The sequence below is a fragment of the Pseudomonas sp. 3A(2025) genome, from assembly GCF_054589175.1.
The window spans coordinates 130,018-182,670 of sequence record NZ_BAAILM010000031.1; the positions used below are offsets into that span (position 1 = coordinate 130,018).

At 60.3% G+C, this 52,653-nt stretch carries 46 protein-coding genes; 36 read left to right on the plus strand and 10 right to left on the minus strand.

What is annotated here, in order from left to right:
• Positions 1-142 precede the first annotated feature (142 nt).
• Positions 143-1,021 carry a LysR family transcriptional regulator gene (locus tag ACYP2A_RS11865; RefSeq protein WP_459745181.1) on the minus strand — a complete coding sequence of 293 codons (879 nt, stop codon included), beginning with the start codon at positions 1,019-1,021 and terminating at the stop codon, positions 143-145.
• Between the two features lie 153 nt (positions 1,022-1,174).
• Between ACYP2A_RS11865 and leuC the strand changes: the two genes are divergently transcribed.
• From leuC to ACYP2A_RS11895, 6 genes are all read left to right on the plus strand, one after another.
• Positions 1,175-2,599: a 3-isopropylmalate dehydratase large subunit gene (gene leuC, locus ACYP2A_RS11870; protein ID WP_459745182.1), complete on the plus strand. Its 1,425-nt coding sequence runs from the start codon at positions 1,175-1,177 to the stop codon at positions 2,597-2,599.
• A gap of 10 nt (positions 2,600-2,609) precedes the next feature.
• Positions 2,610-3,251, plus strand: a complete 642-nt coding sequence (gene leuD / locus ACYP2A_RS11875; protein WP_459745183.1) for a 3-isopropylmalate dehydratase small subunit — start codon at positions 2,610-2,612, stop codon at positions 3,249-3,251.
• A gap of 124 nt (positions 3,252-3,375) precedes the next feature.
• Complete coding sequence (locus ACYP2A_RS11880) at positions 3,376-4,140, plus strand: class I SAM-dependent methyltransferase (protein WP_459745184.1); 765 nt, start codon at positions 3,376-3,378, stop codon at positions 4,138-4,140.
• A 40-nt stretch (positions 4,141-4,180) separates the two neighbouring features.
• Positions 4,181-5,263, plus strand: a complete 1,083-nt coding sequence (gene leuB / locus ACYP2A_RS11885; RefSeq protein WP_459745185.1) for a 3-isopropylmalate dehydrogenase — start codon at positions 4,181-4,183, stop codon at positions 5,261-5,263.
• Between the two features lie 67 nt (positions 5,264-5,330).
• Complete coding sequence (gene asd, locus ACYP2A_RS11890) at positions 5,331-6,443, plus strand: aspartate-semialdehyde dehydrogenase (RefSeq protein WP_056840058.1); 1,113 nt, start codon at positions 5,331-5,333, stop codon at positions 6,441-6,443.
• A 187-nt stretch (positions 6,444-6,630) separates the two neighbouring features.
• Entirely contained in the window at positions 6,631-7,932 is a 1,302-nt protein-coding gene (locus tag ACYP2A_RS11895) for a DUF2254 domain-containing protein (protein ID WP_459745256.1), read from the plus strand.
• On the opposite strand, the gene ACYP2A_RS11900 is transcribed toward ACYP2A_RS11895, so the two are convergent.
• Both ACYP2A_RS11900 and ACYP2A_RS11905 read right to left on the minus strand, forming a co-directional pair.
• Entirely contained in the window at positions 7,909-9,051 is a 1,143-nt protein-coding gene (locus tag ACYP2A_RS11900; RefSeq protein ID WP_459745186.1) for an acyltransferase family protein, read from the minus strand. The genes ACYP2A_RS11895 and ACYP2A_RS11900 overlap by 24 nt on opposite strands.
• A gap of 216 nt (positions 9,052-9,267) precedes the next feature.
• Positions 9,268-10,320 (minus strand): NAD(P)-dependent alcohol dehydrogenase, encoded by a 1,053-nt coding sequence (locus ACYP2A_RS11905; protein ID WP_459745187.1) that lies wholly within the window; start codon positions 10,318-10,320, stop codon positions 9,268-9,270.
• Positions 10,321-10,501: 181 nt separating this feature from the next.
• On the opposite strand from ACYP2A_RS11905, the gene ACYP2A_RS11910 reads away from it, so the two are divergent.
• Positions 10,502-11,395: an AraC family transcriptional regulator gene (locus ACYP2A_RS11910; RefSeq protein ID WP_459745188.1), complete on the plus strand. Its 894-nt coding sequence runs from the start codon at positions 10,502-10,504 to the stop codon at positions 11,393-11,395.
• 109 nt (positions 11,396-11,504) lie between these two features.
• On the opposite strand, the gene ACYP2A_RS11915 is transcribed toward ACYP2A_RS11910, so the two are convergent.
• Positions 11,505-13,160, minus strand: a complete 1,656-nt coding sequence (locus ACYP2A_RS11915) for an electron transfer flavoprotein-ubiquinone oxidoreductase (RefSeq protein ID WP_459745189.1) — start codon at positions 13,158-13,160, stop codon at positions 11,505-11,507.
• Positions 13,161-13,665: 505 nt separating this feature from the next.
• Here ACYP2A_RS11915 and ACYP2A_RS11920 point away from each other — a divergent pair.
• The 9 genes from ACYP2A_RS11920 (at position 13,666) to ACYP2A_RS11960 (ending at position 20,950) form a co-directional block, all read left to right on the plus strand.
• Positions 13,666-14,415 carry an electron transfer flavoprotein subunit beta/FixA family protein gene (locus ACYP2A_RS11920; protein ID WP_459745190.1) on the plus strand — a complete coding sequence of 250 codons (750 nt, stop codon included), beginning with the start codon at positions 13,666-13,668 and terminating at the stop codon, positions 14,413-14,415.
• Positions 14,415-15,344, plus strand: a complete 930-nt coding sequence (locus tag ACYP2A_RS11925; protein WP_459745191.1) for an electron transfer flavoprotein subunit alpha/FixB family protein — start codon at positions 14,415-14,417, stop codon at positions 15,342-15,344. The genes ACYP2A_RS11920 and ACYP2A_RS11925 overlap by 1 nt, the downstream gene beginning before the upstream one ends.
• Before the next feature lie 100 nt (positions 15,345-15,444).
• A complete protein-coding gene (locus ACYP2A_RS11930) occupies positions 15,445-16,260 on the plus strand; it encodes a substrate-binding periplasmic protein (protein WP_459745192.1) in 816 nt (271 codons plus the stop codon).
• 10 nt (positions 16,261-16,270) lie between these two features.
• Complete coding sequence (locus ACYP2A_RS11935) at positions 16,271-16,627, plus strand: DUF4398 domain-containing protein (RefSeq protein WP_459745193.1); 357 nt, start codon at positions 16,271-16,273, stop codon at positions 16,625-16,627.
• Positions 16,624-17,430: an OmpA family protein gene (locus tag ACYP2A_RS11940; protein ID WP_459745194.1), complete on the plus strand. Its 807-nt coding sequence runs from the start codon at positions 16,624-16,626 to the stop codon at positions 17,428-17,430. The genes ACYP2A_RS11935 and ACYP2A_RS11940 overlap by 4 nt, the downstream gene beginning before the upstream one ends.
• A 209-nt stretch (positions 17,431-17,639) precedes the next feature.
• Positions 17,640-19,082: an aminotransferase-like domain-containing protein gene (locus ACYP2A_RS11945; RefSeq protein WP_459745195.1), complete on the plus strand. Its 1,443-nt coding sequence runs from the start codon at positions 17,640-17,642 to the stop codon at positions 19,080-19,082.
• A 261-nt stretch (positions 19,083-19,343) separates the two neighbouring features.
• Positions 19,344-19,940, plus strand: coding sequence for a translation initiation factor 2 (locus ACYP2A_RS11950; protein WP_459745196.1), 597 nt, complete (start codon positions 19,344-19,346; stop codon positions 19,938-19,940).
• A 94-nt stretch (positions 19,941-20,034) separates the two neighbouring features.
• Positions 20,035-20,292 carry a YkgJ family cysteine cluster protein gene (locus ACYP2A_RS11955; RefSeq protein ID WP_459745257.1) on the plus strand — a complete coding sequence of 86 codons (258 nt, stop codon included), beginning with the start codon at positions 20,035-20,037 and terminating at the stop codon, positions 20,290-20,292.
• Between the two features lie 49 nt (positions 20,293-20,341).
• Complete coding sequence (locus ACYP2A_RS11960; protein WP_459745197.1) at positions 20,342-20,950, plus strand: START domain-containing protein; 609 nt, start codon at positions 20,342-20,344, stop codon at positions 20,948-20,950.
• A gap of 64 nt (positions 20,951-21,014) precedes the next feature.
• Here the strand turns inward: ACYP2A_RS11960 and gltA are convergent, their stop codons facing one another.
• On the minus strand, positions 21,015-22,304 hold the full coding sequence (gene gltA / locus ACYP2A_RS11965) for a citrate synthase (protein WP_459745198.1): 1,290 nt from the start codon (positions 22,302-22,304) through the stop codon (positions 21,015-21,017).
• Positions 22,305-22,669: 365 nt separating this feature from the next.
• On the opposite strand from gltA, the gene sdhC reads away from it, so the two are divergent.
• From sdhC to brnQ, 10 genes are all read left to right on the plus strand, one after another.
• Positions 22,670-23,044, plus strand: coding sequence for a succinate dehydrogenase, cytochrome b556 subunit (gene sdhC / locus ACYP2A_RS11970; protein WP_459745199.1), 375 nt, complete (start codon positions 22,670-22,672; stop codon positions 23,042-23,044).
• Positions 23,038-23,406 (plus strand): succinate dehydrogenase, hydrophobic membrane anchor protein, encoded by a 369-nt coding sequence (gene sdhD, locus ACYP2A_RS11975; RefSeq protein ID WP_459745200.1) that lies wholly within the window; start codon positions 23,038-23,040, stop codon positions 23,404-23,406. The genes sdhC and sdhD overlap by 7 nt, the downstream gene beginning before the upstream one ends.
• Positions 23,407-23,409: 3 nt before the next feature.
• The gene (gene sdhA, locus ACYP2A_RS11980) at positions 23,410-25,182 is read left to right on the plus strand and encodes a succinate dehydrogenase flavoprotein subunit (RefSeq protein WP_459745201.1); all 1,773 of its coding nucleotides are present in this window, start codon (positions 23,410-23,412) and stop codon (positions 25,180-25,182) included.
• 11 nt (positions 25,183-25,193) lie between these two features.
• Positions 25,194-25,898, plus strand: coding sequence for a succinate dehydrogenase iron-sulfur subunit (locus ACYP2A_RS11985; protein WP_459745202.1), 705 nt, complete (start codon positions 25,194-25,196; stop codon positions 25,896-25,898).
• A 257-nt stretch (positions 25,899-26,155) separates the two neighbouring features.
• Complete coding sequence (locus ACYP2A_RS11990) at positions 26,156-28,987, plus strand: 2-oxoglutarate dehydrogenase E1 component (RefSeq protein ID WP_459745203.1); 2,832 nt, start codon at positions 26,156-26,158, stop codon at positions 28,985-28,987.
• Positions 28,988-29,028: 41 nt separating this feature from the next.
• Positions 29,029-30,255, plus strand: coding sequence for a 2-oxoglutarate dehydrogenase complex dihydrolipoyllysine-residue succinyltransferase (gene odhB, locus ACYP2A_RS11995; RefSeq protein WP_459745204.1), 1,227 nt, complete (start codon positions 29,029-29,031; stop codon positions 30,253-30,255).
• Positions 30,256-30,428: 173 nt separating this feature from the next.
• Positions 30,429-31,865, plus strand: coding sequence for a dihydrolipoyl dehydrogenase (lpdA, locus tag ACYP2A_RS12000; protein WP_459745205.1), 1,437 nt, complete (start codon positions 30,429-30,431; stop codon positions 31,863-31,865).
• A gap of 200 nt (positions 31,866-32,065) precedes the next feature.
• Positions 32,066-33,232 (plus strand): ADP-forming succinate--CoA ligase subunit beta, encoded by a 1,167-nt coding sequence (sucC, locus tag ACYP2A_RS12005; RefSeq protein WP_056840031.1) that lies wholly within the window; start codon positions 32,066-32,068, stop codon positions 33,230-33,232.
• Positions 33,232-34,116 carry a succinate--CoA ligase subunit alpha gene (gene sucD, locus ACYP2A_RS12010; RefSeq protein ID WP_056840030.1) on the plus strand — a complete coding sequence of 295 codons (885 nt, stop codon included), beginning with the start codon at positions 33,232-33,234 and terminating at the stop codon, positions 34,114-34,116. Before sucC ends, sucD begins: the two co-directional genes overlap by 1 nt.
• Positions 34,117-34,437: 321 nt before the next feature.
• Positions 34,438-35,751 (plus strand): branched-chain amino acid transport system II carrier protein, encoded by a 1,314-nt coding sequence (gene brnQ / locus ACYP2A_RS12015; RefSeq protein WP_459745206.1) that lies wholly within the window; start codon positions 34,438-34,440, stop codon positions 35,749-35,751.
• Positions 35,752-35,846: 95 nt separating this feature from the next.
• Here the strand turns inward: brnQ and ACYP2A_RS12020 are convergent, their stop codons facing one another.
• On the minus strand, positions 35,847-36,113 hold the full coding sequence (locus ACYP2A_RS12020; protein ID WP_459745207.1) for a hypothetical protein: 267 nt from the start codon (positions 36,111-36,113) through the stop codon (positions 35,847-35,849).
• Positions 36,114-36,424: 311 nt separating this feature from the next.
• Between ACYP2A_RS12020 and htpG the strand changes: the two genes are divergently transcribed.
• The 9 genes from htpG to yghX all read left to right on the plus strand — a co-directional run bounded on the left by htpG (position 36,425) and on the right by yghX (position 47,144).
• A complete protein-coding gene (htpG, locus tag ACYP2A_RS12025) occupies positions 36,425-38,332 on the plus strand; it encodes a molecular chaperone HtpG (protein ID WP_459745208.1) in 1,908 nt (635 codons plus the stop codon).
• Positions 38,333-38,413: 81 nt separating this feature from the next.
• Positions 38,414-39,142, plus strand: a complete 729-nt coding sequence (locus tag ACYP2A_RS12030) for a dienelactone hydrolase family protein (RefSeq protein ID WP_459745209.1) — start codon at positions 38,414-38,416, stop codon at positions 39,140-39,142.
• Between the two features lie 75 nt (positions 39,143-39,217).
• Positions 39,218-39,742 carry a sigma-70 family RNA polymerase sigma factor gene (locus ACYP2A_RS12035; RefSeq protein WP_459745210.1) on the plus strand — a complete coding sequence of 175 codons (525 nt, stop codon included), beginning with the start codon at positions 39,218-39,220 and terminating at the stop codon, positions 39,740-39,742.
• Complete coding sequence (locus ACYP2A_RS12040; protein ID WP_459745211.1) at positions 39,732-40,694, plus strand: FecR family protein; 963 nt, start codon at positions 39,732-39,734, stop codon at positions 40,692-40,694. Before ACYP2A_RS12035 ends, ACYP2A_RS12040 begins: the two co-directional genes overlap by 11 nt.
• Positions 40,695-40,819: 125 nt before the next feature.
• Positions 40,820-43,228: a TonB-dependent siderophore receptor gene (locus ACYP2A_RS12045; protein ID WP_459745212.1), complete on the plus strand. Its 2,409-nt coding sequence runs from the start codon at positions 40,820-40,822 to the stop codon at positions 43,226-43,228.
• A gap of 6 nt (positions 43,229-43,234) precedes the next feature.
• Entirely contained in the window at positions 43,235-44,287 is a 1,053-nt protein-coding gene (locus ACYP2A_RS12050; RefSeq protein WP_459745213.1) for a FecCD family ABC transporter permease, read from the plus strand.
• Positions 44,284-45,078, plus strand: a complete 795-nt coding sequence (locus ACYP2A_RS12055; RefSeq protein WP_459745214.1) for an ABC transporter ATP-binding protein — start codon at positions 44,284-44,286, stop codon at positions 45,076-45,078. Before ACYP2A_RS12050 ends, ACYP2A_RS12055 begins: the two co-directional genes overlap by 4 nt.
• The gene (locus ACYP2A_RS12060) at positions 45,075-46,196 is read left to right on the plus strand and encodes an ABC transporter substrate-binding protein (protein WP_459745215.1); all 1,122 of its coding nucleotides are present in this window, start codon (positions 45,075-45,077) and stop codon (positions 46,194-46,196) included. The genes ACYP2A_RS12055 and ACYP2A_RS12060 overlap by 4 nt, the downstream gene beginning before the upstream one ends.
• A 60-nt stretch (positions 46,197-46,256) precedes the next feature.
• Positions 46,257-47,144 (plus strand): YghX family hydrolase, encoded by an 888-nt coding sequence (yghX, locus tag ACYP2A_RS12065; RefSeq protein ID WP_459745216.1) that lies wholly within the window; start codon positions 46,257-46,259, stop codon positions 47,142-47,144.
• Here the strand turns inward: yghX and ACYP2A_RS12070 are convergent.
• The 4 genes from ACYP2A_RS12070 to ACYP2A_RS12085 all read right to left on the minus strand — a co-directional run bounded on the left by ACYP2A_RS12070 (position 47,132) and on the right by ACYP2A_RS12085 (position 50,311).
• Positions 47,132-47,455 carry a hypothetical protein gene (locus ACYP2A_RS12070; protein ID WP_459745217.1) on the minus strand — a complete coding sequence of 108 codons (324 nt, stop codon included), beginning with the start codon at positions 47,453-47,455 and terminating at the stop codon, positions 47,132-47,134. The two genes, yghX and ACYP2A_RS12070, sit on opposite strands and share 13 nt — an antisense overlap.
• Before the next feature lie 69 nt (positions 47,456-47,524).
• Positions 47,525-48,469 carry a sugar ABC transporter substrate-binding protein gene (locus ACYP2A_RS12075; protein WP_459745218.1) on the minus strand — a complete coding sequence of 315 codons (945 nt, stop codon included), beginning with the start codon at positions 48,467-48,469 and terminating at the stop codon, positions 47,525-47,527.
• Between the two features lie 31 nt (positions 48,470-48,500).
• Positions 48,501-49,292 (minus strand): TIM barrel protein, encoded by a 792-nt coding sequence (locus ACYP2A_RS12080; protein WP_459745219.1) that lies wholly within the window; start codon positions 49,290-49,292, stop codon positions 48,501-48,503.
• Positions 49,289-50,311 carry a Gfo/Idh/MocA family oxidoreductase gene (locus tag ACYP2A_RS12085; RefSeq protein WP_459745220.1) on the minus strand — a complete coding sequence of 341 codons (1,023 nt, stop codon included), beginning with the start codon at positions 50,309-50,311 and terminating at the stop codon, positions 49,289-49,291. Before ACYP2A_RS12085 ends, ACYP2A_RS12080 begins: the two co-directional genes overlap by 4 nt.
• A 195-nt stretch (positions 50,312-50,506) precedes the next feature.
• Between ACYP2A_RS12085 and ACYP2A_RS12090 the strand changes: the two genes are divergently transcribed.
• On the plus strand, positions 50,507-52,501 hold the full coding sequence (locus tag ACYP2A_RS12090; RefSeq protein WP_459745221.1) for a sigma-54 interaction domain-containing protein: 1,995 nt from the start codon (positions 50,507-50,509) through the stop codon (positions 52,499-52,501).
• Positions 52,502-52,653: the final 152 nt, after the last annotated feature.

Here is a 52,653-nt window from a genome sequence, read left to right on the forward strand (position 1 = left end):
CCAGAACCAGTTGCAGTTGCTCGCGGGTTTGTTGGAGCGTCTGCTCGAGCAGAGAATTACGGTCCACGGTGTTGGGCATGGGATCACGAGCCTGAATGAAAAAGCCGGTAAAACGATCGTTCTGCGTCCAGCAGCCCCCAGATTACGAGGGTCGTGTCTCTGCGTCGAGCAGTGCCATGAATGCCTTGGCGGCATTCGACAGGGTGCGCTCGGTGTGCAGGATATAGCCTAGCTGGCGATTAAGCTGTATGCCCGGCAAAGGGATGCGCGCCACCTGTTCGTCGAGCATGGTACGCGGAAGTACGCTCCATGCCAGACCAATGGAAACCATCATTTTGATGGTCTCCATGTAATTGGTGCTCATCGCGATGTCCGGTTTCAGCCCGCGTGCTTCGCACAATCCACTGACAATGTGATGGGTAAAGGTGTTGCCGCCCGGAAATACCGCCGGGTAACGCACGATATCCTCAAGATTCACCGGGCCGCTATTGGCCAGCGGATGCTCGGGCGCTGCAACAAAGTCCAACGGGTCATCCCAGACCGGCACGGCACGCACCAGCGAGTGCGGGGTGGGCGCCAGGGTGATGACCGCAAGCTCCGCACGGCCGTGCAGGATTTCTTCGTAGGCAATTTCCGAGTCCAGAAACTGAATGTCCAGCGCCACTTGTGGGTAGAGGCGAGTAAAGGCCCGTAACACAGGTGGCAGACGATGCAGGCCGATGTGATGGCTGGTGGCCAGGGTCAGGCGCCCGCTGATCTCGCCGGTCAGATTGGTCAGGGCCCGGCGGGTGTCATCGAGCACATTGAGAATCTGATACGCGCGCGGCAGCAGCGCGCGGCCTGCCTCGGTCAGGCTGACTTCGCGGCCCAGTCGGTCGAACAGGCGGACATTGAGTTGCTGTTCAAGTCCGGCGATGCGTTTGCTGATCGCTGGCTGGGTCAGGTGCAGGCGTTCACCGGCTCCGGAAAAGCTGCCGATTTCGGCAATAGCGATAAAAGCATTGAGATTAGCGAGATCCATGACCCTGCATTCCAGTTGGTTATCCAAAGCATAAAAATTATGAATTTGAGTTATTTAAGCATATTCCATAGCATTGTCCGCACAAGCCAAGGGGTCATCGAACCTGCATTGATTACCCAAGGCATAGAAAGACGCTGATGAGGAAAATGTCTGATGGCTGGCAAAACGCTTTACGACAAGTTGTGGGATTCGCATGTGGTCAAGCAGCGCGACGACGGTTCGTCGCTGATCTATATCGACCGCCATATCATCCACGAAGTAACGTCGCCGCAAGCCTTCGAAGGTCTGCGCCTGGCCGGGCGCAAGCCATGGCGGGTCGACTCCATTGTCGCCACGCCTGACCACAACGTGCCGACCACTGCCGAGCGCAAGGGCGGTATCGAAGCCATTGCCGATGAAGTCTCGCGTTTGCAGGTTCAGACCCTGGACGACAACTGTGACGAATACGGCATCACCGAATTCAAGATGAACGACCCGCGCCAGGGCATCGTTCACGTCGTCGGCCCCGAGCAGGGCGCAACCCTGCCTGGCATGAGCGTGGTCTGCGGCGACTCGCACACCTCGACCCACGGCGCGTTCGGCGCGCTGGCCCACGGCATCGGTACCTCCGAAGTCGAACACGTACTGGCTACCCAGTGCCTGGTCGCCAAGAAAATGAAGAACATGCTGGTTAAAGTCGAAGGCGAGCTGCCGTTCGGCGTCACCGCCAAAGACATCGTGCTGGCCGTGATCGGCAAGATCGGCACCGCTGGCGGCAACGGCCATGCCATGGAATTTGCCGGTAGCGCGATTCGCGACCTGTCCGTCGAAGGCCGCATGACCATCTGCAACATGTCCATCGAGGCCGGTGCCCGGGTCGGCATGGTTGCCACCGATGAAAAAACCATCGCCTACGTCAAGGGCCGTCCATTCGCGCCCAAAGGCCAGGACTGGGACAAGGCTGTCGAAGCCTGGAAAGACCTGGTGTCCGACCCCGATGCGGTGTTCGACACCGTGGTCGAGCTGGACGCTGCGCAAATCAAGCCGCAAGTCAGCTGGGGCACTTCGCCTGAAATGGTGCTGGCCGTCGATCAGAACGTTCCCGATCCTGCCCAGGAGCAAGACCTGGTCAAGCGCGGCTCTATCGAACGCGCCCTCAAGTACATGGGCCTGCAGGCCAACCAGGCGATCACCGATATCCAGCTGGATCGGGTGTTCATCGGCTCATGCACCAACTCGCGGATCGAAGACCTGCGCGCTGCCGCCGAGATTGCCAAGGGCCGCAAGGTCGCCGCGACCATCAAGCAGGCCATCGTCGTACCGGGCTCCGGCCTGATCAAGGAGCTGGCCGAGCAGGAAGGGCTGGACAAAGTGTTCATCGAAGCCGGTTTTGAGTGGCGTGAACCGGGTTGCTCGATGTGCCTGGCCATGAACCCCGACCGTCTGGGTTCCGGCGAGCACTGCGCGTCGACCTCCAACCGTAACTTCGAAGGTCGTCAGGGCGCCGGTGGCCGTACTCACCTGGTCAGCCCGGCCATGGCGGCGGCCGCTGCCGTGACCGGCCGTTTCATCGATGTTCGTGAATTGATCCAGCACTAAGGAGCCCAGCATGAAAGCCTTTACCCAGCTCAACGGCCTTGTGGCGCCTCTGGACCGTGCGAATGTCGACACCGACCAGATCATCCCCAAGCAGTTTCTGAAATCGATCAAGCGCACCGGCTTTGGCCCTAACCTGTTCGACGAGTGGCGTTATCTGGACGTGGGCCAGCCTTATCAGGACAACTCCAAGCGCCCGCTGAACCATGATTTCGTGCTGAACAACGCCCGTTATCAGGGCGCCAGTGTCTTGCTGGCGCGGGAAAACTTCGGTTGCGGCTCCAGCCGTGAACACGCGCCATGGGCGCTGGAAGAGTACGGTTTTCGCGCGATCATCGCGCCGAGCTATGCCGACATCTTCTTCAACAACAGCTTCAAGAACGGCATGTTGCCGATCATCCTGGCTGAAGATGAAGTCGATCAGTTGTTCAAGCAGGTTGAGGCCGAGCCTGGCTATCAGTTGAGCATCGACTTGCAGGCACAGACCGTGACCCGTCCTGACGGCAAGGTACTGAGCTTTGAAGTCGACGCATTCCGCAAGCACTGCCTGCTCAATGGCCTGGACGATATTGGCCTGACCCTGGTCGATTCGGACTCCATCCAGAGCTTTGAAGCCAGACACCGTGCCAGCCAGCCTTGGCTGTTCCGCGACTGATGCAGTGATTGGTCGTTTCACAACTGGCGCGGATCGCGGCTAAAGCCGTTCCTACTAACACGTGGGAGCGGTTGGGCGGCAAATCCGCTTTAGTCGCGAAAAAAACCACACAAGGTGTATCGACATGACCCAATCCCCGCATACCCAGGTTGTCCAGCGTCAGTTCGGCGAGCAGGCCGCTGCTTATCTCACCAGCGCTGTGCACGCCCAAGGCACCGAGTTTGCACTGCTGCAGGCCGAAGTTCAGGGCCGAAGCGACGCGCGGGTGCTGGATCTGGGTTGCGGGGCAGGTCACGTTAGCTTTAATGTCGCAGCCGCTGTTGGCGAAGTGGTGGCCTATGACCTGTCGCAGCAGATGCTTGACGTGGTGCGTGACACCGCTGTTGCCCGCGGGCTGGACAATGTCCGTACCCAGCGCGGTGCCGCCGAGCGTTTGCCGTTCGAGGATGGCGAGTTCGATTTCGTTTTCAGCCGTTATTCGGCGCATCACTGGAGCGACCTGGGTCTGGCCCTGCGCGAAGTGCGCCGGGTGCTCAAGCCAGGCGGGGTGGCGGCCTTTATCGACGTGATGTCGCCGGGCAGTCCGTTGCTGGATACCTACCTGCAAACGGTAGAAGTGCTTCGCGACACCAGCCATGTGCGCGACTATTCGGCTGCCGAGTGGCTGCGTCAGGTCAGCGAGGCAGGCTTGTTTACCCGCAGCCATACGCGCCAGCGGTTGCACCTGGAATATACGTCGTGGGTCGAGCGCATGCGCACCCCCGAAGCCCTGCGTGTAGCGATCCGTGAGCTGCAACAGGCCATGGGCAGCGAAGTGCGCGAGTATTTTGAAATCGCTCAGGATGGCTCGTTCAGCACCGATGTTCTGGTGCTCTGGGCCGAGCGATAAGTTTTTGACTGTGCGCAGCAAGCACACAACCGAGGATGTTATGAGCAAGCAGATTCTGATTCTCCCAGGCGACGGTATCGGTCCGGAAATCATGGCCGAGGCGGTCAAGGTACTGGAACTGGCCAACCAGAAGTACAGCCTGGACTTCGAGTTGAGCCACGATGTAATCGGTGGCGCGGCCATCGACAAGCATGGTGTACCGCTGGCCGATGAAACCCTGGAGCGCGCCCGCGCCGCCGACGCCGTACTGCTGGGCGCGGTCGGTGGCCCGAAGTGGGACACCATCGAGCGTGACATCCGTCCTGAGCGCGGCCTGCTGAAAATCCGTGCGCAACTGGGGCTGTTCGGCAACCTGCGTCCGGCCATTCTGTACCCGCAACTGGCTGAGGCCTCGAGCCTGAAGCCGGAAATCGTGGCCGGTCTGGACATCCTGATCGTTCGCGAACTCACCGGTGGCATCTACTTCGGTGCGCCGCGCGGTACTCGTGTGCTGGAAAACGGCGAGCGCCAGTCTTACGACACCCTGCCGTACAGCGAAAGCGAAATCCGCCGCATTGCCCGTGTCGGTTTCGACATGGCGCGTGTGCGTGGCAAGAAGCTGTGCTCGGTCGACAAGGCCAACGTCCTGGCATCCAGCCAGCTGTGGCGTGAAGTGGTCGAGCAAGTAGCCAAGGACTACCCGGACGTCGAGCTGAGCCATATGTATGTCGACAACGCCGCCATGCAACTGGTCCGTACGCCCAAGCAGTTCGACGTGATCGTCACCGACAACATGTTCGGCGACATTCTCTCTGACCAGGCGTCGATGCTCACCGGCTCGATCGGCATGCTGCCGTCGGCGTCGCTGGACACCCACAACAAGGGCATGTACGAGCCTTGCCACGGTTCGGCACCGGACATCGCGGGCCAGGGCATTGCCAACCCGCTGGCAACCATCCTCTCGGTGTCGATGATGCTGCGTTACACCTTCAACCAGGGCAGTGCGGCCGATGCGATCGAGAAAGCCGTCAGCGTGGTTCTGGATCAAGGCCTGCGTACCGGCGACATCTGGTCTGAAGGCAAGCAGAAGGTCGGCACCCGCGAAATGGGCGATGCGGTAGTCGAAGCCCTGCGAAATCTGTAATCTCTCTGGCCCGCCGCCATTCCACCACAGGCGCGGCGGCGGTCCCACTTTTAGGTAAGGTGTAGCGATGAAACGTGTAGGTCTGATCGGTTGGCGTGGCATGGTCGGTTCCGTGCTCATGCAGCGGATGCGTGAAGAACAGGACTTCGACCTCATTGAGCCGGTGTTTTTCACCACCTCCAATGTCGGTGGCACAGCGCCGTCGGTTGGCAAGGACGTGGCGCCTCTGAAAGATGCGTACAGCATCGAAGAACTGAAAACCCTCGACGTGATTCTGACCTGCCAGGGCGGCGACTACACCAACGAGGTGTTCCCCAAGCTGCGCGAAGCGGGCTGGCAGGGTTACTGGATCGATGCCGCTTCCAGCCTGCGCATGCAGGACGATGCGGTCATCGTTCTGGACCCGGTCAACCGCAAGGTCATCGACCAGCAGTTGGATGCGGGCACCAAGAACTACATCGGCGGCAACTGCACCGTCAGCCTGATGCTGATGGGCCTGGGTGGCCTGTTTGAAGCAGGTCTGGTCGAGTGGATGACTGCCATGACTTACCAGGCAGCCTCGGGTGCCGGCGCGCAGAACATGCGCGAGCTGATTCGTCAGATGGGCGCGGTCAATGCCTCGGTCGCCGATGACCTGGCCAACCCGGCCAGCGCCATCCTCGATATCGACCGCAAGGTGGCCGACGCCATGCGTGGCGATGCGTTCCCGACCGAGAACTTCGGCGCGCCGCTGGCCGGCAGCCTGATTCCGTGGATCGACAAAGAGCTGCCAAACGGCCAGAGCCGCGAAGAGTGGAAGGCCCAGGCCGAGACCAACAAGATCCTGGGTCGCTTCAAGAGCCCGATTCCGGTCGACGGCATCTGCGTGCGCATCGGCGCCATGCGTTGCCACAGCCAGGCATTGACCATCAAGCTGAACAAGGATGTGCCGATTGCGGACATCGAAGGCTTGATCAGTCAGCACAACCCTTGGGTCAAGCTGGTGCCGAACCACCGCGAAGCCAGCATCAAGGAACTGAGCCCGACGGCCGTTACCGGCACCATGAGCGTGCCGGTGGGTCGCCTGCGCAAGCTGAACATGGGCTCGCAGTACCTGGGCGCGTTCACTGTCGGTGACCAGTTGCTGTGGGGCGCGGCCGAACCGCTGCGCCGCATGCTGCGGATCCTGCTGGAACGCTGAGTTGCATTGCTGAACCAGAAAAGCCGCCTGCGAAGGCGGCTTTTTTGTGCGCGCCTGCCAGGCCAAAGCAAGCTTTTTCAGGCGAGCTCTTCCGGGTTTGGTGATGTCCTATCGCTTTGAGTGCCGCAAATGCACCTGGACATCGAGTAGTGCTCCTGCCTTCTCTCTATCAACCTGGATGAATTTTATGATCGCGCATTGGCGTTGGGCCGCAGGTCAGATGACAAAGCGGCTGTGGTTTCGAGCCAGCCTGTTTTCAGCTGTTGGTGTGTTAACGGCTCTATTGGCCGTTCTTTTCAAGGATTTCGTTCCGGCCTCGTTGCCAGCGCAAATCGGTGCTGATTCCGTCGACAAGATTCTCGGGATTATTGCTTCCAGCATGCTTGCCGTCACAACATTCTCTCTAAGCACAATGGTCAGCGCCTACAGCGCTGCCAGCAGCGGGGTGACTCCCCGGGCTACCACACTGGTTATGGAGGACAGCACCACTCAAAATGCGTTGGCTACGTTCATAGGCTCATTTCTTTTCAGCCTGGTAGGCATCATAACGCTCAGTACCGGTGCTTATGGTGCTCAAGGTCGAGTCGTGCTTTTTGCTGTCACGATCCTGATGATCATCCTGATCGTCTATACGCTGTTGCGCTGGATCGACCATCTTTCCAGATTGGGTCGGGTTGGCGAGACCATTGACAGGGTTGAGGTGGCAGCGCTGAGTGCTTTGAAGCGACGAGCGCAGTGGCCAACCCTGGGAGGTGCAAGCTATCCACCTGGATTGACGTTACCCGGCTTTGCAAAAACGATAGGCAGTGTGGATACAGGCTATGTGCAACACATAGATGTCGGGTTGCTCGGAGCCATTGCCCAGGAGCACCAGATTGAAATTTATATAGAAGTCTTGCCAGGCAGTTTCCTGCATCTGGGCGCTCCTGTGGTGCGGATTCTCGAACCGCAAAGAACAGATCAACTCAATCTGGCCGACGTCAGTAAAGCCATCCTTGCGGCGATAACCATAGGCCTGCGTCGCACCTTCGATCAGGATCCTCGATTCGGGCTTGTCGTGCTTGCCGAAATCGCTTCAAGAGCCCTGTCACCTGCCACTAATGACTCGGGAACGGCAATTGACGTGATCGGCCGAGGCGTCAGGTGTCTGACCGTCTGGGTGATGCAGCAGAAAGAGCCTGAAGGTATCAGTGAGCAATGCAAGCGAGTCTACTTGCGGGATATTCAGGCTGATGATCTCTTCGACGACTTTTTTACCCTGATTGCGAGGGACGGGGCTGCGCTTCTTGAGATAGATATTCGCATGATGAAAGCGCTTATTGCCCTGGCAGAGATCAGCCCTGAAAGATTGGGTCCGTGTGCCCGTTTACATGCGAATCAATTGCTTCAGCGAGCACAAACGGCTCTCACGTTGAATGAGGAAAAAGCACGGCTTGCCAGCGTTGCTGGCAAGCTGACGGGTCAGTCACTGGCTGGTTACGGGGGGTAATGCAACGTTCAGATTGCTCAGTCGCTTGCCCATTGCAATGCCGGGTTGCTCTATAAATCGCCATGTCAGCATCGATACTGCCAGTACCAGCGTCAACTGGATCAACAGAAAGGCGTTATCGCCCATCGCGCTGCCCGAGCTGAAATAACGGTGCAGGCCGTCCGTGCCGCCATGCTGCACGGTCAGCGTGTGACCCGTGATTTTCTCGACCAGACTGGCGCTGATCGACAGCAGCATGAGTACCAGTGCGTGGGTCAGGTACACCGAATACGACAGGGTGCCGAGCCAGATAAACCCTGCACTGCGCAGTGCCCTGGAAACCACGCCGGCTTCGAAGGCGAACACGCCGACCACCAGACAAAACAACAGCGCCAGCGCCAGATTCTGTCCGTCGCCGGCATAGGTAATTGCCAATCCTGTCGCGATCAGTGCAATCAGTTCCAGAATACTTGCCTGCCAAGGGCTCAAGCACACGCCTTGCACCTTCAAATACAGCTGATAGGTCACGCAGCCCGCGAAAAAACAGCCGATGCCGCGTAGCGCTAGCTCGGTCGGCAGCCCGGCCTCACGGTACAGGGCCACAAAGGCGCCCAGCGCCAACAGGGCGAAGGCGTATCTGGCCCGGCCGGGCAGGGCCAGGCTGAGTAAGCCGAACAGCAGGTACAGATAGAACTCGACGCTGATGCTCCAGGCCGGGTAGTTGAACGACATCGGATCGAAGCCCGGCCACCACGACTGGATCAACAGCAGATTGGGCAGGATCTCTGCCGGTGCCCGCGGGCCGCTAAAGCTGCCGCTGCCAAAGGGCACGCCCACTTGCTCGGCCACGACCTTGACGCACTCCAGGCCCACGGCCGCCAGCAGCATCGCCAGGTGCAATGGATAAATCCGCCAGGTGCGCGACACCACGAATTGACGCAGTTGCTGGCGTGAATGCAGTCGGCCGGCATAGGCATGGCTGATCACAAAGCCGCTGAGCACGAAAAAGAACGCCACCAGGTAGTGGGCGTTCCTGAAAAACAGCCATTCGCTGAAGCCTTGCAGGATGTGTGAGTGATAGACCACCACAGCCAACGCACACAGCCCGCGAAAGCTGTCGAGCACCAGAAAACGTTTCATGGCACATGTCCTTGAACTTGAGGGAAATGAGCGGCCGAAAACGTACTGCCAGCCAGGGCGAGAAAGGAGGGGGGGGGGAGATTTGAGTCGCGTTACCACCCTCGGATGATCCGACGGGCAGGCAATGCTGAATGGTCAGGAGTATGGCGCAGATCGGGATCTGCCCGCAATTGTCTGGCGGGCAGATCCGATATCAAGGCCGCTTTAGCGGGGTAATCAGGCCTTGAGCGTGGCCATGTCGATGACGAAGCGGTATTTCACATCACCGGCCAGCATGCGCTCGTAGGCCTGGTTGATATTGCGGATATCGAGCATTTCGATGTCGCAGCTGATGTTGTGCTCGGCGCAGAAATCCAGCACTTCCTGGGTTTCTGCCACGCCACCGATCAGCGATCCGGCCAGTACCCGACGCTGAAGCACCAGGTTGCCTGCATGCACTGGTGGGTCGATCGGTTCGATCAGGCCGACCAGAATGTGCACGCCATCGAAGGTCAGGGTTTCGAGGTAGGGATTGAGGTCGTGCTGCACCGGAATGGTGTCGAGCAGGAAATCAAAGCGCCCGGCGGCGGCTTTCATCTGTTCGGCGTCGGTGGAGACGATCACATGATCGGCACCCTGACGACGCGCTTCGGCGGCCTTGGCGGCGGAGCGGGTGAACAGCGTGACCTCGGCGCCCATGGCCTTGGCCAGCTTGATGCCCATATGGCCCAGGCCGCCCATGCCCAGCACGCCGACCTTGTCGCCGGCTTTCACGCCGTGGTGCTTGAGCGGCGAATAGGTGGTGATGCCCGCACACAGAATCGGCGCAGCGGCGGCCGGGTCGAGGCTTTCCGGGATGCGCACGACAAAGTGCTCGCTGACCACGATGCTGCTGGAGTAGCCGCCCATGGTGTTGCTGCCGTCGACGCGGTCAGGCGTCGCGTAAGTCATGGTCGGACCTTCCTGGCAATACTGCTCCAGATCGGCCTGGCACGCCTTGCAGGTACGGCACGAGTCGACCATGCAGCCGACACCGACCAGGTCGCCGACCTTGTAACGGCTGGCATTGGTGCCGGTGGCGGTGACCTTGCCGACGATCTCGTGGCCGGGCATCAGCGGGTAGACCGCGATGCCCCACTCGTTGCGTGCCTGGTGGATGTCGGAGTGGCAAACGCCGCAGTAGAGGATCTCGATGGCGACATCGTCGGCGCGCAGGCTGCGGCGCTCGAAGGTCATGGGGGCCAGTGGTGCGGTAGGGGATTGGGCGGCATAACCGATGGCGGTGTACATGAGAGGCCTCGCAAAAATGACAGCGTGTTGAGGCGAACCATTGTCGTCATCAAGGGCGGTCGCGACTATGACCATTTCTCCGTGATTCATGCCTGATTCTCCGGCGACTGACCTGCGGCGGCACTCAAGAAGCGCTGATCTGCGATGATAGGCCTGTCTGATCCTCTACTCGTGTGCCTTTATGCAACTGACCCGTCACCTTGAAGCCAATGCCATCCTCGTGTCCCTGATTCAGTCGCTGGCGGTGACGCCGGGCTGGGTATCGACCCGTCTGCCTGAGGTGAGGCTGATCAGTGCCTTCAGCCATATGGGCAGCAGCCCGCAAATCTACGAGCCGAGCCTGATGATCGTCGCGCAAGGCAGCAAGGTGGCGTTTCTGGGGCCCAGAACCTTTGAGTACGGCGCCGGGCATTACCTGATTCAGGCCTTGTCGGTGCCGTTCAAGTGCGAGACGTTTGCCACGCCCGAGATGCCGCTGTACGGCGTTTCAGTAGCGATGGATCGCACCTTGCTCGGTGAGCTGGTGCAGGCCATGGGTCCGGTGGACGGGCATGAAAGCCACCAGCAGACCCCGGAATCGATGACTTCGGTGCAGTTCGATGCCGGCATGCGCGAAAGTGTCGAGCGGCTGTTGCGCTGTCTGCATGATCCACTGGAGTGTCAGGTGATGGGCCAGGCGCGGCTGCGTGATGTGCTGTACAGCGCGCTGCGCGGACCGCAGGCGGGAGTGTTGCGGGCGCTGGTCGAGCAGCAGGGACAATTTGCGCGGGTGGCGGCGTCGGTCACTTACTTGCACGAGCATTACGCCGAGCCGCTGAACGTCGAAACCCTGGCCCGCTGCGCGAACATGAGCGTGTCGACCTTTCATGAGCACTTCAAGCGCAGCACCTTGCTGTCGCCGGTGCAGTACCTCAAGCGCCTGAGGCTGCTCAAGGCCCAGCAGTTGCTGGTCACCGACGGCCTGGGCGTGGCGCAGGTGGCGCTGAAAGTCGGGTACCAAAGTGCGTCGCAATTCGGACGAGAGTACAAACGCTATTTCGAGCGTAGCCCGGGGCAAGAGCTCGCTTCGCTATAGCTACAAGCTACAAGCTACAAGCTACAAGCTACAAGCTACAAGCTACAAGCTACAAGCGTGCATGACGCCGAATAGCTTGTGGCTTGCCGCTTGTAGCTTGTGGCTGGTTTTACATGTTGGGGTAATTCGGGCCGCCTGCGCCTTCCGGGGTGACCCAGGTGATGTTCTGCGACGGGTCCTTGATGTCGCACGTCTTGCAGTGCACGCAGTTTTGCGCGTTGATCTGGAAGCGCTTTTCGCCGTCTTCCTGAGTCACCACTTCGTACACGCCTGCCGGGCAATAGCGCTGCGCCGGCTCATCGTACAGCGGCAGGTTCCTGGCGATCGGAATGCTTGGGTCGATCAGCTTCAAGTGGCACGGTTGTTCCTCTTCATGGTTGGTGCTGGAGAGGAAGACCGAACTGAGCTTGTCGAAGCTCAGCTTGCCGTCGGGCTTGGGGTAAGCGATCTTTTTCGATTCGCTGGCCAGCTTCAGGCAGGCGTAGTCCGGCTTGGTGTCGTGCAGGGTAAACGGCAGCTTGTTACCGAAGATATTCTGCTCGAGGAACGCAAAGCCTGCGCCGGCGATGGGGCCGAACTTGTGCATGGCCGGGCCGAAATTGCGCGACGCAAACAATTCTTCGTGCAGCCAGCTGGCCTTGAAGCCCTCGACGTAGGTGTTCAGCGTATCGCCGCCTTCGGTGCCGGCAATCAACGCGTCGGCCACCGCCTCAGCGGCCAGCATGCCGGACTTCATGGCAGTGTGGCTGCCCTTGATCTTGGCGAAGTTCAGGGTGCCCAGATCGCAACCGATCAATGCGCCGCCGGGGAAGACCATTTTTGGCAGCGAGTTGTAGCCGCCCTTGACGATGGCGCGGGCGCCGTAGCTGATGCGCTTGCCGCCTTCCAGGTACTGTTTGGCCACGGGGTGATGCTTGTAGCGCTGGAATTCATCGAACGGCGACAGGTAAGGGTTGCTGTACGACAGGTCGATGATCAGGCCGACCACCACCTGATTGTTTTCCAGATGATAAAGGAACGAACCGCCCATATTGGCGCTGTCCAGTGGCCAGCCGGCGGTGTGCACCACCAGGCCCGGCTCATGTTTGGCCGGGTCGATTTCCCACAGCTCCTTGATGCCGATGCCGTAATGCTGCACATCGGACTCTTTGTCGAGTTCGAAACGCTTGATCAGTTGCTTGCCGATATGGCCACGGCAGCCTTCGGCAAACAGCGTGTATTTGCCGCGCAGCTCCATGCCGGGGGTGTACAGGCCATCTTTGGGCTGGCCTTCGCGGTCCACGCCAAGATCGCCGGTGACGATGCCGCGTACCACGCCGCTTTCGTCGATCAGCGCCTCTTGGGCGGCGAAGCCCGGATAGATCTCTACCCCCAGGTTTTCAGCCTGCTGGGCCAGCCAGCGGCACAGATTGCCCAGCGAGATAATATAGTTGCCTTCGTTGTGCATGGCCTTGGGCACAAAGAAGTCCGGGACCTTGATCGAGCTTTGCTCGCTACGCAACACGTAGATGTCGTCACGCTTGACCGGAGTATTGAGCGGCGCGCCGAGGGCTTTCCAGTCGGGGAACAGCTCATCGAGTGCGCGCGGTTCGAATACGGCACCTGACAGAATGTGTGCGCCCACTTCGGAGCCTTTTTCCACGACGCAGACGCTGATTTCCTGACCCGCATCGGCAGCCTTCTGTTTCAGGCGGCACGCGGCAGAAAGCCCGGAGGGGCCGGCTCCGACGATCACAACGTCGAATTCCATGTATTCGCGTTCCAAAGGCTATCTCCTACAAGGGCTCACGGTATTTTCTATAAGCGCTGTCGATAAACAATGCGCCTGGCATTGAATTCGCCGCTTCTTTTAAAGGAAGGCATTATATCTACACCACTGTGCAGGTCCAATACAAACGTTTGTTTGAATTGGCCGCAGGCCTTATAAATCCTAGAGGCGGGACCCGTGACTGGCGGATATGTCGTATTGACCGTCCGGGAGGTTGCGGTCAAGATACGGGCGGTTTCGTACTTGCCCAAGGCCCGGTTGCGATTGGGTCAGACCTGTAAAAGGCATGAGGCAGGTACAGTGCAGGCCATTGAATCGATGCATATCGTGGGGCGCATTTTACACACCCCGAGGGCCATTGGCCGGCTTTAAATCGGTTTCAGGCTGGGGTTACACGCTATGCGCCGCGCCTGCGCTCCCCAGGATTGCTTGTTGAGGACGCATTTCAATCGCCTGGTCATGTCCGGGCGACTTCTATTCACCGGAGAGTAACGAGGAATCCATGAAGGTTCTTGTAGCTGTCAAAAGAGTGGTCGACTACAACGTCAAGGTTCGCGTCAAGGCGGACAACTCCGGCGTCGACCTGGCCAACGTCAAGATGTCCATGAACCCTTTCTGCGAAATCGCCGTGGAAGAGGCCGTGCGTCTTAAAGAGAAAGGCGTGGCCAGCGAAATCGTCGTGGTCAGCGTGGGCCCGTCCACCGCTCAGGAACAACTGCGCACCGCGCTGGCGCTGGGCGCTGACCGTGGCGTGCTGGTCGAATCCGCCGAAGAGCTCACCTCTCTGGCCATCGCCAAGCTGCTCAAGGCTGTCGTCGACAAGGAGCAGCCACAACTGGTGATCCTCGGCAAACAGGCCATCGACAGCGATAACAACCAGACCGGCCAGATGCTCGCCGCGTTGAGCGGTTACGCACAAGGCACCTTCGCCTCCAGGGTCGAGATCAGTGGTGACAAGGTTGCCGTGACCCGCGAGATCGACGGCGGTCTGCAGACCGTTTCGCTAAACCTGCCGGCCATCGTCACCACCGACCTGCGCCTGAACGAGCCACGCTACGCCTCCTTGCCCAACATCATGAAGGCCAAGAAGAAGCCGCTCGAAACCCTGACCCCCGAGGCGCTGGGCGTTTCTACCGCGTCGACCAACAAGACCGTCAAGGTTGAAGCTCCGGCTGCACGCAGCGCGGGCATCAAGGTCAAATCGGTGGCCGAACTGGTCGAGAAACTGAAGAACGAAGCGAAGGTAATCTAATGACTATCCTGGTTATCGCTGAACACGACAAAGGCCTGCTGGTGCCTGCCACCCTCAATACCGTGGCCGCAGCCCAGAAAATCGGTGGCGACATCCACGTGCTGGTTGCTGGTGCAGATGTTGCTGGCGTGGCCGAAGCTGCTGCCAAAATTGCTGGCGTTGCCAAGATACTGGTTGCCGACAACGCCGCTTACGCACACCTGCTGCCGGAAAACGTCGCACCGCTGATCGTCGAACTGGCTGCCAGCTACAGCCACGTACTGGCCGCTGCCACCTCCAACGGCAAGAACATCTTGCCGCGTGTGGCGGCACAACTGGATGTCGACCAGATCTCCGAAATCGTTTCGGTTGTATCGCCCGACACCTTCCAGCGCCCGATCTATGCCGGTAACGCGATTGCCACCGTGCAATCGACGGCAGCGGTCAAGGTCATCACCGTACGTACCACCGGTTTTGACCCGGTGGCCGCCGAAGGTGGCTCGGCAGCGGTCGAAGCCTTGGCTGCTGTACATGACGCCGGTAAATCGAGCTTTGTCAGTGAAGAGCTGGCGACCTCCGATCGCCCGGAACTCACTGCCGCCAAGGTGGTGGTGTCCGGTGGTCGCGGCATGCAGAACGGCGAGAACTTCAAGCATCTGTACGCCCTGGCCGACAAGCTCGGTGCTGCGGTGGGTGCATCTCGCGCCGCCGTTGATGCAGGCTTTGTACCCAACGATATGCAGGTCGGTCAGACTGGCAAAATCGTTGCGCCACAGCTGTACATTGCAGTGGGTATTTCCGGTGCCATCCAGCATCTGGCTGGCATGAAAGACTCCAAAGTGATCGTGGCGATCAACAAGGACGAAGAAGCGCCAATCTTCCAGGTGGCTGATTACGGCCTGGTGGCGGACTTGTTCGAAGCAGTCCCTGAGCTGGAAAAACTGGTTTAACCCAGGTTTTTGCTCGCTAGAAAACCCGTCTGGTTCGGTTCATGCGCAAGCATGGTCGAGCCGGCGGGTTTTTTGTTTTTGCCACTGAAAGGTCTTTGCCATGCGAGTTTCATCACCGTTCTGGTTCGCGCTGCTGGGCTCATTGATGTTGCCGGGCGCTGGATGGGCAGCCGGCAAGTGCGAGCGGTTGATTGTGACAGGCAGTCCCGATGCGCCGCCGTATTTGTGGCGTGACCCGCAAGACCCCAGACATTTGATGGGGGCCAACGCCGATTTGCTTGGCCAGGCGCTGAAGACGTTGGGTGTCAGCGTGGAGTTCCTGTACGCCGGCAAGCGCAGTCAGGCGCAGGAAGAGGTACGCAGCGGGCGTATGGACTTGCTCGCCGACGCGCCGCTGAATGCCGCCTGGCTCGATGCTTTTGACTACATTCATCCCGCCGCGACGCATAACGATATCGTGATCTGGGTACGTTCGACGCCAGAGGTGGTCATTCAGACACTGGAAGATTTGCACGGTCGCACGGGGGCTGTTTCGCAGCGCACCCGACTGACGTCGATGTTCGAGAGCGAGGCGGCGCAACATCTGCAATTACAGCGCGTGCCCGGCCTGACTCAGGCGCTGCAAAAGCTGGTGCTGGGGGAAGTGGATTATGTGCTGGCCGGTCGTTATGCCGGGATGGTCATGGCGCAGACACTGGGACTGGCAGATACGTTGCAGGCGCTGCCTGTGGTGGTCGACAGGCCGGGGTTTCACCTCGCCTTGTCGTTCAATTCGGCGTGCAATGATCCATGGCTTCGCGGACAGTTGGCGAAAAAGATGACAGAATCGGCCGCTTCCGGCCTTGCCGATGAAGCCATCAGGCGCAATCTGGATCTGTGGAAAAACCAGTTGCAGCAGCCTGTCTCAAAACAGTAGGAATGTTTTTGTGAGTATTCGTTTTCTGTTCGCCTGCATGGCGACTGTCACGCTGGCCGGTTGTGCCAATGACCCGGCCCCGTCCGAACAAATGAAGCTGACCGAGCAGGCCTTGCATCAGGCCAGGGCGGTGGGTGCCGACCCCGAAGCGCAACCGTCCATGCAGCAAGCCACTGATAAGTTCGCTCAGGCGCGTGCCGATATGCTGGCGCAATCGTATAAGCAGGCGCGCATGCAGGCCGAACAGGCCGAACTCGATGCACGACTGGCCGAGGCCCGTGTGTTGACCCTCAAGAGCGAAGAGCAGCGTGTACAGCTTGAGACTCGCCTGGAACGTCTGCGCAAGCAGTTGAAGGAGGCGCAATGAATCGTCTTGCTCCGGTTTTCGGTGCCTGTCTGCTATTGGGTTTGAGTGGTTGCGCCAGCCAGCATGGCAGCGATCAGGATCTGCAAAAAGCCAGCGCCGACTTTCAAAAGGTCAAAGAAGACACTGACGTGCTGCGCAGTGCGCCCAAGGATGTGATTCGTGCCGGTGAGTCGCTGGCGCGGGCCGAGCGTTTGTCCAGTTATGTGGGCAGTGGTGAGGATGTACGTCACTACGCCTACCTGAGCAGCCGCTACAGTGAGATCGCTCGCGAGCACAGCAACCTGGTGCTCGCGCAGGAAGGGCTGGCGAAAATGGAGCTGGATCGCCAACGCCTGCAACTGGCGCTGCGTGAGGCCAAACTGGCCGGTGCGCAGCGCCAGGGTAAATGGCTTGAGGACCAGATTCTCAGTCTGGCGACGACTCAGAGCGATCGTGGTCTGGTCATGACCCTGGGTGACATGCTGTTCGATGAGGGCGATACCGAGCTCAAAAACTCGGCCAATCGCACGGTGCTCAAGGTTGTGCAGTTCATGCAGCTCAATCCGCGGCGTGTCATCCGCATCGAAGGCTATACCGATAACACCGGTGACCGGCAGGGTAACCTGAAGCTGTCCAGAGAGCGTGCCCAGTCGGTGGCCGATATGCTGGTCGATCTGGGTGTGAACGAAAAACGCGTTCAGGTCGAAGGCTATGGCGAGCAATTTCCAGTGGATGTGAACGCTACCGAGCGTGGTCGGGCACAAAACCGACGTGTGGAAATCGTTTTTTCCGACGATAAAGGGGTGCTCAGCGAGCCTCGTTAAAGCGTTTGTATAAAAAAGCCCGGCCTCGTTTACGACGCCGGGCTTTTTTTGGCTTTAATGCTGGCTCTTTTGGCGTATACACCTGCCAATAATTTCTGTCAGCGTGCACAATGTCCCGCATCTGGAAGAACTGTCCCAGTACACTTTTGCACTGTTATGGTTGTTTTTCCCAAAAAATAAAAAATTGTCGGTCGTTGTGAGGCTGATTCATGACCAATTTGTTGCTTTACCAACGTATCGCCAAGCAGCTTGCCGAAGATATTCGCCGTGGCGTCTACCAGCCGGGAGAGCGTGTGCCTTCGGTACGCAAGATGAGCTCGCAGCTCAATGTCAGCCACGCGACGGTGCTACAGGCCTACGCCAACCTTGAAGATCAGGGGCTGATCCGCGCGCGTCCGCAGTCTGGCTACTACGTGCACCAGACGCCTGCACTGACTGCATCGACTCCCGATATCGCCCGGGTCGAAAGGCCCAGCCTAGTTACGCGCAGCAGTATTATTCAGCAGGTCCTGGTGGAGTCGCGCCGTGAAGGGGTGTTTGCCCTTGGTGCGGCGGTGCCGCATGTGGACTATCTGCCCGTGCGCGCCTTGCACCAGCAACTGGCCAAGGTCACGCGCTTTCATAGCCCGCGCGCATTCAGCTACATGTTCAGCCCGGGTTTCGAGCCATTGCGCCGTCAGGTGGCGATTCGCATGCGCGATGCCGGTGTGGTGGTCGACCCGTCCGAAGTCATCATCACCCACGGTTGCGTCGATGCATTGCAAATGGCCCTTCGGGTCGTGACCCGGCCGGGCGACCTGATCGCTGCCGAGTCGCCGGCCTATTACGGCCTGCTGCAGCTGGCCGATTTGCTTGGGCTGAAAGTCATCGAGATTCCTAGCGATCCGGTGACCGGTATCAGCCTGGAAGCCTTGCAGCTGGCGGCCAATCAATGGTCGATCAAGGCGCTGGTACTGACCGCGCGAACCAGTAACCCGTTGGGTGCGACCATGCCTGAGGAGCGGCAGAAGAACCTGCTGCGCCTGGTGTCGGATTTCGATATCCAGGTCATCGAAGACGATATCTATGGCGAACTGATGTTCGAAATCGGTCGTACCAAGGCGCTCAAGGCATACGATCGCCAGGACCGGGTGATTTACTGCTCCAGCTTCTCCAAGACCCTGTCGCCGGGTGTGCGCATTGGCTGGATGATTCCGGGCGGCAAATTTCACGGTGAGATCCAGCGTTTGCAGACATTCAGTACGCATTCGGCATGCAGCGTGACGCAAATGGGGGTGGCGGCTTATCTGGAAAACGGCGGTTATGACCGGCATCTGCGTTACATTCGCGTGGAGTACCGCAAAAACCTCAGTGCCTATCAGCTGGCGGTTCAGCAATACTTCCCGGAGGGCACGCAAATGAGCCGTCCGGTCGGCGGGTTCATTTTATGGGTCAGTCTGCCAGGGCGGGTCAACACCCAGGAATTGCACGTCAGGGCGCTGGAGCAGGGCATCAGTATCGCACCGGGGCTGATCTTCAGTAATACAGAACAGTTCAATCATTGCATACGCATCAACTGTGGCATGCCCTGGAACCGCGAGGCAGAGCGTGCGCTGATGACATTGGGGATGCTGGCCCGACAATTGTGCCAGGACACGGCAATTGGTTACTGATGGGTACAGATTTTTGTCCCGGTGATCGGGCTGGCGCTTGTCATCAACGCTGCAAAAGGACAGCATGTGGCTTTCTGCCTATTCAATTGTCTGCCTATGAATGCTTTTCGTTGTCTCGGATTGCTTGTTTTTGTGTTGTTGGGCGCTTGTGACAAACACCAGGAACCGGTGGTGCCCAAGCCGAAAACCCAAGCCGCCCAGAGTGCTGCACCTGCCCAGGCGCCTGCTGCGCAGCTGACGCCGGCCATAACGGCGACGCCTATGCCAGTCGCGCCTGTGCTGCCCTCGACCGTGCCTTCCACACTCGACAAGCCGGTGGCTGATGTCGTCACGGGTTCGGTAGCCAGCAAGCCGGCGGCGCCTGTGCATGAACTCACCCCCAACGTGCCTGTGGTGCCGGTGGTGATTGGCAAAGGCGATTCGGGCGTAGCGCCCAAGCCTGCCGAGGTTCGTTCGGACAAGGGCAGCAAGGTTGCCAGGGCCTCGGTGGTCGAGGAGAAAAAAACGTCTGCAAACAAGCCGGCTGCCAAGGCGGTGAGCAAGCGCGAAGAGCAGGTGCAAAAGCGTCAGGCCGCCAAGACCGCTGCAGTGGCCAAAGAAACAGGCCTGGGCAAGACCCGGCTCGACCTGAGTCTGCCACCGGAGCTGGTTCAGGAGCTGGAGCCGCCGCCCAAGGTGATCACGGCACGGCGCAAGCCTCTGTTGCCGCCGATGTTTGGTGACAAGGCCTCATCCAGTGATCCTGAGGGCTTCGAGCTGAATGGCCGGTTGCTGAGCAACGAGATGCAGCTGCAGATGCGCAACGAAAGCCGCCGTGAAGTCGAAGGCGCTGCGCTGGACTTCAAATTCAAGCAATAACGCCCGGTTTGCCGCCAGCTATGGCATTTTCAAGCGCATGTTGGGGCGAGCAATACCGCTATCCTTTCTTCTGACTTTCAAGGTAAATCGCGTCATGGACTGCCGTTTCGGTTGTGGTGCCTGCTGCATCGCGCCCTCCATCACTTCTCCCATTCCTGGCATGCCCGAGGGTAAGCCGGCGGGTGTTCATTGTTTGCATCTGACGGTCGAGTTTCTCTGCGGTCTGTTTGGCAAGCCTGAGCGTCCTGAAGTGTGCGGTCAGTTCAAGGCGGCCGAGGATGTCTGCGGTGTTGACCGGGCGGATGCGATTCGCCTGATCGGCTGGTGGGAACAGGTCACGGCAGTGGCGTGACCGCGTGCGGTCGGCGGCGTGACGGTAAGCTCTTTATGAGGAATGACCCATGGCGTTGCTGTATCGGTTGGCTGTTGCATGTGGTGTAACTGTACTGCTCAGTAGTGGGGCGCATGCCGAAGATTGGCAACTGGCCAAGGATGAAGGCGGTATCAAGGTCTGGCTAAGCGAAGTGCCAGGCTCCAAATACAAGGCCTACCGTGGCGTCACCACACTGGATGTCGGTATCGACAGGCTTCGTGCCCTGCAAGAGGATGTGGCGGGTGCGTGTGCCTGGATTCACGAGTGTGAGTCGCAAAAGCTGCTCAAGCATGAAGGTGACAAGGCTTGGACCTATACCCGGTTCAAGACTCCGTGGCCGGTAACGCCAAGGGATTCGGTGTTGCTGGTCACGACCCGTCAGGAGGCTGATGGCTCGCTCAAGCGTACCTTGCAGGGCGTGCCTGACTATGTGCCAAGAGAGAAGGGTTATGAGCGCGTGGCCCAGGTCGAGGGCTTCTGGCAGTTGACTCCCAAAGGTGCAGGTCGCACCGAAGTGACCTATCAGGTGCACACTGATCCCGGCGGTAGCGTGCCGTCATGGCTGTCCAACAAGTTCGTGGTCGATGCGCCTTTCAATACGCTCAAGGCGCTGAAGGAGAGGGCGGCGAAGCCCTGATTTTTCAGCCGGAAAAACAAAGGGCTGCCCATTGGCAGCCCTTTGCTTGTGCGCTGTCGCTTGCTTACTTGCGGTCCGCCAGCGGCTTGAGGTCGCGCTGCACTTCGCCGGTGTACAGCTGGCGCGGGCGGCCAATCTTGTACGGGCTGGAGAGCATTTCTTTCCAGTGCGAGATCCAGCCGACAGTCCGCGCCAGGGCGAAGATCACGGTGAACATGCTGGTTGGAATGCCGATCGCCTTGAGGATGATCCCCGAGTAGAAGTCGACGTTCGGGTACAGCGAGCGCTCGATGAAGTAAGGATCGGTCAGGGCGATCTCTTCCAGGCGCATGGCCAGTTCAAGCTGCGGATCGTTGTGGATGCCCAGCTCGGCCAGCACTTCGTCGCAGGTCTGCTTCATCACGGTGGCGCGCGGGTCGCGGTTCTTGTAGACGCGGTGACCGAAGCCCATGAGCTTGAACGGATCGTTCTTGTCCTTGGCCTTGGCAATGTAGGTATCGATGTTCGATACATCGCCAATTTCGTCGAGCATGGTCAGCACGGCTTCGTTGGCGCCGCCGTGAGCCGGGCCCCAGAGTGCTGCGATACCGGCTGCGATGCAGGCAAACGGGTTGGCGCCCGAAGAGCCGGCCATGCGCACGGTAGACGTCGAGGCGTTCTGCTCGTGGTCGGCATGCAGGATGAAGATCTTGTCCATGGCCTTGGCCAGGGTCGGACTGATCGGTTTGATCTCGCACGGGGTGTTGAACATCATGTGCAGGAAGTTTTCGGCGTAGCTCAGGTCGTTGCGCGGGTACATCATGGGCTGGCCCATGGAGTACTTGTAGACCATCGCGGCCAGGGTCGGCATTTTGGCGACCAGGCGAATCGCGGAAATCTCGCGGTGCTGCGGGTTATTGATGTCCAGCGAGTCGTGATAGAACGCCGACAGGGCGCCAACCACGCCGCACATGACGGCCATCGGGTGGGCGTCGCGACGGAAACCGTTGAAGAAGGTCTTGAGTTGCTCGTGAACCATGGTGTGATTTTTCACCACTGCCACGAACTGGGCTTTCTGCTCGGCAGTTGGCAGTTCGCCGTTGAGCAGCAGGTAGCAGGTTTCCAGATAGTCCGACTGGCTGGCCAGTTGTTCGATCGGGTAGCCGCGGTGCAGCAGGATGCCCTGGTCACCGTCAATATAGGTGATCTGCGACTCGCAAGAGGCGGTCGACATGAAGCCGGGGTCGAAGGTGAAGCGGCCGGTGGCAGTGAGTCCGCGCACATCGATCACATCGGGACCGACAGTGCCGGTCAGAATGGGCAGCTCGACGGGGGCGGTGCCCTCGATGATCAACTGCGCTTTTTTGTCAGCCATATGGCCTCCTATTTATGCTTCAAATCATCAGACAGGCCCCCCACGCAGGGCCCGCATCACTATAGTGAGATAAATTCTAAAGTCAATTTGCCTAAAGTCGTGTTCCAAAGCCCTTCCGGCACGCAGAATTTTCGTATTATTCCTACTCCTCTACGCCTTTTGCTGCAGTCACGCAATCCGCCGTTTGCGGGGCGTCTTCGCGTTGTCATTAATAGCCTAACTGTCTATACTCGGCGTCCGACTGCCATGGGCTTTAGAGCCCGCTCCAGGTGGTCGTCACTTCGTGGGTAGTGGGTACCTGACCAGTGCACTTCCCAACAACTTGCCCTTGCCTGTTAGGGGCTCTTCAGTGTGAAAAAAAAGCCGTGAAAAGCCAACGACCTGTAAATCTAGACCTAAGGACAATCAAGCTCCCAGTCACTGCTTACACGTCCATTCTTCACCGTGTTTCCGGTGTCATTCTCTTTGTCGGCATTGCCATCATGCTTTATGCATTGGACAAGTCGCTGGCATCCGAGGAAGGTTTCGGTGAAGTAAAAGCGTGTCTGACCAGCCCGCTGGCGAAGCTTGTTATCTGGGGCTTGCTGTCTGCCCTGCTGTATCACCTGGTGGCCGGCGTGCGCCACCTGATCATGGACGCGGGTGTCGGCGAGACGCTGGAAGGCGGCAAGCTGGGGTCCAAAATCGTAATCGTCGTTTCTGTGGTACTGATCGTGCTGGCGGGAGTCTGGATATGGTAACCAACGTCACTAACCTTTCCCGCTCGGGTCTTTACGACTGGATGGCGCAGCGGGTTTCTGCGGTCGTGCTCGCGGCTTACTTCATTTTCCTGATCGGCTACCTCGTTGCTCACCCAGGTCTCGAATATGCCCAGTGGCATGTGCTGTTCTCGACCACCTGGATGCGTATCTTCAGTCTGCTGGCCCTCGTCGGTCTGGGCGCTCACGCCTGGGTCGGCATGTGGACCATCGCTACCGACTACCTGACGCCGATGGCGCTGGGCAAATCGGCAACTGCAGTACGTTTCCTCTTCCAGACCGTATGCGGCGTTGCGATGTTCGCTTACTTCGTCTGGGGCGTGCAGATTCTTTGGGGTATCTGATCAATGGCTAGCACTAACACACTTTCTTTCGACGCCATCATCGTTGGCGGCGGCGGCGCGGGTATGCGCGCAGCCTTGCAACTGGCCCAGGGCGGTCACAAGACTGCCGTGGTCACCAAGGTATTCCCGACCCGTTCGCACACCGTTTCGGCCCAGGGTGGTATCACCTGCGCCATCGCTTCGGCAGACCCGAACGACGACTGGCGCTGGCACATGTACGATACCGTAAAAGGGTCGGACTACATCGGTGACCAGGACGCGATCGAGTACATGTGTCAGGAAGGTCCTGCTGCCGTATTCGAACTCGACCATATGGGTCTGCCGTTCTCGCGTACCGAAACCGGCCGTATCTACCAGCGTCCGTTCGGTGGCCAGTCCAAGGACTTCGGCAAGGGTGGCCAGGCTGCCCGTACCTGCGCCGCTTCCGACCGTACCGGTCACGCGCTGCTGCACACGCTGTATCAGGGCAACCTGAAGGCCGGCACCGTATTCCTCAACGAATACTATGCCGTTGACCTGGTGAAGAATGCCAACGGCGACTTCGTCGGCATCATCGCCATCTGCATCGAAACCGGCGAAACCTCGTACATTCGCTCCAAGGCGACCGTACTGGCCACCGGCGGCGCAGGCCGTATCTATTCCTCCACCACCAATGCCCTGATCAACACTGGCGACGGCGTGGGCATGGCCCTGCGTGCCGGCGTGCCGGTGCAGGACATCGAAATGTGGCAGTTCCACCCGACCGGCATCGCCGGCGCAGGTGTACTGGTTACCGAAGGTTGCCGTGGTGAAGGTGGTTACCTCATCAACAAGCACGGCGAGCGTTTCATGGAGCGTTACGCGCCCAACGCCAAGGACCTTGCCGGTCGTGACGTCGTGGCCCGTTCCATGGTCAAGGAAATCATCGCCGGCAACGGCTGTGGCCCTAACGGCGACCACGTGATGCTCAAGCTCGACCACCTCGGTGAAGAAGTGCTGCACAGCCGTCTGCCAGGTATCTGTGAGCTGTCCAAGACCTTCGCTCACGTTGACCCGGTTCTGGCGCCAGTGCCTGTCGTACCAACCTGCCATTACATGATGGGCGGCGTTGCCACCAACATTCATGGTCAGGCAATGACCCAGGATGCCGACGGCAACGACGTTATCCTGCCAGGTCTGTTCGCAGTCGGTGAAGTGGCGTGCGTATCGGTTCACGGTGCCAACCGTCTGGGCGGCAACTCGCTGCTCGACCTGGTGGTATTCGGTCGCGCTGCCGGCCTGCACCTGGAAAAAGCCCTGTCCGATGGCGTTCAGTACGATGAGGCCACCGAGGCCGATATCGAGCGTGCGCTGGGTCGCCTGAACGCGCTGAACTCGCGTACCGACGGTGAAGACGTGGCAACTCTGCGTCGCGAGCTGCAAAGCTGCATGCAGAACTACTTCGGTGTATTCCGTACCGGCGAATACATGCAGAAGGGTATCGAGCAACTGGCTGGCCTGCGTGCGCGCATCGCCAACGTCAAGATCAACGACAAGTCCCAGGCCTTCAACACCGCGCGTATCGAAGCGCTGGAGCTGCAGAACCTGCTTGAAGTTGCTGAGGCAACTGCCATCGCCGCCGAAGCGCGTAAAGAGTCCCGCGGTGCCCACGCCCGTGAAGACTTCGAAGACCGCGACGACGAAAACTGGCTGTGCCACACCCTGTATTTCCCGGGTGACAAGCGCGTTACCAAGCGTTCAGTCAACTTCGCGCCGAAGACCGTACCGGCGTTTGAACCGAAAATCCGGACTTACTAAGGGTGGCCGCTATGTTGAAAGTCGAAGTTTATCGCTACAACCCCGACACCGACTCGGCGCCCAAGACCCAGGTCTTCGACGTCGACACCGGTGGCAAGGATCTGATGGTGCTGGATGTGCTGGCACTGATCAAGGAACAGGACGAGGGTTTCTCGTACCGTCGCTCGTGCCGTGAGGGTGTGTGCGGTTCCGACGGCATGAACATCAACGGCAAAAACGGCCTGGCATGCATCACGCCGCTGTCGGCTGTGGTCAAGAACAACAAGCTGGTGCTGCGTCCGCTGCCTGGTTTGCCTGTTATTCGTGACCTGGTCGTCGATATGAGCATCTTCTACAAGCAGTACGAGAAGGTGAAGCCTTTCCTGCAGAACGACACGCCGGCTCCGGCCATCGAACGTCTGCAAAGCCCGGAAGAGCGCGAAAAGCTCGACGGTCTGTACGAGTGCATCCTGTGCGCTTGCTGCTCGACCTCGTGCCCGTCCTTCTGGTGGAACCCGGACAAGTTCCTGGGCCCGGCTGCACTGCTGCAGGCTTATCGTTTCCTGGCCGACAGCCGCGACACGTACACCGCAGAGCGTCTTGCTTCGCTGGACGATCCGTTCAGCGTATTCCGCTGCCGCGGCATCATGAACTGCGTCAACGTCTGTCCGAAGGGCCTTAACCCTACCAAGGCGATCGGGCACGTACGCAACATGTTGCTCAGCAGTGGCGTTTGATACACCGTTTTAACCGCTACATCGCTGTACCGTAAGCTGCCATGGCGCGGGCAAACCCGCGCCATGGTTTAACCAGAGTCGTGGCCCGCAAGGCTGCCACTCTAACTTTGAAGAAATGAGACCAGCAGGGGCATCCGGGCTGGTACCCGGACTATCTGCGTGATCCTTGGTGACTTGTTTTGGTCGCTGCACACGACCGTCTCAGGCTTGCTATTGGGTCTTCGCCGGTGGTGTCCCCTTACCGAGGGTGACCAAGCATGCAAGAAAGCGTGATGCAGCGCATGTGGAACAGTGCCCACCTATCCGGTGGTAACGCTGCCTATGTGGAAGAGCTCTACGAGCTCTACCTGCACGACCCTAACGCTGTGCCAGATGAATGGCGCACCTACTTTCAGACGTTGCCGACCGCTGGCAACTCTGCCACCGATGTATCGCATTCTACGATTCGCGATCATTTCGTGTTGCTGGCCAAAAACCAGCGCCGTGCTCAACCGGTGTCCGCCGGCAGTGTGAGCAGCGAACACGAGAAGAAGCAGGTTGAAGTGTTGCGGCTCATCCAGGCGTACCGCGTACGCGGCCATCAGGCGGCCCAGCTCGACCCGCTGGGGCTGTGGCAGCGTCCCGTACCGGCTGATCTGTCGATCAACCATTACGGCCTGACCAACGCAGACCTGGATACCGTTTTCCGTGCCGGCGACCTGTTCATCGGCAAGGAGGAAGCGAGCCTACGTGAAATTCACGAGACGTTGGAGCAGACATATTGTCGCACCATCGGCGCCGAATTCGCTCACATCGTGGATTCCGAGCAGCGCAACTGGTTCATGCAGCGCCTCGAAAGCGTGCGCGGCCGCCCGGCGTTTTCCGCCGAGAACAAGGCCCACCTGCTTGAGCGCGTGACCGCAGCCGAAGGCCTGGAAAAGTACCTGGGCACCAAGTATCCGGGCACCAAGCGTTTCGGCCTGGAAGGCGGCGAAAGCCTGATTCCGATGCTCGACGAACTGATCCAGCGCTCCGGTTCCTACGGCGTCAAGGAAGTCGTGATCGGCATGGCTCACCGTGGCCGTCTGAACGTACTGGTCAACACCTTCGGCAAGAACCCGCGCGAGCTGTTCGACGAGTTCGAAGGCAAGAAAGTGGTCGAGCTGGGTTCCGGTGACGTCAAGTATCACCAGGGCTTCTCTTCCAACGTCATGACCGCAGGCGGCGAAGTCCACCTGGCCATGGCGTTCAACCCCTCGCACCTGGAGATCGTCTCTCCGGTGGTCGAAGGTTCCGTTCGTGCCCGCCAGGATCGCCGCAACGATTCGAGCGGCGAAAAGGTCCTGCCAATCTCCCTGCACGGCGATGCTGCCTTTGCCGGTCAAGGTGTGGTCCTGGAAACCTTCCAGATGTCGCAGACCCGCGGTTTCAAGACCGGCGGTACCGTGCACATCGTGATCAACAACCAGGTCGGCTTCACCATCAGCAACCCGCTGGACGCGCGCTCTACCGAGTACGCCACCGACGTGGCCAAGATGATCCAGGCGCCGATCCTGCACGTGAACGGCGACGATCCTGAGGCAGTGGTGTTCGTCACCCAGCTGGCGATCGACTATCGCATGCAGTTCAAGCGTGACATCGTCATCGACCTGGTCTGCTACCGCCGTCGCGGCCACAACGAGGCCGACGAGCCAAGTGGCACCCAGCCGCTGATGTACCAGCAGATCAGCAAGCAGCGCACCACCCGTGAGCTGTACGCCGAGCAACTGGTCAAGTCCGGTGTGTTCGACGAAGCCGGTGTCCAGGCCAAGGTCGACGATTACCGTAATGCGCTGGACAACGGCCAGCACGTGGTCAAGAGCCTGGTCAAGGAGCCGAATCGCGATTTGTTCGTCGACTGGCGTCCTTATCTGGGCCATGCCTGGACCGCACGTCACGACACCCGCTTCGACCTCAAGACCCTGCAGGAACTCTCCGCCAGGTTGCTGGAGCTGCCTGAAGGTCTTGTGGTTCAGCGTCAGGTGCTCAAGATCTACGAAGATCGCCAGAAGATGCAGGCCGGTGGCTTGCCGATCAACTGGGGCTACGCCGAGACCATGGCCTACGCCACTTTGCTGCACGAAGGCCATCCGATCCGGATTACCGGTCAGGACGTCGGTCGCGGTACGTTCTCGCACCGTCACGCCGTGCTGCACAACCAGAAAGATGCCACTTCGTATGTGCCGCTGAAAAACCTCTCGGCCGAGCAGCCACGTTTCGACATGTTCGACTCGTTCCTCTCGGAAGAAGCGGTACTGGCTTTCGAATACGGCTACTCGACTACCCAGCCTAATGCGCTGGTCATCTGGGAAGCCCAGTTCGGCGACTTCGCCAACGGTGCCCAGGTCGTGATCGACCAGTTCATCACCAGCGGCGAGCACAAGTGGGGCCGTCTGTGCGGTCTGACCATGCTGCTGCCTCATGGTTATGAAGGGCAGGGGCCGGAGCACTCCTCCGCGCGTCTGGAGCGTTACCTGCAGCTGTGCGCCGAGCACAACATTCAGGTCTGCGTACCGACCACCCCGGCACAGATCTACCACTTGCTGCGTCGCCAGGTGATTCGCCCGCTGCGCAAGCCGCTGGTGGTCCTGACACCGAAGTCGCTGCTGCGTCACAAGCTTGCCATCTCGACACTGGAAGATCTGGCAGAAGGTTCGTTCCAGACCGTTATCCCGGAAATCGACACCCAGGATATGGCCAAGGTCGAACGTCTGGTCCTGTGCAGCGGCAAGGTTTATTACGATCTGCTCGAGAAGCGCCGTGCCGAAGGTCGTGAAGACATCGCCATCGTGCGTATCGAACAGCTGTATCCGTTCCCTGAGGACGACCTGATGGAGGCCATCGCGCCTTACACCAACCTCAAACATGTGGTCTGGTGTCAGGAAGAGCCGATGAACCAGGGCGCGTGGTACAGCAGCCAGCACCACCTGCGTCGCAGCATTGGTAACCACAACCGCAACCTCGTGCTCGAGTATGCCGGTCGTGATGCCTCGGCAGCGCCAGCCTGTGGTTACGCTTCGATACACGCCGAACAGCAGGAAAAACTGCTGCAAGATGCCTTCACTGTTTAACGCCTTCGTGCATTAGAAACCGAATTAAGGAATTACAGATAATGGCTATCGAGATCAAAGCCCCCTCTTTCCCGGAATCCGTTGCCGACGGCACCATTTCCAAATGGCACAAACAACCGGGCGAAGCGGTGAAACGCGACGAACTGCTGGTCGACATCGAGACTGACAAGGTTGTCCTTGAAGTCCTGGCCGAAGCAGACGGCGTTCTGGCGTCGATCGTGAAAGGCGAGGGCGACATCGTCCTCTCCAACGAAGTGATTGCAACCCTGGACGCCGGCGCTACTGCTGCTGCCGCGCCAGCTGCCGCTGCTCCCGCTGCTGCGCCTGCCCAGGCTGCTGCACCGGCCGCTGCTGCCGCTGACGACGATGCAATCGCCGCACCGGCTGCCCGCAAGCTGGCCGAAGAAAACGGCATCAACCTGGCCAGCGTCAAAGGCACCGGCAAAGACGGTCGCATCACCAAGGAAGACGTGGTTGCGGCTGTCGAAGCCAAGAAATCCGCTCCGGCTGCCGTGCCTGCTGCCAAGCCTGCTGCCGCCGCTGCGCCGGTTGTTGCCGCTGGCGACCGTACCGAGAAGCGCGTGCCGATGACCCGCGTTCGTGCCACCGTTGCCAAGCGTCTGGTCGAAGCCCAGTCGAACATGGCCATGCTGACCACGTTCAACGAAGTCGACATGACCGAAGTCATGGCCCTGCGTTCGAAGTACAAGGACCTGTTCGAGAAGTCGCACAATGGCGTGCGTCTTGGCTTCATGTCGTTCTTCGTCAAGGCTGCCACCGAAGCGCTGAAACGCTTCCCGGCTGTCAACGCCTCGATCGACGGCAACGACATCGTTTACCACGGTTATGCGGACATCGGCGTTGCCGTTTCCAGCGACCGCGGTCTGGTCGTGCCTGTACTGCGTAATGCCGAACACATGAGCCTGGCTGAAATCGAAGGCGGCATCGCCACCTTCGGCAAGAAGGCACGTGATGGCAAGCTGTCCATCGACGAGATGACTGGCGGCACGTTCACCATCACCAACGGTGGTACGTTCGGTTCGATGATGTCGACCCCGATCGTCAACCCGCCGCAAGCGGCAATCCTGGGCATGCACAACATTCTGCAACGCCCGATGGCAGTCAACGGTCAGGTCGTGATTCGTCCGATGATGTATCTGGCTCTGTCCTACGATCACCGCTTGATCGATGGTAAAGAAGCCGTAACCTTCCTCGTTACCATCAAGAACCTGCTGGAAGATCCTGCTCGTCTGCTGCTGGATATCTGATGGAGCAGCCGCAAGTTGCAAGCTGCAAGCTTCGAGAGAGAAGCGTAGCGGTGTGTAGCCTGTGGCTGATGGATGCATCTAATTAATGGCTTGCAGGCCGGTGTTGCAAAACACCGCAAACCGGCTTGCAGCTTGCAGCTTGAAGCTCGCAGCTAAAAGAGGAACTCTTTGATATGTCTCAGAAATTCGACGTCGTAGTGATCGGCGCAGGCCCTGGCGGTTATGTCGCTGCCATCAAGGCTGCACAGCTCGGTCTCAAGACTGCCTGCATCGAGAAGTATCAGGACAAGGAAGGCAAACTGGCGCTGGGCGGTACCTGCCTGAACGTCGGCTGCATTCCTTCCAAGGCGCTGCTGGACAGCTCCTGGAAATACTACGAAGCCAAGAAAAGCTTCAACGTTCACGGTATCAGCACCGGTGAAGTGTCCATCGACGTACCGACCATGGTTGGCCGCAAAGCCACCATCGTCAAAGGCCTGACTGGCGGCGTTGCCAGCCTGTTCAAGGCCAACGGCGTCACTTCCCTGCAAGGCCACGGCAAACTGCTGGCCGGCAAGAAAGTCGAGCTGACCAAGGTTGACGGCACCGTTGAAATCATCGAAGCCGAGCACGTGATCCTGGCTTCCGGTTCGCGTCCGATCGACATTCCACCGGCTCCGGTTGACCAGAATGTCATCGTCGACTCCACTGGCGCTCTGGAATTCCAGCAAGTACCAAAACGCCTGGGCGTTATCGGTGCTGGCGTCATCGGTCTGGAACTGGGTTCGGTCTGGGCTCGCCTGGGCGCTGAAGTGACCGTTCTGGAAGCGCTGGACAAATTCCTGCCGGCCGCTGACGAAGCCGTTGCCAAAGAAGCACTGAAAACCTTCACCAATCAGGGTCTGGCCGTCAAGCTGGGCGCTCGTGTGACCGGTTCCCAGGTCAATGGCGACGAAGTCGAAGTCACCTACACCGACGCCAACGGCGAGCAGAAGATCACCTTCGATCGCCTGATCGTGGCCGTAGGCCGTCGTCCGGTCACCACCGACCTGCTGGCTGCCGACAGCGGCGTGACCCTGGACGAGCGTGGCTACATTTATGTCGACGACTACTGCGCTACCAGCGTGCCGGGCGTTTACGCCATCGGTGACGTGGTACGTGGCCTGATGCTGGCGCACAAAGCCTCCGAAGAAGGCATCATGGTTGTCGAGCGCATCAAGGGCCACAAGGCTCAGATGAACTACAACCTGATCCCGTCCGTGATCTACACCCACCCGGAAATCGCGTGGGTCGGCAAGACCGAGCAAACCCTCAAGGCTGAAGGCGTTGAAGTCAACGTCGGCACCTTCCCGTTCGCAGCCAGCGGCCGTGCCCTGGCAGCCAACGACACCGGCGGCTTCGTCAAGATCCTCGCTGATACCAAGACCGACCGCGTCCTGGGCGTCCACGTGATCGGCCCGAGCGCTGCCGAACTGGTTCAACAGGGTGCGATCGCCATGGAATTCGGCAGCAGTGCCGAAGACCTGGGCATGATGGTCTTCTCTCACCCGACACTGTCCGAAGCGCTGCACGAAGCGGCACTGGCTGTGAATGGCGGCGCCATCCACATCCAGAACCGCAAGAAACGCTAAGGCAACAGAAAACCACGGCGCCATGCCCGTCGTGAACCGCAAGGTTCACCGCGGAAAGGGTGTCGGACTCGACCTCTCAGGCGGCGGTGTGATGGCTTTCGGGCTATCACGCAGTCCACCCGGAGTAGCGGTCACAGGTGGTGCGGCACACTTCATGTGCAGCACCGAATGCGCAATGCCCAACAAAGACGGTAATAAGCATGAATCTTCACGAGTATCAGGGTAAGCAGCTGTTCGCTGAATACGGCCTGCCAGTATCCAAAGGCTACGCAGTCGACACCCCGGAAGCAGCAGCAGAAGCTTGCGATAAAATTGGCGGCACCGAGTGGGTCGTCAAGGCTCAGGTTCACGCTGGTGGCCGCGGTAAAGCGGGCGGCGTCAAGCTGGTTCGCAGCAAGGAAGACGCAGCTGCGTTCGCTCAGCAATGGCTGGGCAAGCGTCTGGTAACTTACCAGACCGACGCCAATGGTCAGCCAGTGACCAAGATCCTGGTTGAGTCGTGCACTGACATCGCCAAAGAGCTGTACCTGGGCGCTGTAGTCGATCGTTCCAGCCGTCGTATCGTGTTCATGGCCTCCACCGAAGGTGGCGTGGACATCGAGAAGATCGCTCACGACACTCCTGAGAAGATTCTCAAGGCCACCATCGATCCACTGGTTGGCGCTCAGCCATTCCAGGGTCGCGATCTGGCTTTCCAGCTGGGTCTGGAAGGCAAGCAGGTCACTCAGTTCGCCAAGATCTTCACAGGTCTGGCCAAACTGTTCCAGGACCATGACCTGGCCCTGCTGGAAGTCAACCCGCTGGTGATCAAGGCCGACGGCGACCTGCACTGCCTGGACGCCAAGATCAACATCGACGCCAACGCCATGTACCGTCAGCCAAAGCTGAAGGAATTCCACGATCCTTCGCAGGACGATCCTCGCGAAGCTCACGCTGCCAAGTTCGAACTGAACTACGTAGCGCTGGAAGGTAACATCGGCTGCATGGTCAACGGTGCTGGCCTGGCCATGGGTACCATGGACATCGTCAACCTGCACGGCGGCAAGCCTGCCAACTTCCTCGACGTAGGCGGTGGTGCAACCAAGGAACGCGTAACCGAAGCGTTCAAGATCATTCTGTCCGACACCAATGTCGCGGCCGTTCTGGTCAACATCTTCGGCGGCATCGTTCGCTGCGACATGATTGCCGAAGGCATCATTGGCGCCGTGAAAGAAGTCGGCGTGAAAATCCCGGTTGTTGTTCGCCTTGAAGGCAACAACGCTGAGCTGGGCGCTAAAGTACTGGCAGAAAGCGGCTTGAACATCATCGCAGCTACCAGCCTGACCGATGCTGCTCAACAAGTTGTCAAAGCTGCGGAGGGCAAGTAATGAGCGTTCTGATCAATAAAGACACCAAGGTTATCTGCCAGGGCTTCACCGGCTCCCAGGGCACCTTCCACTCCGAACAAGCCATCGCCTACGGCACCAAGATGGTTGGCGGCGTGACTCCAGGCAAAGGCGGCACCACCCACCTGAACCTGCCAGTGTTCAACACTGTGAAAGAAGCTGTAGATACCACCGGCGCTGACGCTTCGGTCATCTACGTACCGGCTCCTTTCTGCAAGGACTCGATCCTGGAAGCCGCTTTCGCCGGCATCAAGCTGATCGTCTGCATCACCGAAGGCATTCCTACCATCGACATGCTGGAAGCCAAGGTCAAGTGTGACGAGCTGGGCGTTGTCCTGATCGGCCCTAACTGCCCAGGCGTCATCACGCCGGGCGAGTGCAAGATCGGCATCATGCCAGGCCACATTCACTTGCCAGGCAAGGTCGGTATCGTGTCGCGCTCCGGCACCCTGACCTACGAAGCTGTCAAGCAGACCACTGACGCCGGTTTCGGTCAGTCCACCTGCGTCGGCATCGGCGGTGACCCGATCCCAGGCTCCAACTTCATCGACATCCTGAAGCTGTTCCAGGAAGACCCGAAGACCGAAGCGATCGTCATGATCGGTGAGATCGGCGGTTCGGCTGAAGAAGAAGCGGCTGCCTACATCAAGGCCAACGTGACCAAGCCAGTAGTGTCTTACATCGCTGGTGTGACTGCTCCTCCGGGCAAGCGCATGGGCCACGCCGGTGCAATCATCTCCGGCGGCAAAGGCACTGCAGACGAGAAATTCGCTGCTCTGCAAGACGCTGGCGTGAAGACCGTTCGTTCCCTGGCGGACATCGGCAAGGCCCTGGCCGAGCTGACCGGTTGGGAAGTCAAGAAGTAAGCTTCGGCTGACTGATTGATGCTTCAGCAAAGGCCACCTTCGGGTGGCCTTTGTGTTTTTACCCATGCCTGAAACGCGCGCATCCTCACGATAATTCGCTCAAACCATGTATATAAACGCGACATGCAGGTGCATATCGTCGATTTGACGCCCTGTGGTAGTGCGTTTTGTGCGTGATTTGGTTAGCCTTGCAGCCCTTCGGTGCAGGCTGACTCTCACAAAGGCTCGCCGCCCTGCACGTCAGCTCTATCCGAGCTGCAAACCTTCCCCAACCCACGGGATCTACCTTCTCATTCCTGATTCGGCAGTGTGGTTCCTTAGATGAAAGTGTTGAAAGGCCAGGACATCCTGGCACTGGGCTTCATGACGTTCGCGCTGTTCGTCGGTGCCGGCAATATCATTTTCCCGCCCTTTGTCGGCCTGCAGGCCGGCCCGCATGTGTGGATGGCCGCGCTGGGCTTTCTGGTGACTGCGGTCGGTCTGCCCGTGCTGACCGTGATTGCCCTGGCCAGGGTCGGCGGCGCCATGGACAGCCTGAGCAGCCCGATTGGCCGGGTGGCCGGTGTGATTCTGGCCACCGTCTGCTATCTGGCGGTCGGCCCGTTCTTTGCCACGCCGCGCACCGCGACCGTGTCGTTCGAAGTGGGCATGGCGCCTTTCACTGGCGACACGCCGTTGGCGTTGTTCCTTTATAGTCTGGTGTATTTCCTGATCGTGCTGGTGGTGTCGTTGTACCCGGGCAGGCTGCTCGACACCGTCGGCCGGGTGCTCGGCCCGCTGAAGATCGTTGCCTTGGCTATGCTTGGTATCGCGGCCTTCATGTTGCCGGCTGGTGATATGGGTATCGCGCAGCCTGCTTACGTGGCGGCGCCGTTCTCCAAAGGCTTCACCGAGGGCTATCTGACCATGGATACCCTGGGCGCGCTGGTCTTCGGCATCGTGATCGTCAACGCCATTCGCTCGCGCGGCGTCGACTCGCCACGCCTGATCACCCGCTATGCAATCATCGCTGGCCTGATTGCTGGCGTCGGCCTGGCGCTGGTGTACATCAGCCTGTTCCGCCTGGGTTCCGGCAGCCATGCCATCGCCGCCGAAGCCGGCAACGGCGCCGCTGTGCTGCATGCCTACGTGCAACACACCTTTGGCGGGCTGGGCAGTGGTTTCCTGGCCGTGCTGATCGCCCTGGCGTGTCTGGTGACCGCAGTGGGCCTGACCTGTGCCTGTGCCGAATATTTCAGTCGCTTGCTGCCGTTGTCGTACCGCACGCTGGTCATCGGCCTGGCAGTATTCTCGTTCGTGGTGTCGAATCTGGGGCTGACGCGCCTGATCGAAGTCTCGGTACCGGTGCTGACCGGTATCTACCCGCCGTGCATCGTGTTGGTGGCGTTGAGCTTCTGCAAGGGCCTGTGGCACAACCAGAGCCGCGTGGTGGCGCCGGTGATGATCGTGTCGTTGCTGTTCGGCATTATCGACGCCCTCAAGACCGCAGGTCTTGGGGCTCATTTACCAGAGGTGCTGGCAAACTTGCCATTCAGCCACGAAGGGATGGCCTGGCTGATCCCGTCAGTGATTACCCTGGCAGGTGCCGTCGTGGTTGATCGTCTCGTGGGTAGACGTCAGCAAGCAGTGGCGTAACAGTGCGTCGTTATTGAAACACTTAAAAGCGATACAACTAATAAGGCCCGCTAAAAAGCGGGCCTTATTAGTTTAAGCAGTTTCAAGCAGTAGGATTATTGCTTCGGCGCTGTTTCCGTCGTAGTGGCGGGTGCCGTGGTGCCTTCTTTGGCGCGCTGTTGAGCGGCTTCGGCGTTTTTCTGCGCCGCTTCCTGGCTTTCTTTAGCCGCGTCGTTCACTTTCTCTTGAGCTTTTTGCATCGACTCTTGAGATTGTTCAGCTTTTTTATTCGCATCTTGCTGAATATTTTCAGATTTTTTATCGCAGGCAGCAAGGCCCAGCGAGGCAGCCAACATCAAGGCATAAGCAAATGATTTACGCATGAGGTGTTTCTCCTTATTGAATACCTAACGTGCCTAAGAACCCTTGGCGATAACGTAAGTTCCAGCGAATTATCAGAATATTAAAATGAGCATGACGGGAACTTATGCAGGCTGTGCCACTTTCACTGATGGCCTCGATGCAGGGTGTTGATGGCCTGTTAATATCAAGGATGCTTCCAACACGCGCGCAATGATGACCACTGGCCCCCTTGAAATCCTTCCCGCCGGCCCCACCTTGATGACAACCCGCTGCCACGCACCACTGAGCGTGGCGCTCTGTACCCTCTGAATTGAATTGGAGCTTGACGAACATGAGTGTGGAATCTCAAAAGCAAACCCTGGGCTTCCAGACCGAGGTGAAGCAACTGCTGCACCTCATGATCCATTCGCTGTATTCCAACAAGGAAATCTTCCTTCGCGAACTGATCTCCAACGCCTCCGATGCCGTCGACAAGCTGCGTTTTGAATCCCTGGCCAACCCGCAACTGCTCGAAGGCGGCGCAGAGCTGAAGATTCGTGTGAGCTTCGATGCCGAGGCCAGGACTGTCACCCTCGAAGACAACGGCATTGGCATGAACCGTGACGATGTGATCACCCACCTGGGTACCATCGCCAAGTCCGGCACTGCCGACTTCATGAAAAACCTCACCGGCGACCAGAAAAAAGATTCGCACCTGATCGGTCAGTTCGGCGTCGGCTTCTACTCGGCGTTCATCGTTGCCGACCAGGTCGACGTGTACAGCCGTCGTGCCGGCACCCCGGCCAGCGAAGGCGTGCATTGGTCATCGAAAGGCGAGGGCGAGTTTGAAGTCGCCACCATCGACAAGGCCGAGCGCGGCACCCGCATCGTTCTGCACCTCAAGGCCGATGAAAGCGAATTCGCCGACGGCTATCGCCTGCGCAACATCATCAAGAAATACTCCGACCACATCGCCCTGCCGATCGAGTTGCCCAAGCAGCAGCCAGCCGCTGCCGAAGGCGAAGAAGCGCCGGCCGAAGAATGGGAAACCGTCAACCGTGCCAGCGCCCTGTGGACCCGTCCGCGTACCGAGATCAAGGACGAGGAATACCAGGAGTTCTACAAGCACATCGGTCACGATTACGAAAACCCGCTGAGCTGGAGCCACAACAAGGTCGAAGGCAAGCTGGAATACAGCTCGCTGCTCTACGTGCCGGCCCGTGCCCCGTTCGACCTGTACCAGCGCGAAGCGCCACGCGGCCTGAAGCTGTACGTGCAGCGCGTGTTCGTCATGGACCAGGCCGAGTCGTTCCTGCCGCTGTACCTGCGTTTCATCAAGGGCGTGGTCGACTCCAACGACCTGTCGCTGAACGTCTCGCGTGAAATCCTGCAGAAAGACCCGATCATCGATTCGATGAAGTCGGCGCTGACCAAGCGCGTGCTGGACATGCTCGACAAGCTGGCCAAGAACGAGCCTGAGCAATACAAGGGCTTCTGGAAGAACTTTGGCCAGGTGCTCAAAGAAGGCCCGGCCGAAGACTTCGCCAACAAGGAAAAAATCGCCGGCCTGCTGCGTTTCTCGTCCACCAGCGACGAAAGCGGCGAGCAGAGCGTTGCGCTGGTCGATTACCTGGCCCGCGCCAAAGAAGGCCAGGACAAGATCTACTACCTCAGCGGCGAGTCGTACGCGCAGGTCAAGAACAGCCCGCACCTGGAAGTCTTCCGCAAGAAAGGCATCGAAGTGCTGCTGCTGACCGACCGCATCGACGAGTGGCTGATGAGCTACCTCAACGAATTCGACGGCAAGAGCTTTGTCGACGTGGCGCGTGGCGACCTGGACCTGGGCAAACTGGACTCCGAAGAGGACAAGAAAGCCCAGGAAGAAGTGGCCAAAGAGAAAGAAGGCCTGGTCGAGCGCATCAAGACCGTGCTCGGCGAGTCGGTCAGCGAAGTGCGTGTTTCCCATCGCCTGACCGATTCCCCGGCTATTCTGGCCATAGGCGAACAGGATCTGGGTCTGCAAATGCGCCAGATTCTCGAAGCCAGCGGGCAGAAGGTTCCGGACTCCAAGCCGATCTTCGAATTCAACCCGGCGCATCCTCTGATCGGCAAGCTCGACTCCGAGCAGAACGAAGAGCGCTTTGGCGAGCTGTCGCACATCCTGTTCGATCAGGCTGCGCTGGCCGTCGGTGACAGCCTGAAAGATCCGGCCGCTTATGTGCGTCGATTGAACAAGCTGTTGGTTGAACTCTCGGTCTGATGAGCGACCTCAAGAAAACCCGCCTCGGCGGGTTTTCTTTTCTGTGCCGGGTCAATTTTCCAGCGTTGCAAGGAGTCAATGATGAGCAATAACGTGACAGTTCGTTCTGTGGTCCACGAGATCGATGGCCAACCCTTTGAAAGCCGCCTGGTGTACGACGCCAGTGCCAGCCAGCTGCGACCGGGTCTGGTCATGGCGCCGAACTGGATGGGCATCGGCAAGGGCGCCGAAGATATCGCCCGGGCAGTGGCCGGGCAGGGCTATGTCGTGCTGCTGGCTGATCTTTACGGTCAGGGCGTGCGACCTGCCAATGCCGATGAAGCGGCTCAGGCCATGACCGTCCTCAAGGATGACCGCCTCAAGCTGCGCAAGCGCATGCAGGCGGCGCTCAAACTATTGCTGGCGCAGAAAGATGTGTCTCTGGACAGCAAGCGTGTGGCGGCATTCGGTTTCTGCTTCGGCGGCTGCGCGGCACTGGAACTGGCGCGCAGCGGTGCTGATATCGAAGCGGCGGTTTCATTCCACGGTACGCTGGATACTCCTAAACCGGAAGACGCACACCACATTCAGGCGGCGGTGCTGGTGCTGCATGGCAGTTCCGACCCGATGGTGCCGGCTGATCAGGTGATTGCCTTCAGGCACGAGATGGACGGGGCCGGTGTCGACTGGCAATTGAACGTGTATGGCGGTGCAGTGCACTCGTTCACCGACCCTGCGGCCGATGTACCGGGCAAGATGCTCTACGACGAAAAAGTCTCGAACCGTGCGTTCAAGGCCATGTACGACTTTCTCGACGAAGTGTTCGTTTAAGCCCGGCCAATCAATTAGCAATGCGTATCGTTAGCGCATAAGATGGCAGCCTTTTTGGGGCGGCGGAGCTAATTGATGGCGGGGTCGGCAAACGATCTGGACGTTTTTCTCGGCTTGCGCCGCGAGTTGGTCAATTATGCCAATGGCATCACTGGCGACCGTATGCAAGCCGAAGACATCGTTCAGGAGGCTTACATCCGACTGATTGCCGGGCGTGGCGAGCCCATCGAGCAGCCGGTGGCCTATGCCTATCGGGTGGTGCGCAACCTGGCGCTCGACCTGATCCGCAGCCGCGCCCGCGAGCAGGCCCGCCAGGTGTCGCCGCCGGACTGGTTGCTGCCGATGGAACTGGACGACCCTGCCGACACCTTCCAGCACGGCATGGCGCTGGAGCGTCTGGCGCTGGCCCTGGATGCCATGCCCCAGGCCAGCCGTCGGGCACTGGAAATGCACCGCTTCGGGGGTTACACCCTGGCGCAGATCGCCGAGCAGCTTGGCGTTTCAGTGACCAGTGCCCACAGGCTTTTGCGCGATGCACTGGTGCGACTGGCCCGTGTATTTGCCGAGCCCTCTCAGTCGGAAGCCCAGCATGGACGCTAACCTGACGCCGGACCCGCTGGAGCAGGCGGCCGATTGGCAGATCCGCTTGAGCGAATCCCCCGATGACCTTGCTGAATTCGAACACTGGCTGGCCGCTGATCCACGCCACGCTGCCGCCTGGCAGCAGATGCAAGGCATGCTGGGTGCGCTTGAGCATTTGTCGCCACCAGCGCTTGTCAGTACGCCGCCTGTTCCGCGCTTGACCACTGCTCGCCCCGCGACCCCTCGGCGCAAACGCCGTTGGCCTCGTGCAGCCATGGCCGGTGCCTTGCTGGCGCTGGCGGTGTGGTTCATGCCGCAGGCCAGCCTCTTTTGGCGCGCCGACTACCGCACCGGCATCGCCGAAACCCGTGAAGTTCAGCTACCCGACGGCAGCCGTATCGTGCTGGCACCGGGCAGCGCCATTGGCGTGTCTGGCGACGCGTCGCGTCGTGTGCAATTGCTTCAAGGCCAGGCCTTCTTTCAGGTCGCGCCCGACCCGGCCCGGCCCTTTGTGGCCACTGCCGGCGAGCTGGCCGTGCGGGTTCTGGGTACCGCCTTCGAACTGAGCCTGCAAGAGGCCAAAACCGAAGTGGTGCTCGAGCATGGTCAGGTGCAAGCTGAAAACGCCAGCGACAAGCAGCGGTTGCGTTTGAGCGAGCGTCTGCTGCCGGGTGAACGCGTACAGGTCGACTGGGCCACCGGCAAGGTCCAGCGCAACAAGCTCGATGCGGCACGGGTGGCCGCCTGGCGTCAGCACATGCTGTATGTCGAGGACCAGAGCGTGGCCGACATTGTCGAGCAGCTGCAACGCTACAGCCACGGCTGGATCGTGGTGTCCGACCCTGAACTTGCGCAAAGGCGCATCAGCGGCGTATTCGACCTGCGCGACCCGGACCGCGCCTTGCAGGCCCTGGCCCGTTCGCTGAACGTACCCTTGCAGACAATCACACCGTGGGTGCGGGTTTTGTAAGTTTTTTGCACTGCGTCGGTAAAAACTTCGAAAAAAACTGGAAAAAAACTTCGAGCACGGCGTCTTTCTGGAGAAATTGAGAATTTATCTCAAATGTTAACCAGACGTATGAAGGAATGCCTGCCATGCCCGTGCCGCGTTTTCGTTTGCTCCGCCATGCGTGCTGCCATTGGCCGCTCAGCTGTGTCCTGATCGCCAGCGCTGCATGCGTGCAGGCGCAAACCCAGGCAATTGACGCCCAGGCATCGCAACCGGCCGCCGAGCCACAGCGCCGCTATGACATCGCCGCCCAGTCGCTGGCCGCTGCCCTGGGGGCTTTCGGTGCGCAAAGCGGCATTCAGGTGAGCTTTGATGCCGGCTTGGCCCGCGACCTGCGTGCGCCTGCGGTCAAAGGCCTGATGAGCGAGCGCCAGGCCCTGGTTCAACTGTTGCAGGGCAGCGGTCTGGGCTGGAGCCTGACGCCTGAGCGCACGCTGTTGTTGTTTCCTCAGCCTCAGGGTGCGCTGAACCTTGCGCCATCGACCATTCATGGCAGCGGTTATCTGGAAACCGCCGGCGGCCCGGTGCAGGGCTATCGTGCTACTCGCAGCGCCACGGCCAGCAAGACCGACACCGCGTTGCGCGATATCCCGCAATCGGTGCAAGTGGTGTCGCGCCAGGTGATCGAAGACCGGCAACTGGACCGCCTGGGCGATGTGCTGGCCAACGTCAGCAGCGTCCAGCGCAGCAATACCCATGGCGGCTCTTCGGAAAGCTTCGTGATCCGCGGCTTTCAAGCCACCAGTTACGCCATCGATGGCATGGCCCTCAACCCGTTGGTGTCGCGCCCCGAAGCCCTTAGCGACCTGGCCAACGTCGAGCGTGTCGAAGTGCTCAAGGGCCCGGCCTCGGTGCTCTATGGCCGGGGCAATCCGGGCGGCCTGATCAATCTGGTGACCCGCAAGCCATCCTTCACCCCTGAAGCCAGTGCCAAGGTGCAGGCCGGTACGGGGGATTTCTATCGCCTGGAAGCCAATACCAGCGGTGCCCTGGACCCGGCCGAAACCCTTGCCGGTCGCCTGACGGTGGCCAGCCAGACCGATCGCGGCTTTCGCGATACGTTTCGCGACAGCAAGCACACCTACATTGCCCCGACCTTGCGCTGGCAACCCAGTGACGTGACCCGAGTCGACGCTGGCATCGAGTACATCGACCAGACCTCGCCGTTCGACCGCGGCGCGATTCCCATCAACGGCAAGATCAATATGCCTGCCGACCGCTATCTGCACGAACCCTGGGCCCGCGACAAGGCCGACAAGCTCTCGGTGTGGTACCGCGCCGAGCATGACCTCAACGAGACCTGGACCCTGCGCCAGATGACCCGCTGGGACGACTCGCACAAGGACCGCTACGTGGTCGACCTGCGCAGCCTGGGCAATGATGGCCGTACCCTCGCGCGTCGTGCCACCGATGGCGAAGAAAGCATTCGCACCCTGGACATGCAATTCGAAGCCATCGCACGCTTTGCCACCGGCGGCTTGCAGCACACCGCCCTGATGGGCTTCGAGTACATCGACGGCCAGCGCGACACCTCCAGTTACCGGGCTTCACTGGCCTCGCTGGACATTTTCAACCCGGTGTACGGTGCTACGCCGGGCAGTTTTGCCTTTCAGGAAAAGGTCCGCTACGACCTGCAGTCCTACAGCGTTTATCTGCAAGACCAGATCGACCTCAACGAACAATGGAAACTGCTGATCGGCGCCCGCTATGACGACACCCGCCAGGTCAGCAAGGCGCTGGACGCCAGCCTGCGCACCACCCGCACCGATGTCGACCCGGAGCAACTGTCGCCACGCCTTGGCGTGGTCTATCAGCCCAACAACTGGCTGGCGCTATACGCCAGCTACAGCACTTCGTTTGCTCCACAGACCGGCAGAGCCCGCAGCGGCCGCGTGCTCGACCCGGAGGAGGGCGTGCAGTACGAAGTGGGCGCCAAATTCGACATCATTCCCGAGCAGCTCAGCGCCACCCTGGCGGCGTTCGAGATCGTGCGCGAAAACGTTGCCGCCACCGACCCGAGCGACACCGACTTTTCCGTACAGACCGGCGAGCAGCGCGTGCGCGGCGTCGAGCTGGATGTCAGCGGCAACCCGCTGCCGGGCTGGCAGGTGATCGGCAATGTCAGCGTGCTCAACGCTGAAGTGACCCAAGACACGGTGATCGCTGAAGGCAACAAGCTCACCGGCGTGCCGACCCTGAGTGGCTCGCTGTGGTCCAGCTACCAGTTGCAGGAAGGTGCGCTGCGCGGTTTGGGTTTTGGCGCCGGGGTGGTCTTTGTCGGCCCGCGCGAAGGCGATCTGGACAACAGCTATGACGTGGCCGGTTATGCGCGTGTGGATGCCAGCCTGTTCTATGACATCAACGAGCATGTGCGCCTTTCGCTCAATGGCCGCAACCTCACCGACCGCAAATACATCGAGACCGTGGCCACTACCGACGGCAATTACTATGGCGACCCGGCCCATGTGCTCGGCACCCTCAGCGTGAGGTACTGACCGGCCATGGCCCTGCCACTTACTGACGCCGAGGGCCTGTACCTGGCGTACCGGCGCATCCTGCGCAAGCGCCTGGCCGTGTGTGGGGTGCTGGCATTACTGGTGATCGCCAGCCTGATCGCCGACATCGCGCTGGGTGTTTCAAGTTTTTCGGCTACTGAAGTGTTGCAGGCGCTGTTCAACCCCGAGGCGCTGGACGCCGACACCCTGGTGATCATCCAGGAACTGCGCCTGCCATTCGCGCTGATGGCGGTGCTGGTCGGCGTGGCGCTGTCGCTGGCCGGCGCCGAGATGCAGACCATCCTCAATAACCCGCTGGCCAGCCCCTTTACCCTCGGCGTGTCATCGGCGGCTTCGCTGGGCGCGGCATTGGCGATCGTGTTGCAGATCGGCATCCCCGGCGTGCCGGACAACTGGCTGGTGACCGGCAATGCCTTTGTGTTTGCCTTCGCCTCGGTGTTATTGCTGCAAGCGGTGGCCAGCTTTACCGGCGGCGTACAGACCCTGGTGCTGTTTGGCATCGCGCTAGTGTTCAGCTTCAACGCCTTGGTAGCCATGCTGCAATACGTGGCCTCGGCCGATGCCTTGCAGCAACTGGTGTTCTGGAGCATGGGCAGCCTCAACCGCGCCAGTTGGGAGGCGGTGCAAACGCTGGGCCTGGTGCTGCTGCTGGTGTTGCCTTTCAGCCTGCGTGCGGCCTGGCCGATGACCACGCTGCGCCTGGGCGACGAACGCGCCGCGACGCTGGGCATCGACGTCAACCGCCTGCGCTTTTTCGCCTTGCTGCGCATCAGCCTGCTGGCCGCCACGGCCGTGGCGTTCGTCGGCACCATTGGCTTTATCGGTTTGGTCGGGCCACACATTGCGCGCATGCTGATCGGTGAAGACCACCGCTTCTTTCTGCCGGTCAGCGCATTGATGGGCGCGCTGGTGATGTCGCTGTCGGCGATTGCCAGCAAGCAGCTGATTCCCGGCGTGATCCTGCCGGTCGGCATCGTCACCGCACTGGTCGGGGTGCCGTTGTTCATGAGCTTGATCTTCAAGCGGGGGCGAGCATGAACCTGACGGTCAAAGGCCTCAATGTGCACTACCGCCGCCATCAGGTGCTGCACGCCATTGATCTGCCCGACATCGCGCCCGGCAGCCTGGTAGCACTGGTCGGACCCAACGGCGCCGGCAAGTCCACGCTGTTGCGCGCCTTGGCCGGGCTGCTCAAGGCCGATGGGCACCTGCAGCTTGGGGAACTGGACTTGCTGCGTTGCGGGCGTCTGGCGCGATCGCAACGGGTCGGTTTCATGCCGCAAGCGCTGCCCGAAGGCGTGGCCCTGAGTGTGCTGGAAACCCTGCTCGGCGCGCTGCGCGGCGGTGACCCGGCGGTCGCCCGGCTGGGTGCCAAAGAACAGCAGGCCAAGGCCTGGCAGGTGCTGGCGCAACTGGGCATCAGCGACCTGGCGCTGCACCCGCTGGAGCGCTTGTCCGGTGGCCAGCGGCAAATGGTCAGCCTGGCCCAGGCGGTGATTCGCGACCCGCAACTGTTGTTGCTCGATGAACCCACCAGTGCACTGGACCTGCGCCATCAGGACGATGTGATGCGTATGGTACGGCGTCTGACCGAGCAAGGGCGCACTGTGCTGGTGGTTTTGCATGACTTGAGCCTGGCCGCGCGCTGGGCCGACCAGATGGTGGTGATCGAGGCCGGACGCCTGTATGGCGCCGGCTCGGTTGCGCAGGTGCTGAGCGAGGAGATGCTGGCGCGGGTCTACAAGGTCCGGGCACGGGTCGAGCGTTGCAGTCAGGGACGCTTGCAGATCGCGGTCGACGGTCCGCTGGACGAGGGAGCGGGTCAATGAGGTATGGCCTGTTGCTGATCGTCTGGCTCTTGAGCCTGCCTGTGCTGGCGGCCGCGTATCCACGCACGGTGATCGACGTGGCCGGGCGCAGCGTGCTGATCAAGGCGGCACCGCAACGCATCGTGCTGCAAGACAACAACGACCTGTTGCTGCTGACCCTGCTGGAGCGTGAGCAACCGCTGGCGCGGGTCAGCGCCTGGAACAACGCCCTGCAAAACTCGGACCCCAGCCTGTGGCGGCAAGTGGCCGAACGCTGGCCGCACGCCTGGCAGATTCCAGAGCTGCAATTCACCAGCAGCCAGGTGGACATCGAGGCCATTCTGCGCAGCCATCCCGACCTGATCGTGGCGCGCATCGAATTGCGCGCGGCCATCGAAAACACGGTGCTGTCCAGCGTGCTCAAGCGGCTCGATATCCCGCTGGTGTACGTCGATACCGAGGCCGATCCGCTGGTCAATGTGCCGCGCAGTGTCGAACTGCTCGGTCAGGTGCTGGATCAAGAGGCGCGTGCCAGCGAATTCGTGCGCGACTACCGTCAGCAACTGGCCAGCCTGCAACAGCGTACCCGCCGCCTGCCGCCGCGCCGGGTGTTCATCGAGGTGCGCGCAGGGCAGGCCGGCAATCAGGAGTGCTGTCACACACAAGGCCACACCGCCTGGGGTTTGATGATAGAGGCGCTGGGCGCTGAAAATGTCGGCAGCCGCTATTTGCGCAGCCGCTCGGGCAGCGTGGCGCTGGAAACCCTGATCCGTGCCCGGCCCGATGTCTACCTGATGACCGGCACCCAGCGCCTGCGCAACGGCGTGGCGGCCATTGGCTTCGGCTATGGCGCCACGCCGCCACCGATCATCCAGCACATGCAACAGTTGATGGCGCGGCGCGGGTTTTCATCGGTGGCGGCTGGACCCGATGCCTGCGTCGCGGGTCTGCATCATCAGTTCTATAACAGCGTGTTCAATGTTGTTGGCCTGTACTACCTGGCCAAGGCCATCTGGCCCGAGGCCTTGGCGGACCTGAACCCGGATGCGCAATACCGGCAGATGATCAGGCGCTACACCACGCTGCCGGTCGAGGCGCCATTTGTCTTTGCGGCGCAGGCGTGTTTTGCCGGGCGATAGGCTATGTTTCAATGCGGCAACACTCAGTCCGACCCCACCGACCCGACAGGATGCGCATTGATGGAACGTCTCACCGCCAAAGACTTCGCCCCCGAGCTGCTGGAGCTCTACGACTTCTACGCCCATGGCCAGATCAACCGCCGTGAGTTCATCGACCGCGCGGCGAAATTCACCCTGGGCGGGCTGACCGCCACCGCCGTGCTGGCGGCGCTGAGTCCCGACTATGCACTGGCCGAGCAGGTGGCGTTCACCGATCCGGACATCGTCGCCGAATACGTGACCTACCCATCGCCCAAGGGTCATGGCCAGGTGCGCGGTTACCTGGTGCGTCCGGCCAAGGCCACCGGCAAATTGCCGGGTGTGGTGGTGGTCCATGAGAACCGGGGCCTGAACCCGTACATCGAGGATGTCGCCCGGCGCGTGGCCAAGGCCGGCTTTATTGCCCTGGCACCCGATGGCCTGAGTTCGGTGGGCGGCTATCCGGGCAACGACGACAAGGGCCGCGAGCTGCAACAGCAGGTCAGCCCGGAAAAGCTCCTCAACGACTTTTTCGCAGCGCTTGAATGGCTGATGGCGCATGACGCCACGACCGGCAAGGTCGGCATCACCGGCTTCTGCTACGGCGGTGGCGTGGCCAATGCGGCGGCCGTGGCCTACCCGGAACTGGGCGCGGCGGTGTCGTTCTACGGTCGCCAGGCCACGGCCGCAGACGTACCACGCATCAAGGCGCCGGTGCAGATTCACTACGGCGAACTCGATACGCGCATCAACGAAGGCTGGCCGGCGTATGAGCAAGCGCTCAAGGCGGCGGGCACCACCTACGAGGCGTACATCTACAAAGGCGCCAACCACGGCTTCCACAACGACTCTACCCCGCGTTACGACGAAGCGGCGGCGACGCTGGCCTGGGAGCGGACGCTGGCGTGGTTCAAGCGTTATCTGGTGTAACGCGCGGCTTCTTCGCTGTCGAAGACCACATGTCGGTCCACGGCATCAAGCTGCAGACCGGCCTCGGCCAGCGCCATGGCGGTGAAGTCGATCATTCGTTGATTTTGGCCCGCTGCCAGCGCGGCCAGTCGGCGGGCTTCAGTGTCGAACACCCAGATCACCCGCAGGCTGGCGGGCAATCTGGCGTAGTCGACGGTATGAGTCAGCCACACAAAGCCTTCGATTTCAGCCTTGGCGCTTTCGCAGGCTTCGGTCAGGGTCTGGATCAGGCGGCGGTCAAGGTGCGCCTGTTCGCGCTTGGTCAGGGACATGGCGAGGCTGTCAGGTAGCAAAAAGGGCGGCCAGTGTGCCATGGATGACTGGCCGCCGCTGTAGGGCACTTACTTGAAATGCTGTTCGAAGGTCGGCACCTGTTCAGGGGTGATGAGCTGGTAGGGCACCCACACATCGCTGTCCACCGGCTCGCCCTTGATCATCCTCAACGCCGCCTGCATGGCGCCGCTGGCTTGCGCGGTCGGGTCCTGAAACACCGAGGCGGCCAGTTGACCGCGCTTGATCGCAGTCAAACCGTCGGGCAGGCCGTCGATGCCGACCACCGGCACGCTGCCCTTGGCCTTGCCGGCCTGTTGCAAGGCCATGGCCGCGCCGATGGCCATTTCGTCGTTGTTGGCGACGATGGCGTCGATCTGTGAGCCGGCCAGAATCCAGTTGCTGGTCAGGTCCATGCTCCGGCTGCGTTGCCATTCGGCGCTTTGCTGCTCGACGATTTTAATCCCCGGATACTCCTTGAGCACCTGCTTCACACCCTCGGTACGGCCCTGCGTGGCGTTTTGCGCGAGGTCGCCCATGATGATCGCCAGGTTGCCCTTGCCACCCATTTTTTCGGCCAGATAACGCATCTGCAACTGGCCGGCCTCTTCATCGCGAGAGGCCACGGCAACGATGCCCTTGGGCAGCACGGCCTGGTCCGGGCGGCGGTTGACATACACCAGCGGGGTGCCGGCGTTGACTGCCGCCTGGGTCACTTTGGCGATGGCAGCGGTGTCGGCCGGCAGGACGATGATCGCGTCGACTTTCTGGCTAAGAAAGCCCTGAACCTGATTGAGCTGACGCACCACATCGCCCTGGGCGTCCTCGACCTGCAACGTCACGCCGCCCGCTTTTTTGGCGGCATCGTTGAGGCCGTTGCGCACATAAGTCATGAAGTTATCGTCGACTCGCGCAATGCTGACGCCGATGCGGTAGTCGGCCAAGGCGGCGCTGTTGAGGGTCAGGCAGCCGGCGAGGGTGGCCGCGGTGAAACCAAGCAGTCGGGTGAGGCGCATGATGTTTTCCTGTTGTTGTTATAGGTGTGCATCAAAACTCAAGGGTAAAGGCCTGCCGAAAGCGCTCGATGGCCAGCAGCGAATCGCCCGAGGCCCAGCCTTCGAGCCCGACCACGCCGCGATAACCCTGTTCATACAACGCGTGGGCAATGGCCGGGTAGTGAATCTCGCCCGTACCGGGCTCCTTGCGGCCCGGCACATCGGCCACCTGGATCTCGCCGATGGCGTTGCCGGCACGCTGGATCAGCTCGATCAGGTTACCTTCGCCGATCTGCGCGTGATACAGATCCAGGTTGAGCTTGAGGTGCGGGCTGTCGACCGCCTCGATCAGCGCCAGGGTGTCCTCGGCGCGGGCGAAGGGCGTGCCGGGATGGTCGACGGCGGTGTTGAGGTTTTCCAGCAAGAACACCTTGCCGGCGTCTTCGCCCAGGCGCGCGATTTTCTCCAGGGTCTTGCAGGCGCTCAGCCACATACGCCCGGTCACGATCTCTACGGGACGCACCGGCAGGCCTTTGCCATCAAGTCCGGTGCCGTGCAGGTTCAGGCTCGGGCAGTTGAGTTGTTCGGCGATGTGCAGCGATTCGCGCGCGCTGTCGAGCAGGCTGACGATGCCCTCGGACTCTGTGAGGTTGCCGGCGATATAACCGGTCATCGAGGTAAAGTCCGCGTCAGTGGCGGCCAGGGCAGCGATGTCCTTGGTGGTCCAGTTCCAGATCTCTACACTCAGGCCCAGCGCATGAATGCGTTGGACCCGCTCTACAAATGGCAGGTCGAGAAATACCATTTCGGCGCTGACCGCCAGTTTGAACGGGCAATGGCTCATGCACGTTCTCCTTGCAGGCGTACCGGCTGGCCTTGCTGGAACGACTCGATGCAGGCACGGGCGATTACCAGCGCGGCGCGAGCATCTTCACCCGTAGCCTTTGGCGTATTGCCGCTGCGCAGGCACTCGGCAAAGTGATTGAGCTCGGCGATGTAGGCATCGCGCAGCAGGTCGGTGTCCAGGCGCAGGGTATCGGCGCTGCTGCCCTCGGCGGTGTAGCGGCGCAGGTCGGAGTGATGAATGTCGCCCATGCTCAGCATGCCGGCGCTGCCGAATACTTCGCCGCGCACATCGTAGCCATACACCGCCTGAAAGCTGGCCTCGGCACTGGCCAGTGCGCCATTGTCGTAACGAATGCTCACCAGCGCGGTGTCGAGCAGGCCTTTGTCCTTGAACTGCGGCGCGATCAACGCATCGGCCATGACACTGACTTCCACCGCCCGCGCGCCGGGATTGAGGTAGTTGAGGGTGTCGAAATCGTGAATCAGGGTTTCCAGAAAAATCACCCATTGCGGCGAAGCGGCCGGGTTGTTCAAGGCCGGGTCGCGGGTCAGCGAGCGCAACAGCTGTGGCGTGCCGATGCGTCCGGCCACCACGTCCTGATGCGCCTGGCGAAAGCTGGCGGCAAAACGGCGGTTGAAGCCGACCTGCAACACCACGCCCGCCTGCTGCGCGGCTTCGATGGCGCGGTCGGCTTCTTCAAGGTTAATGGCCATCGGTTTCTCGCAAAAGATGCCCTTGCCGGCACCGGCCGCGCTGATCACCAGTTCGGCGTGGGTGCGGGCCGGAGAGGCGATCAGAACGCCATCGATCTCGGGGTCGAGGATCAATTGCTGCGGGTCGGTATAGACCTTGTCCACACCCAGTTGGGCGGCCAGTTTTGCTGCCTGGCCAGGCGTCGGGTCGGCAATCGCCGCCAGAACTGCACCGGGAATATGGCGGGCGGCGGTCAGGGCATGAAAGCTGCCCATGCGACCGGCGCCGATCAGGCCGAGACGCAGGGTCTTTTGAGTACTCATGGCATAGCTCCTTTTTATTGTGAGGGGGCGGGCATCGAAATGCAGGCCGCCTACAGGCAAGAGCAAGGCCTGTGCCATTTCTCAAGTAATTGATATTAAAGAATATTTAGTTAATTTAAAAAGCCATGGGTGTTTATTTAAATGACATGTCTACAATGACATGTATAAGAAATAGACACTAAAAGGCAGGCTGGCATGACTGAATTTCCGTTGATGACGCTCGATGCCCAAGACCTCGATTACATGACTTCATTGGGTGCCAGCGCCTTGAACGAAGGACCGATTCCTGCCTTGCAACAGGCCTGGCAAGCCTGCCAGGCCGGCCAGCGCGAGCGTCCAGCCTCGGTGCGTCCGCTGATCTGGGCTTCATGGCGGCGCTGCGTCGAGGCCGGCATCGACCCGAAGGGCGGCGACTATAGTTTCGTCAGCGCCGAGCACCTGACGGCGACCCTGCAAGCGCATCACGAACTGATCACCACGGCCGCGCAGGTCATGCAGGGCTTGCTGGCCTACAACCCACGCGGGCATATCAACCTCACCGACGCGCAAGGCACGACCCTGCATTTTTGCGGGCTGGACATCACCCCGGTCGGCAGCCGTTTGCTGGAGTCGTTGCAAGGCACCAACTGCACCGGGCTGGCGCTGAACGAAAACCGGCTGGTGTATGTACTGGCCGAAGAAAATTTCGCCAGCGGCCTGCGCGGTCGGCGCATGCACTGCGCTGCTGCGCCGATCCGCGACAGCCAGGGCATGACCAGGGCGATTCTGACCCTGACCGCCGAGCCCGGCTGGTTTCACTTTCATACCCTGGGCACGGTGCAGGCCGCGGCCGAAGCGGTGTCGCGACAACTGGCGCTGCAAGCGTTGCTCAGCGAGCAGCGCACGGTACTGGAAGTGCTCAACGAAGGCTTGGTGGTGCTCGACGATCAAGGGAACATCAAGGCGCTCAATCGCTATGCGCGGCAATTGTTCAAGGTCGACGAAACGCTGCTGGGCGCGCCGTTCAGGCAATTGGGCCGTAGCGAGCCTGGTTACGAGCGCCTGCTGCGCGACCCGGACGGGCTGCGCGACCTGGATTGCACCTTTCAGTTGGCGGATGGCAGCTCGCTGGCCTGTCTGGTGTCGGTGTGTCCATTGGCGCAAGGCGGGCAGATTGTTTCGCTGCGCGAAAACCGGCGCATCCGCGAGATTACTCAACGGCTGATCGGCAGCCGTGCCCGCTACACCTTCGACAGCATTCAAGGGCGTTCGCAAGTGATGCAGGACGCCTTGCGTCTGGCGCGCATCGCCAGCCGCAGCGATTCGACCACCCTGATTCTGGGCGAGAGCGGCACCGGCAAAGAGCTGTTTGCGCAGGCGATTCACAGTGCCAGCCCACGCAGCCACGGGCCGTTCGTGGCGGTCAATTGCGGGGCCATTCCGCGTGAACTGGTGCAAAGCGAACTGTTCGGGCATGTCGAGGGTGCGTTTACCGGTGCAGCGCGCGGCGGCTCGGCGGGCAAGTTCGAACTGGCCGACGGCGGCACCATCTTTCTCGATGAAATCGGCGACATGGCCTTCGACGCGCAGGTCAGCCTGCTGCGGGTTTTACAGGAAGGCGAGGTGACCCGGGTCGGAGCGAAAAAATCCCAGCGTGTCGATGTGCGCATCATTGCCGCGACCCACCGCAACCTGAGTCAGGCGGTGGCCGATGGCGCCTTTCGCGAAGACCTGTATTACCGGCTCAACGTGCTCAATGTCACCGTGCCGCCGCTGCGCATGCGCCGTGACGACATTGCGCTGCTGGCGCGGCACTTTCTCGCCCGCGTTGCCCAGTCGCTGCGCAAGGACGTGCGCGACATCGCGCCGGCCGCACTGGAAATCCTTGAAGCGCATGCCTGGCCCGGCAATGTTCGTGAACTGGAAAACATTCTGGAACGGGCCACCAACCTGGCCACTCACGAGCAGATTCAGCCGGCAGACCTGCCGCTGGAGCTGTCGCAAGGTCCGCGTCGCGCACTGGTTGCCAATACACCGTTATCCGGCACTGTGCTGGATCTGGAAAGTCAGCAAATGAACGCAATTATTCAGGCACTGCGCGACACCGGCGGCAATATGCGCCTGACCGCCCAACGCCTGGGCGTATCGCGGGGCGGCCTGTACAACAAGTTGCAGCGTTTTGGTCTGAGCGCCGACAGCTTTCGCAACTGATCGCGAAAGACTTCAGGCCGGTGGTTTGCGTGTGGCGCGGCGCTTCTTGGCAGGGGCTGCGCTGGTGCCGGTGGCGGCCTTGGCGCTGCGTGCTGACGTCGCGGCGGGCTTGCGTTTGCCGGTGCCCTTGCGCGATTTTTTCCAGGGCGCGG

Bases quoted from the DNA above. Each gene is read 5' to 3' on its own strand.
- ACYP2A_RS11865 (WP_459745181.1), bottom strand. From the start codon at position 1,021: ATGGATCTCGCTAATCTCAATGCTTTTATCGCTATTGCCGAAATCGGC.
- leuC (WP_459745182.1), top strand. From the start codon at position 1,175: ATGGCTGGCAAAACGCTTTACGACAAGTTGTGGGATTCGCATGTGGTC.
- leuD (WP_459745183.1), top strand. From the start codon at position 2,610: ATGAAAGCCTTTACCCAGCTCAACGGCCTTGTGGCGCCTCTGGACCGT.
- ACYP2A_RS11880 (WP_459745184.1), top strand. From the start codon at position 3,376: ATGACCCAATCCCCGCATACCCAGGTTGTCCAGCGTCAGTTCGGCGAG.
- leuB (WP_459745185.1), top strand. From the start codon at position 4,181: ATGAGCAAGCAGATTCTGATTCTCCCAGGCGACGGTATCGGTCCGGAA.
- asd (WP_056840058.1), top strand. From the start codon at position 5,331: ATGAAACGTGTAGGTCTGATCGGTTGGCGTGGCATGGTCGGTTCCGTG.
- ACYP2A_RS11895 (WP_459745256.1), top strand. From the start codon at position 6,631: ATGATCGCGCATTGGCGTTGGGCCGCAGGTCAGATGACAAAGCGGCTG.
- ACYP2A_RS11900 (WP_459745186.1), bottom strand. From the start codon at position 9,051: ATGAAACGTTTTCTGGTGCTCGACAGCTTTCGCGGGCTGTGTGCGTTG.
- ACYP2A_RS11905 (WP_459745187.1), bottom strand. From the start codon at position 10,320: ATGTACACCGCCATCGGTTATGCCGCCCAATCCCCTACCGCACCACTG.
- ACYP2A_RS11910 (WP_459745188.1), top strand. From the start codon at position 10,502: ATGCAACTGACCCGTCACCTTGAAGCCAATGCCATCCTCGTGTCCCTG.
- ACYP2A_RS11920 (WP_459745190.1), top strand. From the start codon at position 13,666: ATGAAGGTTCTTGTAGCTGTCAAAAGAGTGGTCGACTACAACGTCAAG.
- ACYP2A_RS11925 (WP_459745191.1), top strand. From the start codon at position 14,415: ATGACTATCCTGGTTATCGCTGAACACGACAAAGGCCTGCTGGTGCCT.
- ACYP2A_RS11930 (WP_459745192.1), top strand. From the start codon at position 15,445: ATGCGAGTTTCATCACCGTTCTGGTTCGCGCTGCTGGGCTCATTGATG.
- ACYP2A_RS11940 (WP_459745194.1), top strand. From the start codon at position 16,624: ATGAATCGTCTTGCTCCGGTTTTCGGTGCCTGTCTGCTATTGGGTTTG.
- ACYP2A_RS11945 (WP_459745195.1), top strand. From the start codon at position 17,640: ATGACCAATTTGTTGCTTTACCAACGTATCGCCAAGCAGCTTGCCGAA.
- ACYP2A_RS11950 (WP_459745196.1), top strand. From the start codon at position 19,344: ATGCCAGTCGCGCCTGTGCTGCCCTCGACCGTGCCTTCCACACTCGAC.
- ACYP2A_RS11955 (WP_459745257.1), top strand. From the start codon at position 20,035: ATGGACTGCCGTTTCGGTTGTGGTGCCTGCTGCATCGCGCCCTCCATC.
- ACYP2A_RS11960 (WP_459745197.1), top strand. From the start codon at position 20,342: ATGGCGTTGCTGTATCGGTTGGCTGTTGCATGTGGTGTAACTGTACTG.
- gltA (WP_459745198.1), bottom strand. From the start codon at position 22,304: ATGGCTGACAAAAAAGCGCAGTTGATCATCGAGGGCACCGCCCCCGTC.
- sdhD (WP_459745200.1), top strand. From the start codon at position 23,038: ATGGTAACCAACGTCACTAACCTTTCCCGCTCGGGTCTTTACGACTGG.
- sdhA (WP_459745201.1), top strand. From the start codon at position 23,410: ATGGCTAGCACTAACACACTTTCTTTCGACGCCATCATCGTTGGCGGC.
- ACYP2A_RS11985 (WP_459745202.1), top strand. From the start codon at position 25,194: ATGTTGAAAGTCGAAGTTTATCGCTACAACCCCGACACCGACTCGGCG.
- ACYP2A_RS11990 (WP_459745203.1), top strand. From the start codon at position 26,156: ATGCAAGAAAGCGTGATGCAGCGCATGTGGAACAGTGCCCACCTATCC.
- odhB (WP_459745204.1), top strand. From the start codon at position 29,029: ATGGCTATCGAGATCAAAGCCCCCTCTTTCCCGGAATCCGTTGCCGAC.
- lpdA (WP_459745205.1), top strand. From the start codon at position 30,429: ATGTCTCAGAAATTCGACGTCGTAGTGATCGGCGCAGGCCCTGGCGGT.
- sucC (WP_056840031.1), top strand. From the start codon at position 32,066: ATGAATCTTCACGAGTATCAGGGTAAGCAGCTGTTCGCTGAATACGGC.
- sucD (WP_056840030.1), top strand. From the start codon at position 33,232: ATGAGCGTTCTGATCAATAAAGACACCAAGGTTATCTGCCAGGGCTTC.
- brnQ (WP_459745206.1), top strand. From the start codon at position 34,438: ATGAAAGTGTTGAAAGGCCAGGACATCCTGGCACTGGGCTTCATGACG.
- ACYP2A_RS12020 (WP_459745207.1), bottom strand. From the start codon at position 36,113: ATGCGTAAATCATTTGCTTATGCCTTGATGTTGGCTGCCTCGCTGGGC.
- htpG (WP_459745208.1), top strand. From the start codon at position 36,425: ATGAGTGTGGAATCTCAAAAGCAAACCCTGGGCTTCCAGACCGAGGTG.
- ACYP2A_RS12030 (WP_459745209.1), top strand. From the start codon at position 38,414: ATGAGCAATAACGTGACAGTTCGTTCTGTGGTCCACGAGATCGATGGC.
- ACYP2A_RS12035 (WP_459745210.1), top strand. From the start codon at position 39,218: ATGGCGGGGTCGGCAAACGATCTGGACGTTTTTCTCGGCTTGCGCCGC.
- ACYP2A_RS12040 (WP_459745211.1), top strand. From the start codon at position 39,732: ATGGACGCTAACCTGACGCCGGACCCGCTGGAGCAGGCGGCCGATTGG.
- ACYP2A_RS12045 (WP_459745212.1), top strand. From the start codon at position 40,820: ATGCCCGTGCCGCGTTTTCGTTTGCTCCGCCATGCGTGCTGCCATTGG.
- ACYP2A_RS12050 (WP_459745213.1), top strand. From the start codon at position 43,235: ATGGCCCTGCCACTTACTGACGCCGAGGGCCTGTACCTGGCGTACCGG.
- ACYP2A_RS12055 (WP_459745214.1), top strand. From the start codon at position 44,284: ATGAACCTGACGGTCAAAGGCCTCAATGTGCACTACCGCCGCCATCAG.
- ACYP2A_RS12060 (WP_459745215.1), top strand. From the start codon at position 45,075: ATGAGGTATGGCCTGTTGCTGATCGTCTGGCTCTTGAGCCTGCCTGTG.
- yghX (WP_459745216.1), top strand. From the start codon at position 46,257: ATGGAACGTCTCACCGCCAAAGACTTCGCCCCCGAGCTGCTGGAGCTC.
- ACYP2A_RS12070 (WP_459745217.1), bottom strand. From the start codon at position 47,455: ATGTCCCTGACCAAGCGCGAACAGGCGCACCTTGACCGCCGCCTGATC.
- ACYP2A_RS12075 (WP_459745218.1), bottom strand. From the start codon at position 48,469: ATGCGCCTCACCCGACTGCTTGGTTTCACCGCGGCCACCCTCGCCGGC.
- ACYP2A_RS12080 (WP_459745219.1), bottom strand. From the start codon at position 49,292: ATGAGCCATTGCCCGTTCAAACTGGCGGTCAGCGCCGAAATGGTATTT.
- ACYP2A_RS12085 (WP_459745220.1), bottom strand. From the start codon at position 50,311: ATGAGTACTCAAAAGACCCTGCGTCTCGGCCTGATCGGCGCCGGTCGC.
- ACYP2A_RS12090 (WP_459745221.1), top strand. From the start codon at position 50,507: ATGACTGAATTTCCGTTGATGACGCTCGATGCCCAAGACCTCGATTAC.